58 protein-coding genes (1 of these 58 running past the window's edge) are annotated in these 57,671 nt (G+C 43.3%); 30 read left to right on the forward strand and 28 right to left on the reverse strand.

Going from position 1 to position 57,671, the window contains the following annotated elements:
- The first annotated feature begins 270 nt into the window (after positions 1–270).
- The 5 genes from IFO66_RS17730 (at position 271) to IFO66_RS17750 (ending at position 3,141) form a co-directional block, all read left to right on the forward strand.
- The gene (locus IFO66_RS17730) at positions 271–891 is read left to right on the forward strand and encodes an FMN-dependent NADH-azoreductase (RefSeq protein ID WP_192026453.1); all 621 of its coding nucleotides are present in this window, start codon (positions 271–273) and stop codon (positions 889–891) included.
- 79 nt (positions 892–970) lie between these two features.
- The gene (locus tag IFO66_RS17735) at positions 971–1,591 is read left to right on the forward strand and encodes an NAD(P)H-dependent oxidoreductase (protein ID WP_192026454.1); all 621 of its coding nucleotides are present in this window, start codon (positions 971–973) and stop codon (positions 1,589–1,591) included.
- Positions 1,592–1,747: 156 nt separating this feature from the next.
- The gene (locus tag IFO66_RS17740; protein WP_192026455.1) at positions 1,748–2,179 is read left to right on the forward strand and encodes a cell wall hydrolase; all 432 of its coding nucleotides are present in this window, start codon (positions 1,748–1,750) and stop codon (positions 2,177–2,179) included.
- 83 nt (positions 2,180–2,262) lie between these two features.
- Positions 2,263–2,769 (forward strand): spore coat protein GerQ, encoded by a 507-nt coding sequence (gene gerQ, locus IFO66_RS17745; RefSeq protein WP_192026456.1) that lies wholly within the window; start codon positions 2,263–2,265, stop codon positions 2,767–2,769.
- Between the two features lie 105 nt (positions 2,770–2,874).
- Entirely contained in the window at positions 2,875–3,141 is a 267-nt protein-coding gene (locus tag IFO66_RS17750) for a glycosyltransferase (RefSeq protein WP_192026457.1), read from the forward strand.
- A gap of 93 nt (positions 3,142–3,234) precedes the next feature.
- On the opposite strand, the gene cysW is transcribed toward IFO66_RS17750, so the two are convergent.
- Genes cysW through IFO66_RS24125 form a run of 4 tightly spaced genes read right to left on the reverse strand, consistent with a single transcriptional unit; the run spans position 3,235 to position 6,402 of the window.
- Positions 3,235–4,137 (reverse strand): sulfate ABC transporter permease subunit CysW, encoded by a 903-nt coding sequence (gene cysW / locus IFO66_RS17755; protein ID WP_192026458.1) that lies wholly within the window; start codon positions 4,135–4,137, stop codon positions 3,235–3,237.
- A 57-nt stretch (positions 4,138–4,194) separates the two neighbouring features.
- Positions 4,195–5,052, reverse strand: a complete 858-nt coding sequence (cysT, locus tag IFO66_RS17760; protein ID WP_192026459.1) for a sulfate ABC transporter permease subunit CysT — start codon at positions 5,050–5,052, stop codon at positions 4,195–4,197.
- Between the two features lie 44 nt (positions 5,053–5,096).
- Positions 5,097–6,167, reverse strand: coding sequence for a sulfate ABC transporter substrate-binding protein (locus IFO66_RS17765; protein ID WP_192026460.1), 1,071 nt, complete (start codon positions 6,165–6,167; stop codon positions 5,097–5,099).
- Positions 6,139–6,402: a YezD family protein gene (locus tag IFO66_RS24125; RefSeq protein ID WP_192026461.1), complete on the reverse strand. Its 264-nt coding sequence runs from the start codon at positions 6,400–6,402 to the stop codon at positions 6,139–6,141. The genes IFO66_RS17765 and IFO66_RS24125 overlap by 29 nt, the downstream gene beginning before the upstream one ends.
- Positions 6,403–6,903: 501 nt before the next feature.
- Here IFO66_RS24125 and IFO66_RS17775 point away from each other — a divergent pair.
- Positions 6,904–7,728, forward strand: coding sequence for an aldo/keto reductase (locus IFO66_RS17775; RefSeq protein WP_192026462.1), 825 nt, complete (start codon positions 6,904–6,906; stop codon positions 7,726–7,728).
- 66 nt (positions 7,729–7,794) lie between these two features.
- On the opposite strand, the gene IFO66_RS17780 is transcribed toward IFO66_RS17775, so the two are convergent.
- On the reverse strand, positions 7,795–8,472 hold the full coding sequence (locus IFO66_RS17780) for a 3'-5' exonuclease (RefSeq protein ID WP_192026463.1): 678 nt from the start codon (positions 8,470–8,472) through the stop codon (positions 7,795–7,797).
- Between the two features lie 196 nt (positions 8,473–8,668).
- Here IFO66_RS17780 and IFO66_RS17785 point away from each other — a divergent pair, with 196 nt between their 5' ends.
- The gene (locus IFO66_RS17785) at positions 8,669–9,169 is read left to right on the forward strand and encodes a hypothetical protein (protein ID WP_192026464.1); all 501 of its coding nucleotides are present in this window, start codon (positions 8,669–8,671) and stop codon (positions 9,167–9,169) included.
- Between the two features lie 120 nt (positions 9,170–9,289).
- Here the strand turns inward: IFO66_RS17785 and IFO66_RS17790 are convergent, their stop codons facing one another.
- The 7 genes from IFO66_RS17790 to IFO66_RS17820 form a co-directional block, all read right to left on the reverse strand.
- A complete protein-coding gene (locus IFO66_RS17790) occupies positions 9,290–10,738 on the reverse strand; it encodes a SpoVR family protein (protein ID WP_192026465.1) in 1,449 nt (482 codons plus the stop codon).
- The gene (gene yhbH, locus IFO66_RS17795) at positions 10,735–11,892 is read right to left on the reverse strand and encodes a sporulation protein YhbH (RefSeq protein WP_192026466.1); all 1,158 of its coding nucleotides are present in this window, start codon (positions 11,890–11,892) and stop codon (positions 10,735–10,737) included. The genes IFO66_RS17790 and yhbH overlap by 4 nt, the downstream gene beginning before the upstream one ends.
- A 145-nt stretch (positions 11,893–12,037) precedes the next feature.
- A complete protein-coding gene (locus IFO66_RS17800) occupies positions 12,038–12,223 on the reverse strand; it encodes a hypothetical protein (protein WP_192026467.1) in 186 nt (61 codons plus the stop codon).
- Between the two features lie 413 nt (positions 12,224–12,636).
- Positions 12,637–14,070: an NAD-dependent malic enzyme gene (locus IFO66_RS17805; RefSeq protein WP_192026468.1), complete on the reverse strand. Its 1,434-nt coding sequence runs from the start codon at positions 14,068–14,070 to the stop codon at positions 12,637–12,639.
- Positions 14,071–14,096: 26 nt separating this feature from the next.
- Positions 14,097–15,629, reverse strand: coding sequence for a tripartite tricarboxylate transporter permease (locus tag IFO66_RS17810; RefSeq protein WP_192026469.1), 1,533 nt, complete (start codon positions 15,627–15,629; stop codon positions 14,097–14,099).
- A 15-nt stretch (positions 15,630–15,644) separates the two neighbouring features.
- Positions 15,645–16,157, reverse strand: a complete 513-nt coding sequence (locus IFO66_RS17815; protein ID WP_028594189.1) for a tripartite tricarboxylate transporter TctB family protein — start codon at positions 16,155–16,157, stop codon at positions 15,645–15,647.
- Positions 16,158–16,188: 31 nt separating this feature from the next.
- On the reverse strand, positions 16,189–17,196 hold the full coding sequence (locus IFO66_RS17820) for a Bug family tripartite tricarboxylate transporter substrate binding protein (protein ID WP_192026470.1): 1,008 nt from the start codon (positions 17,194–17,196) through the stop codon (positions 16,189–16,191).
- 322 nt (positions 17,197–17,518) lie between these two features.
- Between IFO66_RS17820 and IFO66_RS17825 the strand changes: the two genes are divergently transcribed.
- From IFO66_RS17825 to IFO66_RS17840, 4 genes are all read left to right on the forward strand, one after another.
- Positions 17,519–19,144 (forward strand): ATP-binding protein, encoded by a 1,626-nt coding sequence (locus IFO66_RS17825; protein WP_192026471.1) that lies wholly within the window; start codon positions 17,519–17,521, stop codon positions 19,142–19,144.
- Positions 19,122–19,805 (forward strand): response regulator, encoded by a 684-nt coding sequence (locus tag IFO66_RS17830; protein WP_192026472.1) that lies wholly within the window; start codon positions 19,122–19,124, stop codon positions 19,803–19,805. The genes IFO66_RS17825 and IFO66_RS17830 overlap by 23 nt, the downstream gene beginning before the upstream one ends.
- Before the next feature lie 179 nt (positions 19,806–19,984).
- Positions 19,985–20,365 (forward strand): DUF423 domain-containing protein, encoded by a 381-nt coding sequence (locus tag IFO66_RS17835; RefSeq protein WP_192026473.1) that lies wholly within the window; start codon positions 19,985–19,987, stop codon positions 20,363–20,365.
- 28 nt (positions 20,366–20,393) lie between these two features.
- A complete protein-coding gene (locus tag IFO66_RS17840) occupies positions 20,394–22,376 on the forward strand; it encodes a putative bifunctional diguanylate cyclase/phosphodiesterase (RefSeq protein WP_225445866.1) in 1,983 nt (660 codons plus the stop codon).
- A 61-nt stretch (positions 22,377–22,437) separates the two neighbouring features.
- On the opposite strand, the gene IFO66_RS17845 is transcribed toward IFO66_RS17840, so the two are convergent.
- On the reverse strand, positions 22,438–22,998 hold the full coding sequence (locus tag IFO66_RS17845) for a hypothetical protein (protein WP_192026474.1): 561 nt from the start codon (positions 22,996–22,998) through the stop codon (positions 22,438–22,440).
- Positions 22,999–23,195: 197 nt separating this feature from the next.
- Here IFO66_RS17845 and IFO66_RS17850 point away from each other — a divergent pair, with 197 nt between their 5' ends.
- Positions 23,196–23,498, forward strand: coding sequence for a DUF1805 domain-containing protein (locus tag IFO66_RS17850; RefSeq protein ID WP_192026475.1), 303 nt, complete (start codon positions 23,196–23,198; stop codon positions 23,496–23,498).
- A 99-nt stretch (positions 23,499–23,597) separates the two neighbouring features.
- Here IFO66_RS17850 and mtnA read toward each other — a convergent pair whose 3' ends face one another.
- Both mtnA and mtnK read right to left on the reverse strand, forming a co-directional pair.
- Positions 23,598–24,728: an S-methyl-5-thioribose-1-phosphate isomerase gene (gene mtnA, locus IFO66_RS17855; RefSeq protein WP_192026476.1), complete on the reverse strand. Its 1,131-nt coding sequence runs from the start codon at positions 24,726–24,728 to the stop codon at positions 23,598–23,600.
- The gene (mtnK, locus tag IFO66_RS17860) at positions 24,725–25,975 is read right to left on the reverse strand and encodes an S-methyl-5-thioribose kinase (protein WP_192026477.1); all 1,251 of its coding nucleotides are present in this window, start codon (positions 25,973–25,975) and stop codon (positions 24,725–24,727) included. The genes mtnA and mtnK overlap by 4 nt, the downstream gene beginning before the upstream one ends.
- A 353-nt stretch (positions 25,976–26,328) precedes the next feature.
- On the opposite strand from mtnK, the gene IFO66_RS17865 reads away from it, so the two are divergent.
- From IFO66_RS17865 to sufB, 7 genes are all read left to right on the forward strand, one after another.
- Positions 26,329–26,781: a Dps family protein gene (locus tag IFO66_RS17865; protein WP_192026478.1), complete on the forward strand. Its 453-nt coding sequence runs from the start codon at positions 26,329–26,331 to the stop codon at positions 26,779–26,781.
- A gap of 184 nt (positions 26,782–26,965) precedes the next feature.
- A complete protein-coding gene (locus IFO66_RS17870) occupies positions 26,966–27,748 on the forward strand; it encodes a carbonic anhydrase family protein (protein WP_192026479.1) in 783 nt (260 codons plus the stop codon).
- 500 nt (positions 27,749–28,248) lie between these two features.
- Positions 28,249–29,031 carry a Fe-S cluster assembly ATPase SufC gene (sufC, locus tag IFO66_RS17875; protein ID WP_028594200.1) on the forward strand — a complete coding sequence of 261 codons (783 nt, stop codon included), beginning with the start codon at positions 28,249–28,251 and terminating at the stop codon, positions 29,029–29,031.
- A gap of 36 nt (positions 29,032–29,067) precedes the next feature.
- Positions 29,068–30,378, forward strand: a complete 1,311-nt coding sequence (gene sufD, locus IFO66_RS17880; protein ID WP_192026480.1) for a Fe-S cluster assembly protein SufD — start codon at positions 29,068–29,070, stop codon at positions 30,376–30,378.
- The gene (locus tag IFO66_RS17885) at positions 30,375–31,601 is read left to right on the forward strand and encodes a cysteine desulfurase (protein ID WP_192026481.1); all 1,227 of its coding nucleotides are present in this window, start codon (positions 30,375–30,377) and stop codon (positions 31,599–31,601) included. Before sufD ends, IFO66_RS17885 begins: the two co-directional genes overlap by 4 nt.
- Entirely contained in the window at positions 31,588–32,007 is a 420-nt protein-coding gene (gene sufU / locus IFO66_RS17890; RefSeq protein ID WP_192026482.1) for a Fe-S cluster assembly sulfur transfer protein SufU, read from the forward strand. The genes IFO66_RS17885 and sufU overlap by 14 nt, the downstream gene beginning before the upstream one ends.
- A 58-nt stretch (positions 32,008–32,065) precedes the next feature.
- On the forward strand, positions 32,066–33,463 hold the full coding sequence (sufB, locus tag IFO66_RS17895; protein ID WP_192026483.1) for a Fe-S cluster assembly protein SufB: 1,398 nt from the start codon (positions 32,066–32,068) through the stop codon (positions 33,461–33,463).
- A 102-nt stretch (positions 33,464–33,565) separates the two neighbouring features.
- Here the strand turns inward: sufB and IFO66_RS17900 are convergent, their stop codons facing one another.
- From IFO66_RS17900 to IFO66_RS17910, 3 genes are all read right to left on the reverse strand, one after another.
- Positions 33,566–34,048: a hypothetical protein gene (locus tag IFO66_RS17900; protein WP_192026484.1), complete on the reverse strand. Its 483-nt coding sequence runs from the start codon at positions 34,046–34,048 to the stop codon at positions 33,566–33,568.
- Positions 34,049–34,129: 81 nt separating this feature from the next.
- A complete protein-coding gene (locus tag IFO66_RS17905) occupies positions 34,130–34,588 on the reverse strand; it encodes a hypothetical protein (protein WP_192026485.1) in 459 nt (152 codons plus the stop codon).
- Positions 34,589–34,991: 403 nt separating this feature from the next.
- Positions 34,992–36,101, reverse strand: coding sequence for an HD-GYP domain-containing protein (locus IFO66_RS17910; protein WP_192026486.1), 1,110 nt, complete (start codon positions 36,099–36,101; stop codon positions 34,992–34,994).
- Positions 36,102–36,428: 327 nt separating this feature from the next.
- On the opposite strand from IFO66_RS17910, the gene IFO66_RS17915 reads away from it, so the two are divergent.
- From IFO66_RS17915 to ytvI, 5 genes are all read left to right on the forward strand, one after another.
- On the forward strand, positions 36,429–37,253 hold the full coding sequence (locus IFO66_RS17915) for an undecaprenyl-diphosphate phosphatase (protein ID WP_192026487.1): 825 nt from the start codon (positions 36,429–36,431) through the stop codon (positions 37,251–37,253).
- Positions 37,254–37,372: 119 nt separating this feature from the next.
- Positions 37,373–38,464, forward strand: a complete 1,092-nt coding sequence (locus IFO66_RS17920; RefSeq protein WP_192026488.1) for an HD domain-containing phosphohydrolase — start codon at positions 37,373–37,375, stop codon at positions 38,462–38,464.
- A gap of 58 nt (positions 38,465–38,522) precedes the next feature.
- Positions 38,523–40,775, forward strand: a complete 2,253-nt coding sequence (locus IFO66_RS17925; RefSeq protein ID WP_192026489.1) for an MMPL family transporter — start codon at positions 38,523–38,525, stop codon at positions 40,773–40,775.
- A 20-nt stretch (positions 40,776–40,795) separates the two neighbouring features.
- Positions 40,796–41,953, forward strand: coding sequence for a radical SAM/CxCxxxxC motif protein YfkAB (gene yfkAB, locus IFO66_RS17930; RefSeq protein WP_225445874.1), 1,158 nt, complete (start codon positions 40,796–40,798; stop codon positions 41,951–41,953).
- A gap of 110 nt (positions 41,954–42,063) precedes the next feature.
- The gene (gene ytvI, locus IFO66_RS17935; RefSeq protein WP_192026490.1) at positions 42,064–43,086 is read left to right on the forward strand and encodes a sporulation integral membrane protein YtvI; all 1,023 of its coding nucleotides are present in this window, start codon (positions 42,064–42,066) and stop codon (positions 43,084–43,086) included.
- A 102-nt stretch (positions 43,087–43,188) separates the two neighbouring features.
- On the opposite strand, the gene IFO66_RS17940 is transcribed toward ytvI, so the two are convergent.
- Entirely contained in the window at positions 43,189–44,184 is a 996-nt protein-coding gene (locus IFO66_RS17940) for a YpdA family putative bacillithiol disulfide reductase (protein ID WP_192026491.1), read from the reverse strand.
- Positions 44,185–44,407: 223 nt separating this feature from the next.
- On the opposite strand from IFO66_RS17940, the gene IFO66_RS17945 reads away from it, so the two are divergent.
- Positions 44,408–45,091 carry an HAD family hydrolase gene (locus IFO66_RS17945; protein WP_192026492.1) on the forward strand — a complete coding sequence of 228 codons (684 nt, stop codon included), beginning with the start codon at positions 44,408–44,410 and terminating at the stop codon, positions 45,089–45,091.
- A 121-nt stretch (positions 45,092–45,212) separates the two neighbouring features.
- On the opposite strand, the gene IFO66_RS17950 is transcribed toward IFO66_RS17945, so the two are convergent.
- Genes IFO66_RS17950 through IFO66_RS17970 form a run of 5 tightly spaced genes read right to left on the reverse strand, consistent with a single transcriptional unit; the run spans position 45,213 to position 51,413 of the window.
- The gene (locus IFO66_RS17950) at positions 45,213–46,367 is read right to left on the reverse strand and encodes a YheC/YheD family endospore coat-associated protein (RefSeq protein WP_192026493.1); all 1,155 of its coding nucleotides are present in this window, start codon (positions 46,365–46,367) and stop codon (positions 45,213–45,215) included.
- Positions 46,368–46,390: 23 nt separating this feature from the next.
- A complete protein-coding gene (locus IFO66_RS17955) occupies positions 46,391–47,500 on the reverse strand; it encodes a YheC/YheD family protein (RefSeq protein ID WP_192026494.1) in 1,110 nt (369 codons plus the stop codon).
- Positions 47,497–48,873, reverse strand: coding sequence for a YheC/YheD family endospore coat-associated protein (locus IFO66_RS17960; RefSeq protein WP_192026495.1), 1,377 nt, complete (start codon positions 48,871–48,873; stop codon positions 47,497–47,499). Before IFO66_RS17960 ends, IFO66_RS17955 begins: the two co-directional genes overlap by 4 nt.
- Positions 48,870–50,018 carry a YheC/YheD family endospore coat-associated protein gene (locus tag IFO66_RS17965; RefSeq protein WP_192026496.1) on the reverse strand — a complete coding sequence of 383 codons (1,149 nt, stop codon included), beginning with the start codon at positions 50,016–50,018 and terminating at the stop codon, positions 48,870–48,872. The genes IFO66_RS17960 and IFO66_RS17965 overlap by 4 nt, the downstream gene beginning before the upstream one ends.
- Positions 50,019–50,042: 24 nt before the next feature.
- A complete protein-coding gene (locus tag IFO66_RS17970; RefSeq protein ID WP_192026497.1) occupies positions 50,043–51,413 on the reverse strand; it encodes a YheC/YheD family endospore coat-associated protein in 1,371 nt (456 codons plus the stop codon).
- A gap of 144 nt (positions 51,414–51,557) precedes the next feature.
- Here IFO66_RS17970 and IFO66_RS17975 point away from each other — a divergent pair, with 144 nt between their 5' ends.
- The 4 genes from IFO66_RS17975 (at position 51,558) to IFO66_RS17990 (ending at position 55,303) form a co-directional block, all read left to right on the forward strand.
- Positions 51,558–52,736: a DUF445 family protein gene (locus IFO66_RS17975; RefSeq protein ID WP_192026498.1), complete on the forward strand. Its 1,179-nt coding sequence runs from the start codon at positions 51,558–51,560 to the stop codon at positions 52,734–52,736.
- A gap of 161 nt (positions 52,737–52,897) precedes the next feature.
- A complete protein-coding gene (locus IFO66_RS17980; protein WP_192026499.1) occupies positions 52,898–53,248 on the forward strand; it encodes a YlbF family regulator in 351 nt (116 codons plus the stop codon).
- 198 nt (positions 53,249–53,446) lie between these two features.
- A complete protein-coding gene (locus tag IFO66_RS17985; protein WP_225445867.1) occupies positions 53,447–53,755 on the forward strand; it encodes a hypothetical protein in 309 nt (102 codons plus the stop codon).
- Positions 53,756–53,968: 213 nt separating this feature from the next.
- Entirely contained in the window at positions 53,969–55,303 is a 1,335-nt protein-coding gene (locus IFO66_RS17990) for a DRTGG domain-containing protein (protein WP_192026500.1), read from the forward strand.
- A 58-nt stretch (positions 55,304–55,361) separates the two neighbouring features.
- Here the strand turns inward: IFO66_RS17990 and IFO66_RS17995 are convergent, their stop codons facing one another.
- The 4 genes from IFO66_RS17995 to IFO66_RS18010 all read right to left on the reverse strand — a co-directional run bounded on the left by IFO66_RS17995 (position 55,362) and on the right by IFO66_RS18010 (position 57,359).
- Positions 55,362–55,988, reverse strand: a complete 627-nt coding sequence (locus tag IFO66_RS17995) for a nitroreductase family protein (RefSeq protein ID WP_192026501.1) — start codon at positions 55,986–55,988, stop codon at positions 55,362–55,364.
- A 177-nt stretch (positions 55,989–56,165) separates the two neighbouring features.
- A complete protein-coding gene (locus IFO66_RS18000) occupies positions 56,166–56,576 on the reverse strand; it encodes a YtpI family protein (RefSeq protein ID WP_337913331.1) in 411 nt (136 codons plus the stop codon).
- Positions 56,545–57,027, reverse strand: coding sequence for a sporulation membrane protein YtrI (locus IFO66_RS18005; RefSeq protein WP_192026503.1), 483 nt, complete (start codon positions 57,025–57,027; stop codon positions 56,545–56,547). The genes IFO66_RS18000 and IFO66_RS18005 overlap by 32 nt, the downstream gene beginning before the upstream one ends.
- 5 nt (positions 57,028–57,032) lie before the next feature.
- Complete coding sequence (locus tag IFO66_RS18010) at positions 57,033–57,359, reverse strand: YtrH family sporulation protein (RefSeq protein ID WP_028594231.1); 327 nt, start codon at positions 57,357–57,359, stop codon at positions 57,033–57,035.
- Between the two features lie 209 nt (positions 57,360–57,568).
- Between IFO66_RS18010 and IFO66_RS18015 the strand changes: the two genes are divergently transcribed.
- A protein-coding gene (locus IFO66_RS18015; protein ID WP_192026504.1) for a DNA polymerase III subunit alpha crosses the window boundary here: on the forward strand, positions 57,569–57,671 show its 5' portion. 3,677 nt of this gene lie beyond the right edge of the window; 103 of the gene's 3,780 nt are visible here — the first part of the coding sequence; the start codon lies at positions 57,569–57,571; the stop codon falls past the right edge of the window.

Raw genomic sequence — 57,671 nt, forward strand, 5'->3', positions numbered from 1 at the left:
GGCTGAGAAGTTTACTTACTCGTTATGTAGAACTTTGTTAACCTTTTGGAACCGCCGTATGCGGACCCGCATGTACGGTGGTGTGAGAGGACGGGGGCTAGGCGCCCCCTCCTACTCGATTGTGAAAAATATAATAAATGTTGTTGACATTAGTTAGAGATCAAGATATTATTGCTTACATAAAGTTAGTTCATTATTAATATAAATTGATTGTTGAAGATATCTCAATTCGAGATATTCGATATATATGAAGAGGAGAGAACTTATATAATGACAAAAGTATTAGTTGTAAATAGCAATCCAAAGCCGTTAGAGATTTCATACAGCCGCCAACTTGGAGCACATTTCGTAGACCAGCTTAAAGCAAACGGTCAAGTAGAAGTAGCACAATTGAATCTTTATGAAGTGTCTATTCCATTGATCGATGGTTCCGTACTTGATGCATGGGGTAAGCTTGGTGCAGGTCAAGCACTATCTGCTGAGCAGCAAACAACAGTGGGTCGCATGAATGAAATCTTGGAGCAATTCCTTGCTGCAGATGTAGTTGTATTCGAAGTACCAATGTGGAACTTGAGCTATCCACCACTATTCAAAGCATACATCGACAACATTACAATTGCAGGACGTACGTTCAAGTACACACCTGAAGGCCCACAAGGTCTTGTTGGCGGTAAAAAAGTAGTTCTTGTCGAGTCCCGTGGTGGCGATTATACAGAAGCTCCTGCTCTACAATTCACAAATGCATACTTGCAAGCAGCAATGGGCTTCATCGGTGTTACAGACTATAGCAACTTGGTAGTTCAAGGTGTGAATGCTGCGCCTGATCAAGCACCAGCTTTGTTGGAAGCAGCGAAGCAACGCGCTGAGGAGCTTGCGAAGCAAGTACTATAAGGTACGAATAGACTTTCAATACACTTTGTACATCGCATAATTATAACGTTCAATAGAACGAATAAGGAGAGTATTTATTGTGACAAAAGTATTAGTTGTAAATAGCAATCCAAAGCCGTTAGAGATTTCATACAGCCGCCAACTTGGAGCACATTTCGTAGACCAGCTTAAAGCAAACGGTCAAGTAGAAGTAGAACAATTGAACCTTTATGAAGTATCAATTCCATTGATCGATGGTTCCGTACTTGATGCATGGGGTAAACTTGGTGCAGGTCAAGCGCTATCTGCTGAGCAGCAAACAACAGTGGGCCGCATGAATGAAATCTTGGAGCAATTCCTTGCTGCAGATGTCGTTGTATTTGAAGTGCCAATGTGGAACTTGAGCTATCCACCACTATTCAAAGCATACATCGACAACATTACAATTGCAGGACGTACGTTCAAGTACACACCTGAAGGTCCAAAAGGTCTTGTTGGCGGTAAAAAAGTAGTTCTTGTCGAGTCCCGTGGTGGCGATTATACAGAAGCTCCTGCTCTACAATTCACAAATGCATACTTGCAAGCAGCAATGGGCTTCATCGGTGTTACAGAATACAGCAACTTGGTAGTTCAAGGTGTGAATGCTGCGCCTGATCAAGCACCAGCATTGTTGGAAGCAGCGAAGCAACGCGCTGAAGAGCTTGCTAAGCAAGTATTGTAATCCTAGATCCACAATCCCAATTTTAAATGTCCTTCCCTTTATATACGCTATTTTTAAGCAGAATCTTCTCTTAGTGAGAGGGTTCTGCTTTTTTAGTGTCACCATTTGGGCTCCTGCACATATGATGATATCGGATGAAGGGAGGGAGCGAACGGAATGGCCGTTATTAAGGCGAACTCAGAGGATGTTAAACTGCTGGCAAGGCTTATGCGCGCCGAAGCAGAAGGGGAAGGCGAGCAAGGCATGATGATGGTCGGCAATGTTGGTGTAAATCGAATATTAGGCGATTGCTTGGACTTCCTAGGTATAAGATCGGTTGGCGATATGGTATATCAGAGCCCAGGCGGATTCGAGGCGATTCAGAAAGGCTATTTCTATCAAAAAGCCCGAGATCGTGATGTTCGCTTGGCACAGCGAGCCATTAACGGAGAGCGGGTGTGGCCTGCTTCCTATGCATTGTGGTTTTTCCGGCCAGCGGGAGGTTGTCCGCCTACTTGGTACAATCAGCAAAATTCGGGACGCTATAAAGCACATTGCTTTTTTACCCCGACCGGAGAAGATTGCCCTAAAGTGTACAACACCTATTAACAACAATGCTGAATGTATGCGCCTTTATGAAGATTGCAGCAGCTAAATATAGAAGATAGTGAAAATTGAAAGGAGAGAGTGAAATGACAAACTTGAATTACGGCTATCCTTCCCAGCAAGGTGGTGTTGCAGGTCAGATTGGTACTGGTAAGCCAAATGGATATTGGGGTGGTGGGAATGGAGGAGCAGTGCCATACTTATCCCCGCAACCACAGGTAGTCGTTACGCCACCTCAACCTCAGCAGCAATCAACCGTTATTCCTCCACAAGTGAGTAGTGGTGCCGTGATGACACCAAGCGGTGCAGTCGTGCAGGCGCAAAATTTTGAACAGTCCTATGTTGAAAATATTTTACGATTGAATCTTGGCAAAGTGGGAACGTTCTATATGACGTATGAGAATAACTCGGAATGGAACGCGAAAATTTTCCGCGGTGTACTTGAGGCAGCTGGGCGCGATCATATCATTATTAGTGACCCTGCAACCGGCCAACGCACATTGCTGCTCATGGTGAACTTGGACTATGCTACATTCAATGAGCCGCTCGTATATTCTTATCCTGGCGTTCCTGGTACGGCTCCGACAAGGTAAGTAGAGCGCGTACATCGCACATAACAGCCCTTTGGTATGTTAGCAAATGCTTACGTCCCGAAGGGTTTATTTTGTGTTTAACGAAACAAAGTTCGGCTGCAGCAGTTGGCAGCGATTGAGGGGCAGCAGATCGTTATTGTATGTGGCCGCAATGAACGACGTAAACAGGAGTTGGACAAAGTGTTTGCACAGGCACCCCATGTTCATGTTCTCGGCTATGTGGACAATGTTGCAGCATTGATGGCTTGCGCAGATATGCTTGTGACGAAGGCGGGGGGATTACACAGGCTACAAAACCATGCCGTACGTATCACTATTCCTAATGCACATCATAACCTAATGTACATAGTAAGAAGCTGTGTTTTAGCTTAGTTTGAGAGTGAAGTTGTATCGGCTACAAGTAAAAAGGATCGATTGACCAGTGAGAAACACGCTGTGTCATTCGATCCTTTTTGTATGAGTTGGCTATGAATGCTGCTGTTCGCGGCGCTTGCGATCAAACCAATGTTGCAGCACCAGCGTAAGGCAGGCAACAAATACAAGGATGGAAGCAACTGCGAAGGCAGCTGAGAACTGATACTCGTTATAGAGAATCTCAATATGAAGCGGTATCGTATTCGTTTCCCCACGAATATGGCCTGAGACGACGGACACGGCACCAAATTCCCCGAGTGCTCTCGCATTACAAATGATAATGCCGTACAGCAGTCCCCACTTCATATTAGGCAGTGCAATCTGCCAGAACAATTTCCATCCGTTAGCACCTAAAGTGATGGCGGCTTCTTCCTCTTGAATGCCTTGTGTTTGCATGAGCGGAATTAGCTCTCGTGCTACAAATGGGAACGTAATAAACAAAGTTCCTAGCATAATACCAGGCCATGAAAAGATGATGGCTATGCCATTTTCCTGCAGCCAAGGTCCGAACCATCCCTGCGCGCCGAATAGTAGGATAAACATAAATCCGGCAATGACAGGAGAGACCGAGAAGGGAACATCTATCAAGGATACGAGCAATTGCTTCCCGCGAAAGCTGAACTTTGTTATGCACCAAGCGGCGGCGATGCCGAATATAGCGTTAAGTGGTACGACAACGGCTACCGTCAACAAAGACAGTTTGATGGCTGCCCAAGCATCTGGGTCTTCCAGTGCAGCAACATACACCTCAAAGCCGCGTTTGAACGCTTGTGAAAAAATCGTGATGAGCGGCAATATTAACATAACGATTACAAATAAGAGCACAATTCCAATTAAAACCCGTCTTACCCATGTAGGCTCACTTGTCACAGAGCGATATGGTGTTGAACGCCGTGACGCAGTGGCTGGTGCTGCTGCGTGTGCAGATGGAAGTGGTTGATGAGAGATGGTCATAAGCATGTACCTCTTTATTGTTGTACTTTTGAATGGCAATTTATTAGGCTTATTGGGCTATAACGAACCCCAGCGTTTTGTGAAGCTCCATTGAATGGCATTCATCAATAGTAGAAGCACGAACGCGATCACGAGCATGACTAGCGCAATGGAAGTGGCGCCAGCATAATCGTACTGCTCCAGCTTCGTCATCATTAACAAAGGTGCGATTTCGGTTTTGAACGGCATATTGCCTGCGATAAAAATGACAGAGCCATATTCACCTAGTCCTCTTGCAAAGGCTAGCGCGAACCCCGTCAGAATGGCAGGGAATAGCTGCGGCAAAATAATACGGATAAACGTCCGCCAGCGATAAGCGCCTAATATGGCAGCTGCCTCCTCGACATCGTGATCCCATTGTTCCAATACTGGCTGAACGGTTCGAACAACGAATGGCAGCCCAATAAAAGTTAAGGCGATCGTGATGCCGATTACGGAATATGCGCTCGGTATATTTATGGCATACAGCCCTTGGCCAATCCAGCCATCTTTCGCATAGATAGCGGTTAATGCGATACCGGCAACAGCTGTTGGCAGCGCAAAAGGCAGGTCGATAATGCCGTTAACAAGCTTCTTACCTGGAAAGTTGTAGCGCACGAGCACCCAAGCGATGATGAAGCCGAAGATGACATTGATCATGGCTGCTGTCAGCGAAGTCAAAAAGCTAATTTTATAGGCAGCTATTACTCGTTTATTCAATATAAGATCCCAAAAGGTACTCCAACTCATTTGCAAGGAATGGAGTACGATTGCAGCGAGTGGGATCAGAACAAGAAAGGATAAATAAATAAGGGTGAATCCCATGGACAATTTAAAGCCAGGCAGGACGCTTTTGGCGTTCCTGCTAGGCTTAAGTTGAGATTGTAAATTAGACATAGACGTAACCTGCTTTCTATCAAGCGTAGTGATTCCGTAATGCCTTATTTGGCATAAATTTGGTCAAAAATTCCGCCATCAGCAAAGTGCTTCGCCTGTGCAGCTTCCCATCCACCAAAGTCTTTATCAATGGTTAGCAATTCAATACTTGGGAACTTGCTTTCATGCTTCTTCGCAACTTCTTCAAGGCGAGGACGGTAGTGATGCTTCGCTACAATCTCTTGTGCTTCCTTCGTATACAAATATTTCAGATACGCTTCTGCTACTTTTCTCGTACCACGTTTATCAACGATGTTGTCTACAACAGCGACGGGAGGCTCAGCTAATATACTTAATGAAGGTACGACGATATCGAACTGATCTTTACCAAGCTCATTGACCGCTAGAAACGCTTCATTTTCCCACGAGATCAGGACGTCGCCAATATTGCGTTCTACGAATGTAGTCGTGGAACCGCGTGCACCAGAGTCTAATACTTCGACTCGCTTAAATAAGGATTGTACGAATTGCTGTGCAGCAGCTTCATCGTTGTTGTTGTGCTTTAAGGCGTAACCCCATGCGGCAAGGTAATTCCAACGTGCACCTCCGGATGTTTTTGGGTTAGGAGTGATAACGGAAACGTCATCGCGTATAAGATCGTTCCAATCTTTAATTTGTTTAGGATTGCCTTTGCGAACTAGGAAGACGATCGTGGAGTAATAAGGAGCGCTGTTGTCTTCGAAGGATTTTTGCCAATCTTGCTTTAGAAGTCCTTTCTTTTGGATAGCGTTAATATCATAAGCAAGTGCGAGTGTCACGACATCTGCCTGCTGTCCGTCGATTACGGAGCGAGCTTGTTTGCCGCTGCCGCCATGAGATTGTTTCACGGTGACCTGTTGACCGGCTTCTTTCTGCCAATGAGCAGCAAATGCTTTGTTATACTCTTCATAAAATTCACGGGTTGGGTCGTAAGAAACATTTTGAATTTCAATCTCGGTCTTGGTTTGCTCTGCACCGCTTCCTGTTTGATTGCTTGTGCTCTTACTACCGCAACCTGCGAGTAAGGTTGCGGTTAAGCTGATTAACAAAAGGGAAATTACAGCTACTTTAGATCTTCTTTTTTGGTTTGCGATCATGGGAGAGAACCCCTTTCTCTTTAACAGATGATAGTGAATCGCTTAAGTCGTATCTATGGCGTTCTAGGCGGTCGATTTGGACGATGCGTCCATCATGTACGACGATATTCAGCGAACCATAACGAAGATCACCCAAATGTTCTGCTATGCGAGTGAGCCAAACATCTGCTTGTGGAATTGATTCCGTCGACCATCCAGTAGTGTTATCATTTTCTCGTTGTGGTGATATGCTCATCGTAAACCCTCCTCTTTCATCCATGAAAATTAGCCAAGACACCCTTTTTTTCATTCATTTTCTGAGTATGAGTAGTGTGGGTATCTCCGGTGATCCGGTCGATGTGGAATTAAATAAAACAATTCCGATTGAGTTACTATGTTATTGGAATGTATCTTATCAAGTGTGATATGGGGTGTCAACGCTTCTGAAGGGAATCCTACACTTGTTCCCATAATGCCATAAAGGTAGATAGAGAAATGGGTAACAGGACTATTATTGAATTCAAAAACTTGCTGTATGGCGGGTTCTTTTGTTCAACTTGCTTAAATGTTCTGCGGCAAGAGGAGCGCAATTAGATGTGATCCCCTTGCATGAGTACGGTTAGAGTAAGGTGTCTTCTTGTACGCGGTTACAAATTGAAGTAATATACTCAGTAAGGATGGTTTGCTATCCGGTTTGTTGACGTGTCTGAAAGCGAATTATAACGATGTTCAACCTACAATTGAGAGGAGATACAACATGATTATTACATTGAACAACGGAGTACATATGCCGCAGTTGGGGCTTGGAGTATGGAGAGTTGAAGAAGGTGCACAAGTCGAAGAAGCGGTTAAGACTGCGCTTCAATTGGGGTATCGCCACATTGATACAGCTGCTGTTTATAAAAATGAAGCAGGTGTAGGGAAAGCAATAAAAGAATCAGGCGTACCTCATGAGGAAATTTTCTTAACGACAAAAGTATGGAATGCCGATCAGGGCTATGAAGCTACGCTGAAAGCATTTGATGAGAGCTTGAGCAAGCTTGGCACAGACTATGTTGATCTATATCTCGTTCATTGGCCAACTCCTGAACGTGACTTGTATTTGGAAACATACAAAGCATTGGAGAAATTGTTGGAAGAAGGACGAGTACGTGCTATTGGGGTATCTAACTTCCATATTCACCACTTGGAGCGTTTGATGGAAAACACTTCGATTGTTCCAGTTGTTAACCAAGTCGAATGCCACCCACGTTTGGCTCAGAATGAATTGAGACAATTCTGTAATAAGCACAATATTGTGCTTGAAGCATGGAGTCCTCTTATGCAAGGTGGAGAGATTCTAGAAGATCGCGATGTGATGGCTATCGGTGCTAACCATGGCAAGACAGGTGCGCAAGTTGTTATTCGCTGGCATTTGCAAAAAGGCAATATCGTTATTCCTAAGTCTGTAACAGCATCCCGTATTCGTGAGAACTTCGATGTGTTCGACTTTGAATTGACGGCAGATGAGATGGCGATTATTGACCAGCTCAATCAAGATAAACGCGTTGGTCCAGACCCAGAGGACTTCAACGTCGTATAGTACAGTACATACTAAATACCCGCCTTATTAGCAAGGCGGGTATTTAGTGCACTGATCTATTCATATTTACTCCGAATCATTCTTCAATCGTTGTAGTGCCGCAAACGGGCTGTTTGCAAGTGAATCTTTATCATCATTAGATGTATCTTTGTAGTAGATTTCACTCTCGTACGCTGCATGGTCTGTCGTTTTATTTTGATGGAGTGATATCTTTTCCGCGAAATGGATGTACAGTAATGCCGTATTGTATGCATCATCAAGCGCACGATGATGTGAACCGACGAAAGGCAGATTCAACTCTTCAAGCGCAGTTTTCAAGCCTATTTGCTGTTTATTTGGTCGTCCCATCAAGGCTGAAATTTGCTGCTGTACATCTGTATAATTTTTAAGCCAACGCAAAGGTATTTTCTTAAGTCTACATTCCTTAGTAAATTGCACTTTGTCATCACGGCCCCATGAGCATAGGGCATATTCTTCTGCATCAATCCAGGCAACGAAACGATCAAGTGCTGCCGGTAGTTCATCAGCGAGAGTAACATCTTGCTGGCTAATCCCTGTGAATGAGGTTGTGTCCTCGGTAATCCGGGAAGTCAGCGTAGGTTTGACAAAGGTTTGGAATGTATCGAGGATAACCGCTTTACCTTCGGAATGCGTTAATTTAACGGCGCCAATTTCGATAATTTCGGATATTTGACCTTTGCGGCGTGTAACTGTCATTTCCAAGTCATAAATGATGGCAATCATGCTGCTCCCCTTCTTCCATATAAGCTTGCATCCCTGATTGTAACATATGATTGTGAGTGAAGGGATAGGTTTGATAAGGCTGAGATGTAATATATTGCAATCCATCTAACATAATCATACTATGATATAAAGTCTATTTTCATTCAGTGTTGAACGGGTTACATAATCATATACGTGCTTGAAGCAGGAGGCCATCATGATTACTATCGTTTACAATCGTATGACCGTTATGAGGAAAATGATGATTTCACTTTTATGTATTATTGGGAGTATGGGGCTGGCTTACGCAGCCGTTGTGAAAATTCCTGATTTCATGTGGAAATTAGGCTCTGCAGCATTGTCTATTATGGGAATTGTTTATTTTGGTCGATTGTTTTCGATCACATTGCGAGCGATGATGCGGAAACAAGCTCAATTATTTGTTTATGATGAATCGGGTATATACAAGGAGAATGGTGATCTCGTGCCATGGTCCAGGATTGAACATTTTGCGGTTGTTTACACTCGAATCGGCATTTTGTTTCAACCGATCTTCACTCATTATGTATTTAAGCTTGCTAATGGGGAGCAAGTGGTATGGCACACCTATGACTTGCTCACGAATGAAGAGGCGAAGCAATGGGCTCGTGTCTTACAAGAACTAGTTCAGACGCGTGGGGTTATTAACCAGCGGATAGGTAGTAAAATTTCAGTTTAATTTGGAAAGTACATAAGGAGATTACTATTATTTTATGCAGGATATGTATAACGAGCATCTCGTCCCTTAAGTGCAACCGGGGGAGGGATGCTCGTTGCGTGTTGTCATATTTATATGTGCTCAGCCAATGAATTTACGCGTAACTTTTTTACCATCGTAAGTGAAAAGCACACCTTTTTCTTCAACCTTCGTTTCCAAGTGAACGGATTTCCCCCATAGCGTAAATAGGTAAGGGAGTGTTCGCTCGACATATTTGAGATCAAGTTCAACCCCTTCATATTGATGGGTTAAGTATAACTCACCGCTTCGTTGATAATCTCCGTCTTTTACAACAATGTAAGGGAATCCTCCATTAACGCGACTGTATACAAGCTGATCCCGTACATTTTCCCAAGCTTTATCTGTAATCTTCCACTCGACCCCTTTTTTCTCAAATACGTATAGATCAAGATCGTCTGTCAGCTTTTTAGTTAAATAATTGCGAATAAAGGAAGTGTCTGAATCAAGTTCCCGTACTTCGAATATTTTAGCACGTCCTTGTCCATCCTTCCTTCCAAGCCGCTCTTGTTCTTCTTTCGTTGGTTTATCCCAACGTTGCTCAATATCTTCAAATATTTTTAGACCAAGATAGTAGGGGTTTAAGCTGTTGCGGGAAGGTTGGACGACAGATGCATTCAGCTTTGCATATTCGAAAGACTCTTCTGTTGTGAGATCAAGCTCCCGCACAATGCGTTGATGCCAGTAGGACGCCCATCCCTCATTCATAATTTTTGTCTCCATTTGTGGCCAGAAATACAGCATTTCATCTCGCAGCATGGACATAATGTCCCGCTGCCAGTCTTCCAGCTCTGTGGAGAACTCTTGAATGAACCAGACAACATCTTTCTCGGGTTCGGGTGGGAACGTTCGATGCTGCTGGTCTTTGCGCGATGATTCTTTACCGTCTTTTGCTGGGGAGTCAAGCTCCCACAAATCGTCATAGGAGCTTTTGGATTTTGATGGTTTCGATTCTTTTAATTCCTGTATTTTGAGCTCCATATATCGCTGTTTATCTAGCTTTTGCGGGCGGACGATTTGAGGGTCAACATGTTCTTGTATCGCCAGTACCGCATCGATGAAGCTTTCAACAGCTTGTGCACCGTATTCCAGTTCATACTGCGACACCCGCTCAGCCGTTGCGGACATACTTTCCACCATATTGCGATTGGACGTTGAGAAGCGAATGTTATTTTTAAAAAAGTCACAGTGGGCTAAGACGTGAGCGACGATTAGCTTGTTCTGGATTAAGGAATTGCCTTCAAGTAAGAAGGCGTAGCAGGGATTGGAGTTGATCACCAACTCATAAATTTTGCTTAATCCAAAGTCATACTGCATTTTCATTTTGTGAAATGTTTTCCCGAAGCTCCAATGGTGAAAACGTGTAGGCATGCCATAAGCTCCAAAAGTGTAAATAATATCAGCAGGGCATATCTCATAGCGCATTGGATAGAAGTCAAGACCGAATCCGGCGGCAATCTCCGTAATTTCGGCAATTGCGTAGTCTAATTGCTTCAAATCGTCTGAAGTCATGAGAACACCCCATTTGCCGGCTGTTTTTTGAAGAAATGCTTTAAGGCTTTGTATACTTCTGTTTTTTCCTTGATGACATAATACATGAAGTTAGGCAGGTCGATATTGCGATAGGCCGACATGAGGGTACTGCTGCGATTGTACTGATTCACTTCTCCGTAGCCGAACATATTAGACACACTTAGCAATTGGCGAATTAATTTTACACAGCGCTCATTGTCACTTGTTAAGTTGTCTCCATCTGAGAAATGGAACGGATAAATATTGTAAAGGGAAGGGGGGAAACGACTTTCAATGATTTCTAAAGCCTTGATGTAAACAGAAGAACAGATTGTACCGCCACTTTCACCACGTGTAAAGAAGTCTTCCTCTGTTACTTCCTTTGCTTCTGTATGGTGGGCGATAAATACGATATCCACCTTTTCATATTGCTTGCGCAGAAATCTTGTCATCCAGAAGAAGAAGCTGCGAGCACAATATTTTTCAAAGCTGCCCATCGATCCGGAAGTATCCATCATCGCAATAATGACCGCATTGGATTGTGGCTTCACAATCTCTTCCCACGTTTTGAAGCGCAGATCATCGGGATTAATGCCATGAATGCCTGGGTTGCCATTTAATGCATTACGGCGAATATTTTCTAAAATGGTACGTTTCTTATCGATGTTGGACATAATGCCTTTTTTACGTATGTCATTAAAGCGGATATCTGTAATTTCTAGCTGGTCCTTATCTTTTTGTTTCAAATTAGGAAGCTCAAGCTCCTCAAATAGCAGCTGCTCCAGTTCTGCAATGCTAATTTCGGCTTCTACTACATCAGAGCCGGGTTGATCGCCTGCTTTGCGGCCTTTACCTGGTCCTTGCTGCTGACTGTCAGTACCGAGTACATCCCCGACACGACTCTTGCCATTTCCTTGACCAACATGCTTTTTCTTGTTGAAATTGTATACGAATCGGAACTCATCAAGACTGCGGATCGGCACTTTAATAATTTGCTTGCCATCCGACATGATGATGTTTTCTTCGGTGACGAGATCGGGAATGTTTTGCTTGATGGCTTCACGCACTTTCTTCTGATGACGATCCTGATCCTGATACCCTTTCCGGTGCAGTGACCAGTCTTCTCGTGACACAATATATGATAAATCTTTCATGAACACACCTCCTGAACTATCACCATCACTATTGTATTCAATATATTCAAGTTCGGAGGGGATATGTGATAGAACAAATGAGAATAAAAAAGAACCTTCTGCTCCACAAAGTTGTGGTCATGAAGGTTCCTCGGTATTTTGCTGTCTAGGATCCACCTGTACGACGGCGTTGATTATTCGGCTTCTTGTTGTTTTGGCTTCTCAATGCCTTCGTCGATTGGTCGCCATGGAAGCCTTGCTGCCCTTGGCCTTGCTGTTCTTTCTTCTTCGCTAACAAAGCCTTGGCAGCATTCGCCATGCTTGTCTTCTTCGGTTGTTCGGATTCAGTCATCGCTACGATCTTCCTTTCAACTGTACGATTTAACACGCACAGATGGTGCTGTGATGAACATAGACTAACATGGAAAGAGGGACAATTGCAATATGTTCTATCGTAAATAAAGGTAAGGAGCATATGTGCTATGTTACTCTTGTGTGTTGTCTCAAAACGATAATCACCCCCCTGTTTCCTGGGGGAGGCAGGGGGGTAATCTAGGCTTGACCAAATCATGATTAAAAATGAATTCATGCAGCAGCTTGTTTGACGAGTGAGAAGTAGTTTTAAACAATCGCAGCAGCAATTATCAGTTTCGCTTGTTTATAACCGCAGAGTTCATATACAAACGATTGATGATAACAACTATTGCTAAATTATCTTCTCATTCAACGTAATGTCAAGCTTATGCCTTCTTCATTCAACCATCACTATTCGCGATATTCACGAGGAACGCGGCGAGCTACTTTCGTCTCCAATGCGGCTTCGATAACACGTTTGCGTACGTTCTCAACAACAGTTGGATTGAATACGCTTGGGATGATATAGGACGAGTTGCGCTCCTTATCCGTAATCGTAGCAGCGATTGCCTCAGCAGCTGCGAGCTTCATCTCTTCATTAATAGTGGATGCACGACAATCCAGAGCACCGCGGAAAATACCAGGGAAGCATAGGAGATTGTTAATTTGGTTCGGATAGTCCGAACGTCCAGTTGCCAGGACAGCTACAATATCAACGGCTTCTTCTGGAGCAATCTCAGGTGTTGGATTCGCCATCGCAAATACGATTGGGCGTTCAGCCATCGTAAGAACATGTTCACGCTTGAGAAGGCCACCGCGGGAGAGGCCGATAAATACGTCGGCTCCCTTGATAACATCAGCCAAGCTGCCGGACTCCAAGTTCGGGTTAGTACGTTGAGCGAATTGGTTCCAAGAATCTTGTTCATACGTATTTGTACGGACAATAGCTCCATCAATATCGACACCGATCAAATTTTTACAGCCGGCCTTTAGCAAAATGTTGCTGCAAGCGACACCGGCAGCACCGATACCGTTTACGACGATCTTAACATCTTCGATCCGTTTTTTTACTAATTTCAATGCATTTATTAAACCGGCATAGAGGACGACAGCTGTACCATGCTGGTCATCATGGAACACGGGAATATCTAATTCTTCTTTCAATCGAGCTTCGATTTCAAAGCAGCGTGGGGAGGAGATGTCCTCCAAGTTAATACCGCCGAAGCCAGGTGCGATGGACTTGACGATTTGAATAATTTGTTCTGTATCTTGTGTATCCAGACAGATTGGAACTGCATCCACATCTCCGAACTGTTTGAAGAGCATCGCTTTACCTTCCATAACAGGCATTGCGCCGTATGGTCCGATGTCACCAAGCCCAAGGACAGCTGTACCGTCAGATACGACAGCTACGGTATTACGCTTCATTGTGAGCGTGAAAGCTTTGCGTGGGTCATCATGAATGGCCATGCATACTCTAGCTACGTCTGGCGTGTATACTCGGGATAAGTCATCACGGTTCTGAACGGGATGCTTCGCTTTCATTTCAATCTTACCACCGAGATGCATAAGGAACGTTCGATCGGAAATGTGAAGCAATTGAACGCCAGCCAAGGCTCTAATTGAAGTAGCGATGCGATCGATTTGGATGGTGTCTTGAACTGTAACCGTAATATCACGGATCGTTTTTTCTACATTTGTTTGAATCATATCAATAGCGACAACGTCTCCGCCGTGCTCGCAAATGGCTGAAGCAATAACGACGAAATTGGTTTCTTCGTTGAGCATTTCTACACGCAATGTAAAGCTTTTACCCGAGCCAGCGTTGAATGGTTTATTTCCCATTAGTATCACCACTTTTTATCAAGTTGTTATCCCTCATCGTTAACTAGAACTTTCTTGCCTCTCATTTTTAAAATAAGCGGAATTGCGATCCATAACACAGCGACTACTAAGAATACAGCTGACAACGGCTTTGTAACGAAGATAGAGAAATCACCGTTGGAAGCAGTCAAAGCACGACGCATGTTATTCTCGATCATTGGACCTAGTACGAGTGACAGTACGAGCGGTGCAATTGGATAGTCGTGTTTGGTAAATATATACCCCAAAACACCACAGCCTAATAATACCATAAGATCAAAGATACTAACTTGTACAGCGTAAACTCCAAATATCGAAATTGCAACAATAATTGGTAATAAGTATCGAGTTGGTGTATCAATAATTTTTGCGAACACTTTAACAAGTGGCATATTCAAAATTAAGAGCATCACATTACCGATAAACATACTAGCAATTAAGCCCCAAGCAACTTCAGGGTGTTTATCGAATAACAAAGGGCCTGGCTGAATGTTATACATCATGAACGCGCCCATTAGAATAGCGGTTGTACCCGATCCCGGAATACCGAGTGTAAGAAGTGGGATCATTGCTCCGCCAGATGCTGCGTTATTAGCAGATTCGGGAGCTGCAACACCTTCAATTGCACCTTTACCGAACTTTTCAGGGTTCTTGCTGAGCTTCTTCTCTGTTATGTAGCTGAAGAAGGAAGCTAGTGTTGCACCTGCTCCAGGCAGGACACCAATAAAGAAGCCTAGGAAAGAACCGCGTGTAATCGGACCAGCACTGTCTTTCATGTCTTGTTTTGTTGGCAATACACGGTCAATTTTTGCAATTTTACCGGTAGATTTATCATTGTCGATAATCGTTTTAAATACTTCGCCCAAGGCGAACATACCTACTGCAATCGTCAGGAACTCCAGCCCTGCATATAAAATAGGGTTATCGAACGTAAATCGAGCAACACCTGAAACGTTATCCATACCGATCGTTGCGAGTAATAAACCGAACACAGTCATTATGAGTGCTTTAGTCATAGACTTACCAGCCAAACCACTTACTGCGCATAAGCCAAGAAGCATAAGTGAGAAGTATTCAGCAGGGCCGAATGACAAGGCTACATTGGACAATGGTTCTGCAAGGAACACGAGTCCGATCAAAGAAACGAGACCCGCCACAAAGGAACCGATAGCTGCGATGGAAAGAGCGGCACCTGCACGTCCTTTCTTCGCCATCTGATAACCGTCCAATGCGGTAACAACAGATGAAGATTCCCCGGGTGTATTTAATAGAATTGATGTTGTCGAGCCGCCATACATGGCTCCATAATAAACACCAGCTAGTAGGATAATAGAGCTAGTAGCTGATTCAGCTGGGCCTAAGCCGATACCGCTCGTAACTGTGCTTGTAACAGGAATAAGAAGAGCCACGCCACTCATCGGACCGATACCAGGAAGGACGCCGACAGCAGTTCCGATGATAACACCTACAAATGCGAATAAGATGTTGTACCATAAGAAACTGGTTGCAAAGCCATTCATTAAATGTTCAAATACGCTCATCGTTGACGGCACCTCCTACAACGGAATAAATGACGGGAAGCCCGGCAAAGTTCCCTGCAAAATTTTCACGAATACAAAATAGATACCTAAGGAGAAGGCAGCGGCGATAATCGTAGATACGAGCCACTTGCCACGTTCCATAACTTGAAAGGCGAATAATAGGAATAAAAAAGTTCCAATTGGATAACCGATATCTTCTAAGAAAAATGCATATAAAAAGGCTGCGCCGAAAATAAGGAAAAACCCTTTGTAATTCGGTTTGGAAGGCGCAATAGCTTCATCTTCTTCTTCAGCGGTAGCAGCAGATTCAACGTGCGCCTGTTGCTTTGGAGCAACAGGCGCTTTGAATGTCTCGAACATTAATCTTGCGCTAAGTAGGATGAGTAGGCTGCCAAGACCCATCGGAAAAATATCAGGACCGACGCTGCTGCCAAAAGCAGAGGTGCTAAGCTGTGTACTTCCTACTACAAACGCAATACCGATTAGAAGAAAGACGAGGCTTGCCCATGTGTCAAAACGCTTCATCATGATGTCAAACCCCTATTCATAGTAAGATAGATTAAGCATTTGCCATGCCAAGAGCTGTTAGTAGTTGCTTAATAGTAACTTCTTGCTCTTCAAGGAACTTCGTGAAGTCAGCAGAGTTTTTGTACTCTGAAACCCAACCGTTAGCTTCAAGCTCTTTTTTCCATTCTTCTTTATCATTTAGAGCTTTGAATGCGTCATCCCAATATTTTACTTGATCTGGACTTAGTTTCTTAGGACCGAACACACCGCGCCAAATGGTGAAGTCTGCGTCAATTCCTTTTTCTTTGAGTGTCGGGACGTCTTTTAAAATACCGCCAAGACGCTCGTTAGAAGTAACAGCTAGTACTTTAATCTTGCCTGCTTCAAGGAATTCACTTACAGAGGAAGCATCCGTAGCGATTACATCAGCATTTTTACCAAGCAATGCTGTCATAGCTTCGCCGCCGCCATCATAAGAGACATATTTGACTGTCTTTGGATCAACTCCAGCTTTGTAAGCAGGAAGTACAGCGATCAAGTGATCCATAGAACCAGGAGCGGAGCCGCCAGCTACGGTTACTTTCGTAGGATCAGCTTTGATATCTGCGATTACTTCATTAATATCGTTATATTTAGAGTCTGCAGAAACTACAAGGGCGCCATAATCTGTTGTCAGCTGTGCAAGTGGTTGAACATCACGGAAGCCATAGGGGCTCTTGCCTTCACTCTTCCAGTTGTTGATAAGAATAGGAGGTGAGTTGACGAATAGTTTATGCATGTCATTTGCATCTTTGGATACGTATTCGCCAAGGAATACAACGCCGCCGCCACCTGGCTTATTCTCTACGGTTAACGGGCTAGCTACGAGCTTGGTTTCTGTTAAAATTTTAGTGACGGAGCGTGCTGTTTTATCCCAGCCACCGCCAGCCCCTGAAGGTGCAACGACAGTAACAGCTTTGTCAGGATATTTCGCACTTTGTCCACCGGTGCTACAAGCGCTCAAAGTCAGAGCAGTGATTAAAGCTAGAATAGTGAATTGCCACGTAAATCGTTTTTTCATAAGTTCATCCCCCACAACATAATGATAACGCTTACAATGATAATATTACCAAACGATCTAATTTTGAGATAGTATCCGTTCATATTTAGCATTTCTGCATTTTAAATTCATTTTGTTCATAAAGTTCACAAAGTTGTTGGTATTCACAAAACTTTCACAGATGATATAGTAGAAAAAACTAGAAAATTGTCAGATCGTTTATATACAAAAGGCTACTTATAGCTTAGAAAACCGTTGTCCTACTGCGGCTGCAACCAGCGCGCAAATTGTCTGATTTTCAGAAAGCGCTTACTATAGGTATGTTTGATTAGGAGGGGAATCCATGAGGCTGCAGACCAAGCTAATGCTTCTTATTTGTACCTTATTATCTATTGTTATTATCGGGCTGTCATGGACGTTCCACGCGATGTGGATGTCAACGATGAAGACGCAGGCAGGAGAAGAGGCGCTTCGTCTGGCAAAAGTAATTGCTAATATGGATCAAGTCAAACAAGCATTTGAAAAAGATAACCCTACTGCTATCATTTTGCCTCTAGTAGAGCAGATTCGCCTGCAAACAGAGGCAGAGTTCATTGTTGTGGGTGATGAAAAGGGGATACGAATAGCTCATCCGGTAGCTGATCGCATTGGTAAGCCAATGGTAGGCGGAGACAATGACGCGGTTTTTCGTGGGGAAGCTATCATATCTGAGGCTGTAGGTAGCCTTGGAGCTTCGTTGAGAGGTAAGGCGCCGATAATTGATCATAATAACCGCATTATTGGTGTCGTTTCCGTCGGTTTTTTGAAGAAGGATATTAAAGAAGAAGTTCTTCCTTATCAATTAGCGATCTCTGGGTTGGCGGCACTTGCTATATTGCTTGGTGTGGGCGGTGCAGTCATCATTACGAAAAATGTAAAAAAGTCGATTCATGGCTTGGAGCCTGTGGAGATAGGACGGCTTTATCAAGAGAAACAAACCCTGCTTGAATCGATTCGTGAAGGTATTATTGCTATTAATGAAAAAGGGTATATCACGACAATGAACCCTGCGGCTTTTGAGCTAATGGGATTGCAGCCACAGGATATAACAGGAGTTCCGATCACAACTTTATTTCCACAGACAACATTAATGGAAGTGATTGAGTCGAAAAGATCTCAGTATGATGTGGAGTTCACGATTGGAGATCGGGATCTGGTAGCGAATCGAGTGCCTATTTTAAATAGCCGCAATCAAGTCATTGGTGCGGTTTCAAGCTTCCGGAACAAGTCAGATATGTTTATGTTAACTGAGCAGTTGTCCCAGCTTCGCAATTACGCAGATGGATTGCGTTCACAGACGCACGAGTTTTCGAATAAGCTTCATTTAATAGCTGGCCTTATTCAATTAGAATCTTATTCAGAAGCGCTAGATTTGATTGCAAAAGAGTCTAATATGCACCAAAATTTTATGCATTTTATGATGGAAGAAATCCCAGACCCTATTGTGGCGGGCCTTCTTATTGGTAAGTTCAATCGAGCGCATGAGGTGAATGTTGAGCTGCAAGTGGATGCTGCAAGTAGTTTTAAGAATGTGCCGGAGTATGTCGATCGCAATAAGCTGGTGACGATTATCGGCAATTTAATAGATAACGCACTGGAAGCTGTTCATCAAATGGAGCAAGAGCGGCTAATCCGAGTATTTCTGTCGGACACTGGCAATGAGTTGATGATTGAAGTTGAGGATTCTGGTAGTGGGATACCACCTGCATATGGAGATAACATTTTCAATCTAGGGTTTACGACAAAAATTGGTGAGCATCGTGGTTTTGGCCTAAGTCTTGTCAAACAGGCTGTAGAACAATTGGGTGGGATGATTCACTATCATACTCGTGAAGAAGGTTTAGGAGCGGTATTTGTTGTTATCATTCCGAAGGAAAGCTCAATGGGTGAAAGCGAGGAGGATCACGATGATTCGAGTACTTATCGTTGAAGATGATGTGCGAATTGCAGAAATCAACCGTAGGCTAGTGGAAAAGGTACCTGAGTATAGTGTTGTCGGGATTGCAACAGATGAGGTGCAGGCGAAGGAACAGCTGCACATTTTAGATCCAGACCTTGTGCTGCTTGATATTTTCTTTCCTGATATGAATGGCTTAGAACTGCTTCGATTTATGAAACAAAACTATCCGTACGTCGATGTCATCATGATAACAGCAGCTAAAGATTTGAAGTCGATTAGAGAAGCGATCCAAAGTGGTGTATTTGACTTTATCATCAAACCTGTTATTTACGATCGGATGTTAGAAACGCTAGAGAAATATAAACATTTTCACCATGAGATGGAGCAGCTTAGTTCCCAAATGACAGCAGTGAGTCAACAGCAAGTGGATGCATTATTGAGAGGCCGTTCGGAGAAAATGAAGGAGCCTTACTATCCGAAAGGCATCGATAAATTAACACTGGATAAAATTATGGAACATTTGCAATACGCAGGGCAAGGCATATCGGCGGATAAGCTGGGAAGAATGGTGGGTATTAGCCGCTCGACTGCTCGTCGTTATTTGGAATATCTCGTTACCCAAGGCTCACTTCGAGCAGATGTGGTGTATGGGACAGTAGGGCGACCCGAACGGGTCTATCATGTTATGTAAACGTAATTGCAGCATAGTCGAAGAGAGGTAATGCAGCAGCGCCTCTCTAATTGTGTTTCTAATATGTGAAACAATGCTCATACTTAGAATAAGTTATGGAAAAAGCGATGCAGTTCATATAAAATAAATAAGGAATTGTTCTAGTAAATATTGCCGACAGAACTAAAGGAGCTGGCAACATGTTAAACCGCTACATAAAGATAGGCAGTATTACTGCTGCCCTGGCAGTTGGTCTAGGTGCGTTTGGTGCTCATGTGATGAAAGACATGCTCACACCTGAACGATTAGCGACCTATGAAACAGCTGTGCAATATCATATTTTTCATGCGCTTGCTCTTCTCATTATTGCTCTGCTTAGTGAGCGGCTGCCTGAAAGCAACAGAACCAAGGTGCTCTGGTCAGCAAGGTTGATAACACTGGGCATCGTAATCTTCTCAGGAAGCCTATATGTATTGTGCTTCACTGGTATAAAAGTGCTGGGAGCTATTACTCCGATTGGCGGGATCGCATTTATTGCTGGATGGCTCATGCTTGCTCTAGCTGCGAGACGTTCTTCATAGATACGTACATGGAGCCGGAGAGGACGAGATGAGAGTGATATCCAGGGATGGACAACATCGAGAGCAATCGCAACGGAGTGCGACTCTTGCTAACATGATTCGATGGGTAGTTGGTATAAACGCTGCCATTTTTATTTTATGTACAGCGATTTGGTTCATTTCTAATGATGCAATGCGTTATGTACTAAGTGTACTGATGCTGGCCCAGTTAGTTAATGTTTATATAGTTAGTCGCTACTACCGTGCCCAGCTTGTAGAGCAGCAATCGCTCGCGTCAATTGATGTTGGCAACAAGTTTACGTTCAGCGACCCAACTACTTCTGAAGCGAATAATCGCTGGAAGTCCATATACGAAAATATGCCGTTACCTGCGTTATATATGTCCAAGAAAGGACAGATTGTGGCTACTAATCGAGCCTTCCGAGATTTGATAGGTGTTAAAGAGCATCAACCTTTGACTGATGAAGGTATCATTGATCCGGCTCATTTGCCTTGTTTTCGGGTGAAGATGGGGCAAGTGCTAATGGATAAGCATAATGTCACGATTGAGGTTAAAGGATTGCATTACGAAGGTTATCCTCAAGATTGGCTTGTTCACATCCACCAGTCGCTTCATTTTTCAGAGGAGCAAGAGGCAGGTTGTATCATTTATATTCAAGATCATCATGCGAAAAGGCACATGACAGAAGAGATTCACTATATGTCCTACTATGATGATATGACAGGCCTTCCGAATCGTAGGAAGCTTATGCAGCATATTAATGATTTGTTGCGAATGGCGAAGGAGAAGGAAGAGCCGATTTACATCTCAGTGCTCTATATGGATATCGATCGATTCAAACGAATAAACGATACCTTTGGTCCAGACTTCGGGGACATGTTGCTGATGCAAATTGCTGAGCGATTGCTGCGCAAAATGAATCCACATGATGTATTGGCAAGAATGGAAGGTGACGAGTTCGCTTGTGTACTGACTTCGATCCATTCGGATCAACATGTGGCTGAGCAAGCCCGACAATTACTTCATATGATGGATGAACCATTTTTGTTAAGAGATATTCCTGTTCACGTTGCAATGAGTATAGGCGTGACCATCTACAATGAGGAAGGTGGTCGAATCCATCAAGACGATGCGGCTTCACTAGTAAAGAAAGCTGTATCTGCCATGTCTAAGGTTAAAGAACAGGGGAAAAATAGCTATTTGTTCTATACACCTGAAATGAATGTGGTTACGCTTGAGAGGCTTACACTGGAGCATGAAATGCGTAACGCGCTGCTGAACAATGAGTATGAGCTTTATTATCAGCCCCAAGTTGAGATGAATACAGAACGAATTGTCGGAATGGAAGCGCTTATTCGTTGGAATCATCCGCATAAAGGCAGGATACCACCTAATGAGTTTATCCCGCTAGCTGAAGAGAGTGGCTTCATCGTTACATTGGGTGAATGGGTATTGGAACAGGCATGCTTCCAAAATAAGAGATGGCAAGACGCAGGCCTTCCACCTATACCGGTATCGGTTAATTTATCCGTTCGTCAGTTCGAGCAGAAGAACTTAATGGAAGTTGTTCAAGAAGTATTGCGACGAACAGGACTTCCCCCACAGTATTTAGAGCTGGAAATTACGGAAACGATGACATTGGACGTGGAACGTGCCTCCAAAGTATTGTCACAGTTGAAGCAAATGGGAGTTTCCATAAGCATAGATGATTTCGGAACCGGATATAGCTCGCTTCATTATCTTAAAAATTTCCCAATTCATCGTCTTAAGATTGATCGTTCCTTTGTACGTGATCTGGAACATGATCCAAATGATGCTGCAATTGTATCTGCCATTATTGCGCTGGGCCATACTATGAATATTCATGTCATTGCAGAGGGTGTAGAGAATACAGGACAGCTTCGATTTTTACAAGCGCATGCTTGTGATGAAATCCAAGGCTATTACTTTAGTCCTCCTATACCTGGGCCAGAAATTGAAGTAATGCTGCAAGATCAACTGGCTTCATAAGGCGAAGTAAACAAAAAGCCGTCTTCCTTATACAGGAGGCGGCTTTTTAGCTATCATTCAGCTATATAATCATTTCTTCGATTTCATTTATGTAGTAAGCATACACTTGCTTCTCGTCTACGTGGTAAACGTTCATTAATTGCGAATCAGGATCGAAATTCAAAATTCTACAGGGGATGCTGAGCTTTACGCCATGGCCTTTGTTAATATGCAAGCGAATAAGTCTCTGCTTCTTAATGTGGTCATTGATTTGATCCATTAAGCTAGGCGGTGATTGCTGTTGCGATGATGCCTGTTCCGTTGTTGACGATGTTAATTTCTTGTTACCTTCAATACGTTGCTTCTCTAAAGCGTTAGAATGTGGGGTTGGTTTGAACAACTTCTGCCCAGTGCTGCTGCTTCCAAACGGGGGAGCTGCAAGGTTATGCTGTTGCATCAACTCCATCATGTCTAGTAGTGAGCCCAGTTCTGCACCCGATTGGATCTTCATATCCAATACGTCAGCATCACGGTTCAGCAAGTGGAGAAGTTTCTCCATAGCGGCAGCGTTAGAAGGTCCCTGTATTAAGATGTCGATTGAAAATTTGTAAACCGATTGTTGTGCCTTCTTCAACTGAGTCATTGTTCCTAGTTCTCCTTACAGTGGTGAGTAGCTTGATCGATCTTATTATATTATGGTTTTTGTTTAAAAAATAGTGTTTTTTCATAAAATCAATTGAGGCGAATGCCTTCCTCTTCAACATATATCGGGTTTCTGCATATGTTGTGATGACCGCATAAATGCTGCTGGATAGCGGTGTAAAAGGAGGTTGCTGACCCGTGGTTCATATTGTGCCGATAACAGAGCAGGGCAAGACATTTATCGGAATAGAAGTGCTGCTGCCTAAAACGACATTGTTAGTGATAACATCTGAGCGAGGATATATTATGTGCGGAGCACTTGATGTAGGCTTGCTTAATGAGAAGTTAAAGGATCGCCGTATATTAGCTGGGCGTGCAGTAGGGGTAAAGACGCTTGAACAGCTCTGGGAGGCCCCGTTGGAGTCGATAACGGATGAAGCTGCCAGTATAGGAGTAAAGGTAGGAATGACAGGTAAAGATGCCATGCTCCTTATGTCTTAGGTTATATGATAGCGGTTGAAAAAGTATAGATAAAAAAGAGCGGGCCATATGGATTAGTCCGCTCATCTCTTCTCATAGTCACTATTATTGTAACCGCTTCTATTCGAAAATCTCTTTTAAGGAAATGTGATAGGGTGCTTTAACAATTCCTCGCTCTGTAATAATTGCTGTAACGAGCTCGTTCGGCGTAACGTCAAAGGCAGGATTGAACACTTGAATGTGTTCAGGAGCCGTTCGTTTTCCAAACGCTTCTGTTATTTCTTTTTCATGGCGTTCTTCAATAGGAATAAGGTCCCCTGAAGAAGTGTCCAAATCAATAGTTGATATAGGACAAGCGACATAGAAAGGAATGTTATGAGCTTTGGCTAGTACAGCTAGGCCATATGTCCCTATTTTGTTGGCCACATCACCATTGGCAGCAACTCGATCCGTCCCGACGATTACGGCCTGAACCCAGCCTTTTTGCATAACCATAGCAGCCATATTGTCACAAATTAATGTGACATCAACACCTGCTTGCTGCAATTCAAATGCCGTTAGTCTTGCACCTTGAAGGACAGGCCTTGTCTCATCGGCAAACACTTTCAATGAGATGCCGCGTTCTTTTGCTAAGTAAATAGGTGCAAGTGCAGTCCCGTATTTGGCAGTAGCCAATCCACCTGCATTGCAGTGTGTAAGAATACCCATGCCATCGCTAAACAAAGTAAGAGCATGCTCGCCAATCTGTTTGCATATCTCTTCATCTTCTTGGTGAATGGTGATTGCTTCTTGCAGCAGTAGTTCCGTAAGCTGTTCCAGTGCAATTTCTGTATTTGTTAATTCATGAGCACGAGCAGTCATGCGATCAAGGGCCCAGAACAAGTTAACAGCAGTGGGACGGGAAGTTGCCAAATAGGCAGCATGTTGCTCCACCTGGCGCAGCCATTCCTCAACTTGATCAGTTTGGTCGTTGCGAATCCCAAGTATGACACCATAAGCGGCTGTAATCCCGATAGCAGGTGCTCCGCGGACGACCATGTCATAGATCGCTTGCCATACTTCTTGCACATCAGTAAGACGAAGGAAGTTAATCTCGTTCGGCAATGCTCTTTGGTCGAGGAGTTCAAGCACATTATCTTCAGACCAGCGGACGGATTGCAGTTGCTCCCCAGTAATATGTCCTGATCTCTCAGTTGATGATACATGTAATAGTTGCTCTTGTGATGCAGTTATGCTGGTCGGGTTCGTCATGATGTATAAACTCCTTTATAAGCATGTTCACATATGGTGAACATCTCTTCAATTGAACGAATGCGGCGATTAGACTTAACGAGTGCTGTACCTAATTGTAACGCGATACGCTGAGCACGCAGCTTGGCCGCTTGGTTAGGAATAGATCCAACATCAGCAACATGAGCTAGCCCGACGATGCGGCGGATCATCTTACTTCCGGTATATCCAACGGTATCTTGCAAAATTTGTTCCATATATACATCTTGATAGCCCTTAGTACGGGATATTCGATCAACGCCATGCTCATCCCATAAGCTGCGGAATTTCTCGTCGAATCGATTCCATATTTCACAGAGCGTAGATAGCAAATAAGTGCGATGTTCTTCGCGTGTTTGATCATCAAGGCTCCAATGCTCATGACCTGCTGCATTAAGCAGCAAATTAGCAAATATGGCGCCGATATCGAAGCCGATAGGCCCATAATAAGCGAATTCTGGATCGATAACCTTTGTAGAATGCGGTGTGATGAAAATGCTTCCTGTGTGAAGATCGCCGTGCAGCAAAGCCTGCGTACTCGTAAGGAATTTTTCACGCAGTAATGCAACTTCAAGGTGAAGTTTATGATCCGCACAAAGTTTGGCATGATCAGCGAGCAGTTGTTCATCGATATTATTGTTTGGTGAATTTGTATAAGGATCATCAAAAATAAGGTCTTCTGTAATTTTACATAGCTCAGGATTAATAAAGCGCTGTACTTGCCATTTCTTCTGCTGTTGATTCATACCTAGATCAGATGAGAAGAAAAGGGTATGGGCCAAAAACTCTGAAATATGATCAGCAAATAAAGGATAACGGTTTCCTTCAATTAACCCTTTGCGCATAATGACATGGTCACTTAAATCTTCCATAACCGTCATAGCTAGCGTTGCATCATAGTAATGAACATGCGGTACGAGCTGTGGTACTAGCTTGCCTTGGAATAGAAGGGCATCACTTTCGATACGTGCGCGTTCTAATGTTAGTGGCCATGATTCGCCCACAACTTTGGCATACGGCAGTGCCTGTTTCACAATAAGACTTGGTGTATGGGAAGCAGACTCCGAAGAATGAGCGAGTCGTACACGAAACACAAGATTTAAGTTTCCGTCACCAATTTCATCACATATCAATTCATCAGTTGGATAAAATACATTTGTAACAGTCCTAGCCACGTTAATCGCTTCTTCGACGGTAAGCGGATGATAAGCAGATGTGTTCTCCGTCATAGGCTATGCGGCACCCCCTGAGCTATAATCATACACAGTGAATAAAGGTATTTCTTGTAAACACGCTTTCGGAATAGTATATAGGATTTTATTTCCGATGGGAATACTATATTTTAAAAAATGTTTCAGTGTAGTTGTAGTCGGGTAAGAGATGATAGGAGTCGGGGATACGAGCTATTTTGTAGGGTAGTATTTTGGGAGAGCTTCGGCCTAGAAATGTAACAATATACATGGTATCAATAGACAGGAACATTTTACAAGTTAAAAGATGAAAAAAAGCATTGAATTAGTTTTATTTTTATATTAGAATAATTATAAATAAGAAATGAGTTTAATTACTGGAGGTAATCATTATGACAAACGTAGCCGTAAAACAAGACATCAAATCCCTATTGAATCAACAAGTTGCCAACTTAAATGTATTGTATGTGAAACTTCACAGCTACCACTGGTTCGTTAAAGGACCGATGTTTTTCCAGCTTCATGAGAAGTTCGAAGAGCTATATAATGAAATCACATTGAAAATGGATGATGTTGCAGAACGTTTGCTGACGATTGGTGGAAAACCGCACTCTACATTGAAGCAATATGTGGAACACACTACACTTCAAGAAGCTGCTGGTAATGAGAATGCAGAGCAAATGGTGAAGCAGCTTGTAGCTGACTTAAAACAACTTGTTTCCGAGTTTGAGCAAGCTATGGAAGCAGCAGAAGAAGCAAATGATGAGGCTACTGGGGACGTATTCCTAGGTATGAAGGCTGATTTCGAGAAGCATATATGGATGTTTGAAGCTTACTTGGGTTAATTCTGTTCAAAATTCAATGCTTGTTAAGTATACAATGCTACATCGATATTAGGTGAGCATATAGTGAGCGCATCCTTATTTGGGATGCGCTTTTTGACGTTGTGGAAAATGTATAACATATCTGTTACAAAATGTTCATACCTATATGATGCTGTATCCTTACTTACATGGAAGGGATGATATCATGAGAGGAACACGAACGAAGTTTTATTTGCTTGCTATTGTATTATCGATAACTGTTATATTCCCCACAATGGGAGCTTCTGCAGCAAGCTCAAGTACGCCTGCAACCCCATGCTCTACACCACCTACTAATCAAGCCCAATCTCCAATCGTTATCGAGCCTGCCTTTACTTTGCTCCCAGCCTCCAAACAAATTTCGTTCTACTATCCAGCCTTTTCTCCAGTCGTTGAAAATACAGGCAGAGAGATTGAGATTTTTGAGAACGTGAGTGAGCCTCCATCTTTAGGGAAAGTTACAGTAAATCATGTTGATTATTATTTGGAGGAATTCCACTTTCACTCCAATGCAGAACATCATCTAAAGGTTTCCCATCAGCCGGCCGTAGAGTACCCACTTGAAATTCATTTTGTTCATAAAGAAGCTCCAGATCCATCAAATCCGAATAAGGTGCGAGGAGTAGTCGTTGTGGCTGTTTTTATTGAAGCGGGAAGCTCTAGCGGCGAACTTGCAACTATTTTCGATAACTTGCCAACCGTGCCCCATACAACTTATACCTTAAATGATGTAATCAATTTAAATTATTTAATCCCGGAAGGAACGTATTATCAATACAAGGGGTCGTTAACAACGCCGGATTACTGTGAAGGGGTGCAATGGTACGTATTTGAAGAGCCTATTACACTGACTGCGGCACATATACAAAATCTAAAGGCAATCTATCCAAATAATGATCGGGCGATTCAAGATCGCAATAATCGAGTTATTTATAGAGGCTCGCATTAAGTTTATCGAGGAACTCCCTAGTCGCTATGTCGATGAAGGGAGTTTTTTTATATTTCCCCACATAAAGTCCGTGGATGGTTGAAATCGGAAATGGTATTTTCTGTTTCCGAATTGACCGTTCTCTAATTATGTATCACTCCTACATTTTTCAGAAGTGTCCGAAAAGTCACAAGTATTGAAAGAAAAGATCGTAAACAAGCATCTATTGGCGGTATATGTTATAGTTACATGACGGTTTAGCTTGTATCATAGCTGTTTATGATGAAAGTATGGCGAAAATGTCGAATGAGTGCTACTTATATGTTCAATTCGCGAAAGCTTGCTGGAAAAGTTGAAATACACGACCTAAACCTATAAAATCATGTTGAGAATCACTGAGAATCACTTTATAATAAGTACTATGTGATAAATGTTATAGAAATTTTGTTTTCTATAATTTGTGAACAACTCATTTTTAATAAAATCAACACTTACTCTCAATTAGTGGAGGTACTACACACATGGCGACTCAATTTGTCATTGATGGTCTTAAGGCGACCATTGAAGGTAAAGAAATTTTGAAAGGTATCAACCTTGAAATGAAGGGCGGCGAAGTGCACGCTATCATGGGACCAAACGGTACTGGTAAAAGTACATTGGCTTCTGCATTGATGGGCCACCCGAAATATGAAGTAACAGATGGTAAAGTAACACTTGATGGTGAAGATGTACTTGAAATGGAAGTAGACGAGCGTGCTCGTGCAGGTCTATTCCTTGCTATGCAATATCCAAGTGAAATTGCTGGTGTAACGAACTCTGACTTCTTGCGCAGTGCTATCAATGCTCGTCGCGGTGAAGGCAATGAAATCTCTCTTATCAAGTTCATTCGTCAAATGGAAGGCAAAATGAAAGAACTCGAGATGAACCAAGAGTTCGCTCATCGTTACTTGAACGAAGGCTTCTCCGGTGGTGAGAAGAAGCGTAACGAAATTCTTCAAATGATGCTATTGGATCCGAAAATTGTCGTACTCGATGAGATCGACTCCGGTCTTGATATCGATGCTTTGCGTATTGTTGCTAACGGTGTTAACGCTATGCGCAGCGAAGAACGCGGCTTCCTTATCATTACGCACTATCAGCGTCTATTGAACTACATTACACCTGACTACGTTCACGTTATGATGCAAGGTCGCATCGTGAAGTCTGGTGGACCAGAACTCGCTCAACGTCTAGAAGCAGAAGGTTACGACTGGATCAAAGAAGAGTTGGGTATCGAAGACGAGACAGTAGGACAAGACGAATAGTCGTAATCAATGACGGACAGGAGGAGCGATAGACCGATGAGTACAGAAATGATCGTACCAGTTGACCGCGAGACGGTCGCAGCTCTCTCCCGCAGCAAGAACGAACCAGCCTGGTTGGCTGAGCTTCGTGTGCAGGCGTTGGAGAAAGCGGCAGAACTAAACCTGCCTATCGTGGAAAAAACAAAAATTGACCGTTGGAATCTTCAAGCATACGGTACGCCAGCAAGCGTAAGTGCAGTGACAGCGTGGAACGAAGTTCCAGCTTTCATTCGTGAAGTATTTGAAGACGAAGTAGCGGATTTGAATAATGTTGTTGTACAACATAACTCAGGAGCTGTATACAGCCAGCTGCAAGAAGATTTGAAGCAGCAAGGCGTTATCTTTACAGACCTTGAGACAGCTGTACGCGAGCACGAAGCGCTCGTTAAAGAGTATTTGTTCCAAGCGGTTGCTTATGATGAGCACCGTATTGCAGCTATCCATGCTGCTTTGTGGAACGGCGGCGTGTTCTTGTATGTGCCGAAAAATGTAGAAGTAAGCGTGCCATTGCAAGCATTGTTCGGTCACGACAATGCATCTGCAACGTTCGCACCGCATGTATTGATCGTAGCTGACTCTAACAGCCGTGTGAACTATGTCGATAACTTTATCTCTGCTGAGATGAGCGAACCATCTGTTATTAACGGCGTAGTTGAAGTATTCGTGAAGAGCGGAGCTCAAGTGAACTATGCATCCATTCACCATATGGGAGCGCAAGCGGCTGATATTTCTTACCGCCGTGCTCACGTAGAGAATGATGGCCGTATTGAGTGGGTCGTAGGTGAAATGCATAACGGTAATGCAGTTTCGGAGACGACTTCTATCTTGAAAGGTAACGGCTCCACGTCTGACGCAAAAATCATCTGTGTCGGTAATGGCGAACAGAAGTTGAACATCACGACAAAAGCTGTACATTTCGGTAAGAGCTCTGACTCTCAAATGATTACGCGTGCGGTTATGCGTGAGCAAGCAAGCTCAATCATTAACGGAATTACGAAGATCGAAAAAGGCGCTACGAAAGCAAACGGTGAGCAAACAGAACGTGTGCTTATGCTTAGCCCTAAAGCTCGTGGAGACGCGAACCCGATCCTTCTTATTGACGAAGATGATGTAACGGCTGGTCACGCTGCTTCTGCGGGACAAGTAAACCAAGAGCAAGTGTTCTACATGATGTCTCGTGGTATTAAGCGTGAAGATGCTGAGAAGTTGATTATTCGCGGCTTCTTGGATCCAGTTGTTACAGAACTCCCTAACGAAGAACTGCAAACATTGCTTCGTCGTTATATCGAAAGGAAGTTAGGGCAATGATAGGACGCGAACTTCGTGAGCAGTTTCCCATTTTGCATCAGAACGTTAATGGGCATCCGTTAGTGTATTTGGACAGTGCGGCATCTTCCCAGAAGCCGCGTGGTGTAATCGATGCAGTTCGTAAGTATTATGAGTGGGATAACGCCAACGTACACCGCGGAGTGCATACTCTTGGTTCACGTGCGACGGATGCTTACGAAGGTGCGCGTGAAAAAGTAGCGCGATTCATCAATGCCAAAAGTGTTGAAGAAATCGTGTTTACACGCGGTGCTACATCGGCTTTGAATCTAGTTGCTTCTTCCTATGCGCGTTCTGTGTGTGGGGAGGGGGACGAGATTGTCATTACACCGATGGAGCATCATGCAAACTTAATTCCTTGGCAGCAGGCTGCAAAAGCAACAGGAGCTACGTTGAAGTACATTCCACTGCAACCGGATGGAACGATTGAGCTGGCAGATGTTGAAGCAACCGTTACGGCTCGTACGAAAGTCGTTGCGATGACGCATGCTTCTAATGTCCTTGGCGTCATTAATCCGGTTAAAGAGGTTGCTGCTATTGCTCATAAACATGGAGCTGTCATGGTTGTGGATGGTGCACAAAGTACGCCGCATATGAAGATTGATGTTCAAGATTTGGACTGTGACTTCTTTGCGATCGCGGGACATAAAATGTGCGGCCCAACCGGAATTGGTGTATTGTACGGCAAGAAGGCGATACTGAACAAGATGGAGCCGATTGAGTTCGGGGGCGAAATGATTGACATGGTTGATCTTTACGATTCCACTTGGAAAGATGCGCCTACGCGCTTTGAAGGCGGAACACCAATCATCGCTGGTGCAGTTGGATTAGGGGCAGCGATTGATTTCTTGCAGGAAGTTGGTATGGATGCGATTCACGAGCATGAGCAGAAGCTTGCTTCACTTGCATATGATAAACTCTCAGAGATTGAAGGTATTACGATCTACGGTCCATCTACAAACCGTGTAGGTCTTGTAACATTCAATCTTGATGATGTTCATCCGCATGATTTGGCAACGGTTCTTGACTCGAAAGGAATTGCAATTCGTGCAGGTCATCACTGCTGTCAGCCGTTAATGCGCTGGCTTAAGGTGAGCTCAACCGCACGTGCGAGCTTCTACTTGTACAATACAGAGGAAGACATTGACCAGCTCGTTAAAGGATTGCTGGAGACGAAGGAGTATTTTAGCGATGCAATTGGATGATCTGTACCGTCGCGTCATCATGGATCATTACAAGCAGCCACGCAATCGTGGTTTGTTTGAAGGCGATGCGGTGACGATCGATCTGAACAACCCAACTTGTGGAGACCGTATTTCCTTGCAACTTAAGGTAGAAGGCGGTATCGTACAAGATGCACGTTTTACGGGAGAAGGCTGCTCGATCAGTATGTCTAGTGCATCGATGATGACTCAGGCTGTTAAAGGTAAGACATTTGAAGAGGCACTGGAAATGGCTGATAAATTCTCTGCCATGGTAAAAGGTGAAGAGGTTACCTTTGAGGACGAAGCGGAGGATATCGAAGCTCTATCGGGAGTGTCGAAGTTCCCTGCTCGTATCAAATGTGCAACACTTGCGTGGAACGCATTGCGCAAAGGTATTGAATCATAGATCGAAGTCAGTTGAACCAATAAGGTTCGGGTGACATTACTGAAGGAGGTATACGGTGATGGCTAAATCAATGCCGGAAATGGAAGAGTATAAATATGGCTTCCGAGATAATCACCAAGCGATTTTTCAATCGGGCAAAGGCTTAACACCTGAAGTCGTACAAGAAATTTCGCGCATTAAGAACGAGCCGCAATGGATGCTAGACTTCCGTATGAAGTCTTTGAAGCAGTTCGAGAAAATGGAAACGCCTCGTTGGGGCGGAGAATTGGATGGATTGGACTTCAATGATATCCAATACTATGTCCGTCCTTCTGAGAAGCAAGGTAAGACGTGGGAAGAAGTTCCTACGGAAATCAAAGAGACGTTCGATAAGCTTGGTATTCCTGAAGCGGAACAAAAGTTCCTTGCAGGTGTATCTGCTCAGTACGAATCTGAGGTTGTTTACCACAGCATGCAAAAGGAGCTTGAAGATCAAGGCGTAATCTTTACAGATACGGACACTGCCCTTCGTGAGCATCCTGAAATTTTCAAAGAGTACTTCGGTACCGTTGTTCCAATCGCAGACAACAAGTTTTCTGCATTGAACAGTGCGGTATGGTCCGGCGGAAGCTTCATCTACGTGCCTAAAGGCGTGAAGTGTGAAATTCCATTGCAGGCATACTTCCGTATTAACTCGGAAAATATGGGCCAGTTCGAGCGTACGCTTATCATTGCTGACGAAGATAGCTTCGTGCACTATGTAGAAGGCTGTACAGCTCCTGTCTACAGCACAAACTCTCTTCACTCTGCAGTTGTTGAAATCATTGTGAAGAAGAACGCTCGCGTTCGCTACACGACGATTCAGAACTGGGCACCAAACATTTATAACTTGGTTACAAAGCGTGCTGTATGTGAAGAGAACGCAAACATGGAGTGGGTTGATGGTAACATCGGCTCTAAGTTGACAATGAAATACCCTGCAGTTATTTTGAAAGGTCGCGGTGCAAAAGGTTCCGTACTTTCCATTGCTGTAGCAGGTAAAGGTCAGCACCAAGATGCGGGTGCTAAGATGATTCACTTGGCTCCAGATACAACATCTACAATCGTATCCAAGTCGATCTCGAAACATGGCGGTAAAGTAACATACCGTGGTCTTGCTCAATTCGGACGTAATTCCGACGGAGCTAAGTCGAACGTAAAGTGTGACACGCTTATCCTTGATAACGAGTCCACTTCTGATACAATTCCGTACAACGAGATTCTGAATGACAACATCACGCTTGAGCATGAAGCGACAGTATCTAAAGTATCTGAAGAACAACTCTTCTACTTGATGAGCCGCGGATTGACGGAAGATGAAGCAACTCAGATGATCGTTATGGGCTTCATCGAGCCATTCACAAAAGAATTGCCGATGGAGTATGCGGTTGAGATGAACCGATTGATCAAATTCGAGATGGAAGGTTCCATCGGATAATATAAAGCTAAATGTATAGAAAAAAAGGAATTCGCAAATTAATGCGGATTCCTTTTTTTTTTTTTTTTTGCCTGTTTAGAGCGTAATGTCATTATAGCCCTATTACCAATGGAAGAGAGCGAGATGGTACACTTCGGGTGGGTTTTTTTGTAAACTCAAACCTTTTACTTTAACAATATATTTTGTACCACTCTTTGGATAAAAGCTAATCGTATCTGCTCTTCCATCTGTAAAGAGCCGAGATATAACTGGTGTTTTGTTCCCCTGTATATATTCTAGGTACTCATAAACTTCTACCGCATATCTTTGATTATCGTTTGGCCAGAAATAAACAGAATGCTTCATTGTACCTACGGATTCTAAATTATAGTAATCATGATCGTAAAAATGATCAATATCACCCCAGAATGTTGAATTGATCGTATTTTTTGGAACAGCCATCCATATTGCGGTAGTAGGGTCGTTATTATACTCTTCATAATCATAACTTCCCATTCCAGGTATGAATGGTGCGGCACTAGCAGGGATTACAAGGCTAAGTGACATGACAGCTGATAAAAGCGTGAGCATGAGTTTGTTCTTCATTAAGATAACCTCCAAGATAATAGCAAATGTACGCTTGTTAATAAATTTACCTGAGCAGAGCTATATGCTTATATTGAAATGTTATGTGATTTGACCAACTACAAGAAGGGTGTAAGGATGATACAAGATCGAAGATCCTGCTACTACGACATAGTAGCGTTTTCCTGCTTGAACTTGGAAAGATAGTTCTGCAGGAGAACCATTGGTATTGTGTACGACTTTATATGTGATTGCAGTAGAACTTCCTGGATTGAGTACACTTTCCTCATAGACTGCTAAGTTATATATTTGGTTATTAGGATAATCAGGTGGGAAGAATAACACTTTTTGTTGTCCAGTACTGTGAGCTGATAGGTAATACCAATCTTGATCGTTATTTCCTAGATGTGCAGATACTGTGCTGGCATGAGGGATGTAAACAGCTTGATGTGGTACTTCATTGAGAGGGTTTTCGTGTGGATCTGGTGCAGCAGATGCGAATGGAGCAATGGATAGTGTAAGCATGGTTGTTAGAATAAGAGCTTGAATTCTTTTTTTCATAACTTTTTCCTCCCTATATTTGTATTTCATGGGTTATCGTATCAAAAATGGGGTTCGTTTTAAACGCAATCATTTTGATAGAAACCGCAATTTAATTGCGGTTATTACAATATTCGTTCTTCAAACTATGATTTTTACTTATAATATCAGGTAATCAAGGGAAGGGGAGATGCAACATTTGGAGATAGATTATTTATTGGATGTAGATATCGCATGTAATTGAAAAATATATTAAGATGACAAAGTAATCTATTTATTGGAAAGTAAAGTTATTTTTAGTGGTTGAACTCCTCGATCATGAACATTTTTATTACTAGACAACAAAAAAAGATGACTACTTATACTAAATAAGTGAAGTCATCTTTTTCAATCATATAAATTGTATTCTTCTTATTTCTTGTCCTTACGCATATACATAATCGATATTCAGATCACGATTGACCGTAAGATCGATAAATTCTTGACCAACTCTAATGAGTGGCCTGAAAAAATCTGTTGCGTGATTCATCACGATAATACCGTCACGACCATCTGTTAGTTTGACACGTTTATGTAGGAAGTTAGGCAGCATGTAGCGGATAAACGTATGCGTAATGACTGGATCGAGCTTCGAGAAGCTCAGCTGGTACATTTGCTTTAACACGATCAGTAGATCTTTCTTATCTTGATAAGTACGACAAGAGATCATTGCGCTGTATACATCAGCAACGGAGACAATTTTGGCGACCATATGTATATTTTCACTTGTAAGTCCTTCTGGATATCCAGTTCCGTCTGTACGCTCATGATGCTGTAGTGCAGCAACGGCGATCCATTTGTCCTCATAAGTAGAACGAATAATTTGATAACCTGCCAGAGGATGAAGCTTCATTTGCTCATATTCTTCCTGCGTTAACGGGGCTGGCTTATTTAAGATTTCACGATCTACTTGGCACTTTCCTATATCATGCAAATATCCGGCTTTCCCAATACGTAGTGCATCTTCTTTTGTATGGCCAAGCCATGTTGCTAAATAGTAGGACAACATGCCGACTTGGACAGAATGTTGGCATGTGTAATCATCTTGTGAGTTAAGGCGAAGTAGCAAGGAAACGACATCTCGTTCTTGTTGAAATTGTTCTAATAATGGGGTAATTGTATGGTCTACAGCTTCTTGTACAAGGCGCCCATTTGTAAGTGCATAATGAAACAACAGATTTGTTGATTTGACTGCATCTTGATAGTAAGGGAATAGTTTCTCGTAGCTGTTTATATCATTCGAAGAGCTTGAAATGGAATGGGTAGAATTGAGTTGTATATCTCTTGTTGTAGGAGTATGAGTTTGTTGCTCTTGTGGTGAGTTATATGGTGTAGAAGCTATGATGTCTATATCGTCAATCAAATGACCGATAAGGATGCCGATGTCTCTTTCTCTCAGTATTGTACCCGCAGAGAGTACATGAACACCATGTTGGTTGAAGACATCGTGCTGCAAAATGTCCCCAGCTTGCAGATCATTCACATGTACACGCATCGTGCGATTCACCGTTCCTATTCGTAATTTTTTACATTTATCATATCAATAATTTAGGTGTCCATCAACAACATTTACCAATTAAAGATAGAAGGTTGTCGTATTTATTAAAAAATTGTCAAATGATGAAAGTTTGAATAATAGACAAGAAAGTGTCTGAATAGCTGTGGCTAACTTGCATATTCATAGAGTTTTAGTAGGTTTTCTGCTATGCTTGTACATGTGCACGCTAGATGTACATGACAGGCGATATATCCACACTAAGATTGCAAAAAATCCCAGTAAACCATGGATGTTATTACATTGTTGGAGAAAGAGGGAGTACGCATGTTGACTGTGTTTATCGCTGTTATTTTAGGGGTTGTAGAGGGACTGACGGAATTTATTCCTGTATCATCGACAGGGCATATGATTTTGACAGCTTCATTTATTGGATTAGATGAACATAATCCGCTGCTAAAGACGTTTATGATTATGATTCAGTTGGGCGCTATTTTGGCAATTACGATTGTATATCGCGACCGATTGTTAACTATGTTTAGACTTCGGCCTGTCACGGTAGCAAGAGGTGGGGCGAGAAGTACTACTTTGAATCTTTTTCATGTAGCGCTAGGAATTGTACCTGCGTTAGTAGTCGCATTCCTTGCAAAAGACTTTATTAAGTCTTTGTTCAGTGCAAGTACAGTGATGTGGGCATTGGTTGTGGGCGGTATTTTTATGTGGTTTGCTGAATTATTCAGTTCTAAGCGTGAACCAACGGCACATACTATCGATCAAATTACATATAAGCAAGCGTTACTCATTGGTGTATATCAGATAATCTCTGTATTATGGCCGGGATTTTCCCGTTCTGGATCAACGATTTCCGGAGGATTGCTGAGTGGAGTAAGCTATCGCGCATCTGCGGATTTTTCATTTTTGATTGCGATACCTATAATGATTGCTGCGACCGGCTATGAATTACTTAACAATTATCAATATATAAGTGGCGACGGTCTGGCTGTCTTTCTATTAGGTTTCATCGTTTCATTTATAGTAGCTTATATTGTCGTTATTTCATTCCTCAAATATATACAAGCTATCAAATTGAAATACTTCGCTATGTATCGATTCGTACTCGCCGGCCTATTCTGGCTCATCATTATGTATTGAAATAAGGCCAACACCAACATCATATTGCCATTTAGTTGGCTACAATATGGTATGATAATAAGATAACTCCTTGCCAGTGGAACGAATATCATCTTGAAAGAATCAGGGGTTGACTGACAGTGCGGTGGATACCGATTATGAATTGCCGTCCCGGCATGAGACTTGCTAAAAAGATCTATAATGAAGAAGGTATGGTTCTGCTTCAAGAGCAAGTTGAGATGACAGATACGTTTATTCGTCGTTTAATTGAAAGGGACGTATCTTACATTTATGTAGAAGATGAGCGAACGGAAGGGATTGTAGCTCCCGATCTATTAAGTGATGAAACTAGAATTATGGCTAACAAAACGATTCGTCAGCAGTTCATGCAGCATATGTCTGATGGACGCGCACGTAAGCGTAGACCTGATCAAGACATGGATGCATCCGTATCGGGAATGCTCGACAATCTTGTGCATGATATTTCAAAGCACAATAAAGCCATGGTAATGCTGAATGATATACAGACGACGGATCATTACGTATATCGTCATTCCTTAAACGTATGTGTATATTCTACGCTATTCGGTGTATATCATGGCTATGAAAGAGACGATCTTAAAATGTTGTCGATGGGCGCCCTGCTGCACGATGTTGGTAAGATGCATTTGGATCCTCATATTCTTAATAAGACGAGTCCACTTACAAAGCTTGAATTCGATATGATTAAGAAGCATGCGGAATACGGATATCGTATTTTAAGAAAAGATCCTAATATCCCGACTATTGTTGCTCATTGTGCCTATCAGCATCATGAACGTTTGAACGGATCTGGATATCCAAGGGGCTTAACTTCTGATAATATCCATGAGTTTGCGAAATGGATTGCCATTGCGGATTCTTATGATGCGATGACGACTAACCGAGTTTATCGTCCAGCTATGCTGCCTCATGAGGCATTAGAAATTTTGTATACAGGGTCTGGTACTCTATATGAGCAGTGGATGCTGTCTCTATTTAGGGATCGAATTGCTGTGTATCCACTTGGTATGACAGTTAAGTTGAGCACAGGTGAGATCGGTATCGTAGCGGAAATCAATTCAGATTATCCACAGCGTCCAATGATAAGAGTGTTGTATGATGCGGAAGGTGCGTCAGTTCCTCTAGGAACGGAGCTGGATTTGTCACAGCTTCTTCATATTATGATTGTAGAAATGGTCGATGTTGAATAGAAGTAACGATGGCCGGAACGAAGTGCGGATCAGCATAAGATGACTGGGAGGAGTCGAGTTGCGCGAAACGAATGAACAAGGGGTTTTCTGGAAATGGGGACATTTCATTTATCGTTATCGTCGGGTCGTATTCGGAGTATGGTGTGCCATATTTATAGGTATGGGGATCTTTGCGGTACAAGCTCCTTCCATGCTCAAAGATAATGGATTTACTCCCGTTGGCAGTGAGTCAGATCGAGGTTTGAAGCTGATGCAGGAGCAGTTGCAGATCGCACCAGTGATGCTTGATATTGTATATGAGAGCAGTAATGGTGAATCATTATTATCAGAGCCTAACCGGACTGAAATTATGGAGTCGTTGCAATCTTTGCGGGAAGCTTCTTATGTATCAAATGTTTCGTTCCGAGATGTTGGTCGCAGTGAAGCGCGGAATGATGTTACCGTGGTTACCGTTACAATGAATCTTGAGGCAGATGAAGCAATTGAGAAGTTTGCTTCGATTCGTAAGCTTATTCCTGATCCGCCTGATATGAAGGCTTATGTTACAGGCAATTCTGCAGTCTTCTATGATGTTCAAGAAGCGAGTAAGCGCGATATTATAAAATCTGAAATTATTGGACTTCCTATTGCATTAATTGTGCTACTGCTTGTATTTGGCACATGGCTTGCAGGTGTACTTCCCCTTGTCGTTGGAATGTTGAGTGTAACTACGACATTAGGTATTATTTATTTTATTGCTTTAGGGACGAATTCTTTGAGCAACTTCTTACCTAATATGGTAAGTATGCTAGGACTGGCAGTTGGCATTGATTATGCTTTGTTTATGGTTAGTCGATTCAGAGAAGAGCTTGCTACGCAAAGCAATGTTGGACAAGCCGTTGCCATGACCGCGCAGAAGGCAGGTAAATCCATATTCTTTTCAGGAGTGGCTGTTCTCATCGGACTTATTGCAATGGCATTTATCGACCTGGCTTTATTCCGCTCCTTAGCGTTGGGAGGAGTTCTCGTTGTATCGATGTCTGTCATTGTGGGGAACACGCTGCTGCTCGCTTTACTCGGCATGCTCGGAGAGCAGATTAATCGTTATTCCGTAATTCCTAAGCAATGGCGCAATCGGAGGAAGAAACCTAATCGTAATGGGGATGGTAGCTCTTTTTGGGGGCGTGTCGCTTATGGTGTTATGAAGCGGCCGATACCGATCGTGTTGCTGCTTTGTACGGTGCTTATTGCTTTTGTTTGGCCTATTTTAAATATGAATATAGGTATTCCTGATGCAAAAATGCTGCCGCCCAAATATGAATCTCGATATGGCTCAGATCTGATGACAGAAGTCTATGATGAGCGTGAGCTTAATCCGATTCAACTGATAGTAAAGTCTGAACAGCCATTCCATGAGGAACGTACGATTGAGACAGTATCTAAACTGACTGAATCTCTCAAAGGAGTTCAAGGCGTTCAACGTGTGGATAGTTATTTAACAGCACTGTCCGATTTGCCGAACGCCCAAGCGAAGTCTCAGGCTTTACAAAATGAGCAATTACAACAGCAGTTGAAAGATAGCCATCTTGTAAACGATTCGTATATGTTGTTAAGTGTTGTGTCTAATGTAAGCGCAGATGGAGAAGAGGCTTACGAGCTAGTTCGTAATCTTCGTTCGCTTGAGTCTGCTGAATTAGATATATTGGTTACGGGGACAGCTGCATACCGCTTAGACATTGTAGAACGAATTACATCTGCTTTGCCTTATGTGGTACTATTTATATTGGCAGTAACCTATGTCGTATTGTTTATTGCATTCCGTTCGGTCATATTGCCATTAAAGGCTGTATTTATGAACGTGCTTAGCTTAGGCGCAAGCTTGGGTATAGTCGTGCTAGTCTTCCAGCATGGATACATGGCAGATTTATTGCAGGTAACTTCTACAGGAATTGTAGTTGCGATGCTGCCTGTTATCATTTTTTGTGTGGTATTCGGCATATCTATGGATTACGAGGTATTCTTATTGTCTCGTATAGCAGAAGAGTATGAATGTACAGGAGACAATGAACGAAGTACGGCTGAAGGGTTGAAGAAGACAGGAAGTATTATTACGAGTGCAGCATTTATTTTAATTGTTGTCGTAGGGGCATTTATTTTTACAGACAATGAATTGATGAAGGCGATTGGCCTTGGATTGTCGGTATCCGTGCTGCTGGATGCGACGCTTATTCGATTGTTCCTTGTACCCGCGCTCATGAAGTTGATGGGTAAAGCCAATTGGTGGGCACCGCGCTGGGCGAAATTCGCTTCTTCGAAGGATACCGTCGAATAGAGGAAGAATAGGTGAGTGAAATGAGTAAAGAACAGCATGCGAACGTGTCGGTGATTACACCGCCGACCTTACAACCAATAACAACTCAATATGACCCTTGGGATCCGATCCGATCACTGAGACAGTATGGAGAGCACCGACTAACCAGTGTGGAAATGACTGTGGCGCAAGTGTGTAATATGCGCTGCGAACACTGCGCGGTTGGCCATACACTTGTGATGCGAGAGCCAGACCTGCTTCCGCTGGATGTGATGTTGAAGCGTCTTGACGAAGTAGAGCATTTGGAGACGATAAGTATTACAGGTGGAGAGCCTACATTCCATCTTTCTACGGTAAAAGATTACGTAATCCCATTGCTTAAATATGCAAGAGAGCGAGGCGTTCGCTCTCAGTTGAATTCTAACGTTACCTTGGATTATAGACGGTATGAAATGATAGCGCCTTACTTGGATGTCATGCATATTTCATTCAACTACACAAATGTGGAAGATTTCCGCCAAGTTGGATTTGTGCATCGTGATCGGGATTTGTCCAACAATTTAACAGTCAAATTTTACGAGCAGATGATTGATAATACGCGTCGATTAGTAGAGGGTGGACTTTTCGTATCAGCGGAGTCTATGATCAACTATCGAACACATGACAAGATGAATGACATTCACCAGCTCATTTATGAAATGGGCTGTCAGCGACATGAAGTCCATCCAATGTATCCAAGCTCATTCGCTGAGCATTTGCCAGTCTTGTCGATCAATGAGCTGCGTCAATCTATTCACAGCTTGTTAGACTTCCGTCATCAGGATATGTGGATGTTGTTCGGGACGCTTCCGTTCTACGGATGCAGTGTCAGTGAAGAAGATACGAAGCTGCTCCAACGATTGTATAGCGAGAAAAATGTAACGGTGCGCAACGACCCAGATGGGCGCAATCGTTTGAATGTAAATATGTTTAATGGGGAAGTATTCGTCACAGACTTTGCTGATATTCCTTCCTTCGGAAGTATTTATGAGGATAGGCTCGATGCTATATTCGATAAGTGGCTTCACCAACATCCATTATCAAAAACGGTGGACTGCTATTGTCCGCAAGCTAGCTGTTGTGGACCGAACCTGCTTGTGGCGGATATGTATTATCCGAATGTAAACTTTAAAGAACGCAAGGCAGTCATTTCTGTGTAGGCGCGATAAAGCGCAATATGCAGAAGTGAGCAGCGATGTAGAACATAGGCAACGATAAATGAACGATACGATAGTGTGGTTGTAAGATGAATCGATAAAGGAAGTGAACTATGTCGTTCAAACATTTGTTTCTAGCTGCAGTAGGGCTACTGTTATTGTACGGGCTGTTTACCGTCGGTGCTCCTTTCTTGCTAGCTTGTGTCATTGCAATGGGGCTAGAGCCATTGACAAAAGCTTGGATGCGTTGGTTCAAGTGGGGCCGTATTCCGGCTGCTGTACTAAGCTGTACATTATTTACCCTGTTTTTACTGTCAGGGATGTATTACATCGTCATTCAGATTATTAAACAGCTAGTAGAGTTAGTCAAAAATTCTCCTACGTATATTGAAGGCGTGCGCGTATGGCTTGAACAGACGATGTCTGAAGCGCAAGTTAATATGCCTGAGCATTGGGAAGGCATGTTTGAACAGCTGTTTGTTACGGTGTCGGGTCATTTGCAAGATGCTGCCGCGACTGTTTCTGCCAAGGCGGTGTCGTTAGCAGGAGTACTTCCGAATATGTTTATTTTCTTTATCGTATTTATGGTTGCTTTGTTCCTCATCAGCTTTAGCTTGGATCGTACACGTCCAGCTATTTTGCATTTCTTTGATGGCAAGTCACATCATCAAGTGAATCAAGTCATTACGACTCTAAAAAGCTCGGTATTTGGTTTTGTCAGAGCACAAATTATTTTGTGTTTGTTCACCTACGTGATTACACTATGTGGGCTTTTGATACTAGGTACAAGTTATCCGCTTGCCATTGCATTACTCGTAATGATCGTAGACCTACTTCCTATACTAGGTGTTGGTTCAGCACTAATGCCATGGGCAGTTTACTGTATCGCTACTGGTGATTTATTTACGGGGATTGGCCTTGTGGTCATGTTCATCGTTATTACCGCATTGCGTCGTATCATTGAGCCGAAGGTAGTCGGGGATTCCGTGGGCATAGGAGCTTTGCCTGCCCTTGTCAGCTTGTACGTTGGTTTCAAATTGGTTGGAGTCATGGGCTTCTTCATTGGACCTTTGGTCGTTATTATTTATAATGCGATACGAAAAGCTGGCTTAATGGAAATTAAAATAAAATTCTAGCTAAACAATAGAGCTGTTCCTAACGTGCATGAAGCATGAAAGGAGCAGCTCTATTTTTGCTATTGTTTAGGACGACCATTGTTATTCAGAGGGTTATTAATTTTATATATTTGATTGCTGCTGCAGTAAATGCTGGGCGATCCATTTGCCATGATCCCGACCTGTCTCAATAAATATTTCATTCGCATTTTTACCGGAAGCAATGACACCTGCTACATACAGGCCTGCAATGTTTGTCTCCATCGTATCAGGATAGAATACGGGCTTATCACCATCTTCTTGCAGTTGCACACCAAGTTGGCTTACCATTTTACGATCTGGTCTAAATCCGGTTAGTGCTAGCACGAAACTACATGGAAGCTCATACAAGGTCTCGCCGTCATTTGTTTGTTCGCGAATGATTACTTTATCAGGCAATATTTCTTGTACCTGTGAGCTTGTTCGAAGAGAGATAATGCCTTTCGCCACCATACTTTCAAAAATGGGCTTCACCCAAGGCTTCACACTTCCTGATAATTCTGATCCTCGCGCAACTACGGTGACATCCGCTCCTACTCGCATTAATTCCAATGCAGCATCGACTGCAGAATTGTTGGCACCAATAATGACAACTTGTTTGCCTGCGTATGGATGCGCTTCTTGGAAGTAATGAGAAACATGAGGAAGTTGTTCACCAGGTATGTTCAGCATATTGGGATAGTCAAAATAGCCAGTGGCGATGACGACATTTTGAGCCTCATAGTGTAGCTCATGCCCGCTAATTGTTTTAGTCGTGAGTTGAAATTTTTCATCTACTTTGTGGACGGAAGTAACTTCTTCATACGTACGAATATGTAATTGATAGTGTTCAGCAGCTTTACGATAATATACGAGTGCTTCATGGCGATAAGGTTTATCATGTGGCGTTGTAAATGGTAAATCTCCAATTTCCAACAACTCAGGTGTGCTGAAAAATTGAAGATGCGTCGGATAACGATAAATAGAGTGTACTAGGCAGTTTTTCTCAATAACAAGTGCCTCAATGCCTGCACGCTTCAGTTCGATTGCTGCGGAGAGACCGCAGGGGCCAGCACCGATAATGATCAAGCGATGTTCCATGGTGGTTATGCCTCCAAACTATGTATTTATAATTTACTTACGAATATATAAATGAATTTATTATAAGTCGAGTTAGTCTTTATTTGTTAATGTAAATATCCTATATAGTATCGTAGCAGAATAGAAACGATACGCCAATTTGAATACAAACTATTATTATGTAAGATTTATGATATAGTAAGGTGGTCTAGATGAACTTGATAGAAGAGGACGGGATGCGAATATGAAGAAACCAGAAGCAATTATATTTGACATGGACGGCACATTATTCAAGACAGAGACATTACTGGTTCCGGCCTATAACCGATTGTTCGACCGATTGCGTGCAGAAGGTCTGTATACAGAAGAAACGCCTCCGGTAGAGCGCATTCTTGGAAGCTTAGGTATGTTGTTAGAAGAAATATGGAAGCGTGTTATGCCAGATGCTTCTGAGGAAGCGCGAAGTAGAGCAGATGTGCTTCTGTTAGAAGAAGAGGTGCGCGGACTTGAGAGTGGCGGCTCAGAATTATATCCAGCTGTAGTAGAGACACTACAAGCATTACGTGCGCACGGGGTGAAATTGTTCGTAGCGAGTAATGGTCCTGCACCATATGTGGAGAGTGTGGCACATGCACACGGCATAGCACAATATTTTGAAGAGTTATATAGTGCAGGTGGAAGAAAGACCGCATCTAAGGTTGATCTTGTTCGCATCTTGTTAGATGAACACCAAATTAAGAGCGCATGGATGGTCGGTGATCGCTCTTCTGATATAGAAGCAGGCGCAGAGAATAAATTAGGGATCGTCGGATGTACATATGCAGGATTCGGTGCGGATGAGGAGTTAGAAGGTGCTCATGTTCTCATTCAGCATTTTAAGGAGCTTGTATACCTTTACGAGACAAGTGAAGAAATGCAAGCTGTGTAATCCAATGATAAATCGCGCAAGGCGCAGACACTCAATCGTATCTGCGCCTTCTTATATTTTCACATCTATGAACGTACATGCAAAGTGCAAGGTTTGCTCTCGCCGTAGTGGTGAGTCGTATTTAATCTTGAACTGTCTCTACGGGGAGAGGATCTTCAGGAGTACCGCTACGGATTAAAGCATGCTGCTGTTGGTGCAGCCAGAGTGCATATTGTAGAGGTTTAAGTAAAGATTTATGGTACGTATCTTGATCACCGATGAGTTGAAATACTTCCCGAGATGGTTTTGGATTTACTTCCAACATCCATATCTTCCCGTTCTTATCAATCGCAAGATCAAGCGCGAGTTCACACAGCGCTCCATATTTGCGTTCCAGATAAGAAGCGACTTCAATACCCATTTTCTCCGCTTCTTGTTTCACTTCAGTTATGAGCTGTTCATCTCCAATCCAATTGCGCAGCATTTCATCCATAGGAATAGCTTCCCCGCCACCATGCAGATTGGAGGTAATGCTTTTGGCTGCACCTATTCTGCCTGCACAGCCTGTTAATGTCCAGTTTCCTGTTTCGTCTTTCTGCACGAGCATACGATAATCATGAACACGCCCGTTCGGCAAGTTCAGGGATATCCCTTGCTGTACAATGTATCGCCCGGTCGCATGCCAAGAGTTGAGCTTAGTGGCAAGCTGGGACCATGTCATGCGCTGCGGGCTAATAATTTTGCGCTTCTGATCTCTTCCTTGTACATACAGCATAAAAGTAGGAGCCAATCGCTCTACTCGCAAGATGCCTCTGCCGCCGGTACCGTTAATGGGCTTCATGTAAATGAGGGAATGCTGCTTGAGTACCTGTTGAGCGTCAGCAAGAGAGTTATATAACTTCGTTTGGGGAAGAAACTGACGCAGATAGGAATCTTCAGAAAGTACTTGGTGGATGGTCCATTTATTACGCAGTGGTTTGTTCAAATACAGCAAATCCGGATACCTTTTTCGGAAGCGGCGAAGCTGTTCAAAACGAGAGCTGTTCTGAAGTCGACAACGGTCAAATATGATGTCTGGAAAGGTGGTCCATTGCCGAAACCAGCGGTTTTTATCGTGATGGTATACCATGGAATAGATTCGATGTTTCCTATGATCGACATCTTGCGGCGTAAACACAAATACATGAAGACCGATGGATTGGCCTGCCGTTATCATTTTTTGATAAATATGACGCTCTTCAAGATGTTTATGCTCGTTTAAGTATAAAGTCAAAATGCCCAGAACCGGTTGTGCCAATTGCCTTCACCTTCTTCACGTTGTTATCCGCCTGATTTCATTAAAAACGTACTGTACTGATATACTCGCTCCAAGGAGCGTTTGCGAATATCAGGTTCATCAAATTTCATTGGCTTCGCATTCGCTTCGAAGAACCAGATGCCACCTGCTGCGTCAACGCCTAGATCCATCGACATTTCGCCAAGAGGCTTGCCGGCTTCTTGTTCAATCTGCCTGGCTAAGACTAGTGCGGTATTGCGTATGCGCGCCAAAATACGTGCGGAGCCCTGCTCGCCGAATAAGCTCGTTAACAGCTTCGAGGGATCTTCTATGCTTCCGCCGCGAGGGACATGTGTCGTAATGCTTGCGCTGCCCGCGAGACGGGCTCCGACACCTGTAATGTCCCAATTGCCTTGTTCTGTTTTTTGAATGAGTGCACGTAGATCGAATGGTCGCTTGTTTATTGAAGCTAATGTTATGCCTTGCTGGACGATATATTTTGCAGTGCCCACCTGTTTCATAATTCTTGACCATAGTTTAGAAATGGAGGTGCAGTTGTAGGAGATGTTTTTGGATTTATCTTGAATGCGCAAACGGTACTTGAATCCGTTGTCTAGATTGAGACGAAGGGTCATAATACCCATACCTGCTTTTCCGGAGACGGGTTTGAGAAATAAATAGGAGTGGTGATTCAGCATTTTACCTAACTGTTCGGCATTCGTAAGTTTTAAGGTGTGAGGAATATAGGGGCGAGTTGCATTGGACTTGTTCAGCCATTTATATAACTTCCACTTATTGAAGAAGGTTGGATTGAACATGCGAATGGTAGGATGCTTCATAATATCTTGCAGTTTCTTTTTGACAGCAGGCTGCATTTCATCTTCTCTTTGCGGGATCCGATTATATAAGATATGGGGCAGCGGGAACCATTCCTGCCGCCACTCATTTTTATCCGATACATAACGATAGCCGATTACTCTTTTTGCTTGCAGTTTCAAATCTTTAATCGTGATGATATAAGACGTATACCCCATTTTTTTGGCGGCTGAGAGCAAGTCGGCAAAATTTCCTCGGTTACCCCGGAAATAATCCTTCTCATCTTCGATCGTTAATATAGCGACAATGGGGAGGTTGGGCTGGGATGCACCGCTCACATGTTATCCCCCCTGCGAAAATGGCTCAAATATAGGCAGTGATCTAGAATGTGCTCAACAGATGATTGCCCTTCATCGCGAAGTAGCGGGTGGTTAAATATCGAGCGGCCAGGCTTTGCATTCGCCTCAAACATCCACACTTGTTCGTTTCGATCAATGCCAATGTCGAATCCAAGCTCACCTAACAAATGAGGGTGATTGCGCTCTATGGCTTCGGCAAGATCGATAGCAGTCACTTTTGCTTGTTCCAACACTTCTTTCGCTCGAGTGCCAAACGCGCGCTCAAGTGCTTGTTGGGGTGTCATCAGTTGGCCGCCATTTTTTACATGGGTAGTCACACTGCCTTTTCCGGCCTTCTTGGCTCCGATACCTACTACTACCCAGTTGTTATCCCCATCTTTATGCATATGGAAACGGAAGTCGATTGGGCAGCCATCGATTTCAACCAATCTGACACCTTGCTGAACGACATAGTCACGAAGATTACGGCCATGACGGGCTTCTAAAGTACGAATAAGACTGGAGAACTGTTTAAACCGCAGTAAAATATTTTTGCCGTTGGTAGTGTAGCGTGCAAAGTATCCTTTTTTCGGCAAATAAGTTAGGCGATAAATACCTATGCCTAGGCTGCCTGCCGTCGGTTTGTAATAAACAAATTGATGACGATCCAGCATTTCCTTGATCATATCTGGAGATGGATTGGTTATCGATTCAGGAACATGCTGATTGGCTTCCATTTCGTCTTCGAGCAGCTCATATACATCTGACTTGTTGAAGAAGCTCCAATTGAAGTAGGGGATCTGCTTGCGGTTGAACCGTTCGCGAAGTTGGCTCATATTTGAAGATATTTCTGCTTTACGGCTAGGTAGGCGATTGTATACGACATCAGGTAAAGGGACGGTGCGTCGAACCCAATTGCCTGCATCGTTAAGGAAATAGGCATAGACGTTCTCTTTCTGCCAATCGATATCACGCGGAGTAAAGGCAAATACAAATGCTTTTTTATTTCCGGTGCGCAAGATTTGTTTAATAAAGCTCGTTCTTCCTCCGAAAGGACTTGTGCTTGTGCGATTGGAAGAATCGCTCATAATGCCGATTAAAGGGCCGATATGGATACCTCCTTCGACCTCATTAAGGACATAGACACTGCCACCTTTCGGAATACGGAACTGGCTGCGTAGTCCAGCTGTTATATACAGATGCTTACCGGATTTTTTAATCGGTTTAATGGCAGTAGGTACACTTGTTTTACCGAGACGCAGTCGAATTTGTTTCTTGCCGGATAAGTTCAGCTGCTTAAGCAATGGAGTGGATACGTATAATGTTTTTTCTGGATTTGGCGTTAAATGCACGTTGCACAGCGTCAAACTCATGGACAAACCCTCCTAAGATGTCGGACCATTACATTGCGTGCGTAAAGGATGGGATTTTCTACCGCCAGCCGGATGGCTTTCTCATTTCCGGTTAAGGAGAAGACGGAACGGCCTGGTCTCGAATTTACTTCGAGAAGCCATATACGACCTTTCTGATCGATGCCAAAATCAAGCCCTAACTCAACTAGCCTACCATAGCAAGATTCAATGGCTGATGGAATTTGCTTGCTGATATGTGCAATGGAAGACAACATATTTTCTGCTTGCTTACGGCTAAATTGCTGCTCCAAGTAGGATTCAACAGGTTCGGCGCGTCCGCCTCCGCGAAGGTTGGAAGTTAGATGTCCTGAGGAGCCCACGCGAGCAGCTGATCCAGTTATTTGCCAGTGGCCGCTGCCGTCTTTTTGCATAAGCACGCGAACATCATATGGCTCCTTCTGCTGACTGAGAAGTGTCAGATAAGGCTGGATCACGTACTGGCGTCCGTCAATAAATTGATGAACCCATCTAAGAGCATCCATCATCGTAGTAAAATGAGTATCAATGTGATCATTTTGTTTCGTTCTCCCTGTTATCGTAACTGAAGTTGGGGACCAAGGAGAGGAAGTGGCATAAGCAGCAGCTTCGATATGAAGGACAGATCGTCCATGCTGTCCTCCGCTTGGCTTGAGGAAGACCGATCCATTTTGTTGTTTTATAATGCGTAATAAGCTTCTTGGCCCGTGATACGGGTAAGTCTTGGGAAGGTAAGTCTTTACAAAATCGAAGCGAGATAAAGCTCGATACAAATTCCATTTGCCTGGCAGCGGTCTACTGAGCCACTGCACATCTTCACGATATAATTGTTGCAGGCTATTTCGAATATGCAGCTGATCACATCGCTCATGATGACTTCGTGAAAGACGGTTATAGATAAGAGTTGGCAAGGGAAAATGTTGTTGCTTCCAGGCGTTCTTCCTGTACGTATAAGCTTTTACGGTACGAGTGTCCCAATCGATCAATCCAGCGTGAAACACGATAACAGAAATGCCATACTTTTCTCCAGCCATGCACAGTTGACGGCAGAAATGAGACTCGGTAAACGGCAGTTCTGCTGCTGATTGTTCTTGCAGTACGCCAAGTGTGTTGTGATTCAGTCTGTTCATCGTATTCATCCTATCGTCCTCTCGTCAAAATCCTGACAAGTAGCGTGCATACTCTACTACTTTTCGGACAGACGGCCGTATCTTATTCTCTTGCAGCGGGGTGTTGTCATTTTTGGAAGGCTTGGAATTGACCTCAATGAGCCACACCTTGCCAGAAGTGTCTACAGCAAGGTCAATGCCTAATTCACCAAAGTGAGCGGGAATGTGCATATCGATACCTTGTGCGATTTCCAAAGAGGCATTTTTGAGCCGGAGATATACATCCGTTCGGGAGTTGGGAGCAAGGTTGGACTTCGTAACGGCATCTTTTACGGTAGATAAAGTGCCGCCGCGTGCAAGATTAGATACAAAATGCTGAGTACCAGCTGTACGAGCAACGATGGAGGTGATGGACCACTCATTGGTTGCATTTTTTTGTACAAGTGCTCGAAAATCAACAGGTCGGCCTTCGTTTTCCATAAGCTGTAAGCCTTGCTGGATTTGATAGCGATTTGTTTTCATCTTGCCTGTTAAACTTGAGAACAATTTGAGAAGGCTGGGGAAATGCTGCTTCCTCGTCCCGTTAACCGTTGAGTACATGGCATAAAAGGTATTGTCCTCTGAACGAGAAATTCTAACAATTCCTTTGCCCAAACTGCCGCGGGCAGGCTTGAGAAATACTTGGGAATGGCGATGGCACATCGTTTTCAAGGTGTTGAAGGATTTGAGGAGGTACGATTCAGGCAAGTATTTGGCGACATTTTGATCATGTTTTAAGGCATCGAACACTTCGGTCTTATCAAGGAACTTTTCGTTGAAAATGCTGGATTGGTAGCGTAGTTTTACTTCTTTCATGAAATGCTGTACGCTAGGTTTGTTCTCTGTCTTGCGCGAAGTGAGTCGATTGTTGACGATGTTCGGAATGGGCATTTCGGTTTTTATCCAGTTCCCGCTGCGGTGAACCCATGCCGTTATGCTGTTTACATGATCCTGAATATGGTCCGGTGTAAAAAAACACACAAAGGCTCCTTGATCTTGACTAGCTTCTACAAGTTCTGTACAGAACGTTGTAATTTGTCCGAAGGGTTTATCTGGTGCATCTGGTCGATCGCGGCTTATCAAGATGCCAATAAGGGGGCCTAGGTTAAGTGTTCGCTCCTGTGGCTTATACATCGTGCGCAGCTTAATGCCCGAATGCATCCCCATCTTCATAGCTAGCTGCTGGCTAATTCGTATTCCGTCGAAGTGGGGGATGGGAGTGACCGAAATGGGTAGTTTTAGCGAGCCAAAGCGAAGGGTGATTGGCTGTTTAACGGGGATTTTCCATTTCTTCACGTAAGCGTCACCGAGCATAATCGTCTGTTCTCGCATAAGTCCTGGACTCATAACTTGGAGCGTTAGTTTCAACTTAGACATAAAGGATCTCCTTCCAACAACAGATGCCGTATGAGTGTGGTAAGCGCTCCATGCGCATACAGGTGAACCGCAAATGTTAATGTATCATATGAGGACATATTATCCTTGGTGATTGACCTATTTTGTAAAAAGGAGTGACTTTTCTTGTCAGCGTGGTTATTAATTATTTTTAGCATTGCGGTAGCGGCTATTGTTGGCGGTGTTACCAATCACTTTGCCATCAAAATGTTATTTCATCCGCGGCGCCCAATCTACATAGGTTCTTGGAAATTGCCCTTCACACCAGGGTTAATTCCGAAGCGCAAACAAGATATCGCAGAATCGTTAGGGGAAGTAGTGGCACAGTACTTAGTAACATCAGACGGGCTTCGTTCTGTATTAGAGAAACCTGGTTTGCAGCAGCAGCTGACACAGACATTGACTACAAGCATAGACCGATTGGCGTCTAATCCGAAGACGTTGATGGAATGGGTCCATCCAGATGCAGGAGAAGAAGAGCGTACTGTACTCCTACAGGAGTGGGAGCAGAAGCTGCGAATGGTCACGCAACAAGGTGTTGCGCATTTGTGGCAATCCGAGCGGTGGAATGAACGCTCGCTTCATGAGCTGCTGCCTGGTTTGCAGTCAGAAGTGCGCTCGCGTGCAGCTGACAAGGCTGCCCAAGCATTGCTAAATGCGGTAGGAAGCCAAATTCAGTCGTTTGAAGGGCAGCGCATGCTGGCAAACATGTTAAGCAAAGTGATGGATCGTTCACAAGGATTTTTTGGGACGATGGCTGCAATATTTGTGGATGAAGACAAGCTGGTAAGCCGGATGATTCCTATATTGGCTGAACAGCTTAAGTCGTCTGATGTTCGGCGTACTGTAGCGCGTATCGTGGAACGAAAGCTTGATGAGTGGATGGTCAAAACTCCGGCTCAACTCGTGCACGAGCTTAGCGGTCAAACGGACATAGATAAGCCTGAGTTATGGGTGGTAGAGCGTTTGAACGATGTAATTCCTTTTGCTCATCTAACTCAACGACTAGCGGAAATGCGTCCAGCAGATTGGGTACAGGGATATCGACAAGTTTGGGAGCCGTTCATACCACGTATCGTTCAGTTTGGCGTAAATAAGCTAGATCAGCACTTAGATCAGCTTGTAAAAAGCATCGGTTTGGAAGAAGTGGTGCGCGCCCAAGTTGAAAAATTCCCGATTGAACGTTTGGAGCAAATTATACTCAGTGTATCAGGTAAAGAATTTAGAGCGATTACATGGTTGGGCGTATTGTTAGGCGGTATTATCGGCGGTGTGCAAGCTTTCATTCTGCTCACGATCGGTTAACCCCGATTGCTAAAGTTCGACAGACGCCTTGTAATCCAGTAATATTAAAAGATGCAAGCTAAAGGAATACAGCTCATTTATACTGCTCTTAGGTTTATAGATGCGGAATGCGATGCAACGATGTCGTACATGAGCGTACAGAGAGGAATGTTTCAAAGACTATGACAAATGTATATGACAAAGCCCATGATTTGGCGCGGGCTCTTCAGCAATCTGAAGAGGCTGCTGCTGTTGATACAGCGATGAAGGCAATTGCTGCTGAACCAGAAACGAAGCAGATGTTTGATAGTTTCCGCAAGCGTCAAGCTGAAATGCAACAGCAAATGATGACTGGTGAAATGCCTAATCCAGAAGAGATGGAAGAAATGGAAAAATTATTCCAAGTTATCAGCATGAACCCAAATATTACTGCATTGTTCGAAGCAGAGCGTCATCTTGCACTCGTTATTCAAGATGTGAATAAAATTGTAACCGATTCTTTGAGCTTCTTGTATCAATCTGAACAAGGCTAAGGAAATGGATCGTGATAACAGTTCCCTACTGTATAAGTTGAGAGAGGCTGAGGCCTGCTTGTTCGCTTATTACGGAGTGAGGGAGCTGTTTTCTTTTGTGCCGATTACGTCTGGCATATCGGTCATAGCTTGCAACTTGTCCGCATAAGATGATAGAGAAGCGGCAGCTTCACTATGAACGATGAGGGATGTGAGTCTATGAACGAGACGCCGATAACCCGTAGAAGCAGACGCAGTAGAGGATCTTGGATGTCTGTAATATCGATTGCGGCGGTCATGATCATGTTGTTTGTTGCATTGCCTACGATTCCTTTTCGGGAAGGCTGGTCGATGGCTGTCGTCTTCGGCAGTGTTTGGTCATTGTTCGCTTTGTTGATTGTCGGAGCGCATTTATATCGTTTGCTTCGTGTTGATGAAGAAAAAGAGAATCGAATGCGGCAAGTGCGGGCGGAGCGTTATCGTCAAGTAGAACGGCGTATCGTTCGCATGTCAGAACGCATGAAATAAATGATTGTGTAATTTGATAGGTTGTAGCATGTAGAGCCGAAGCCGGTGTATGCCAGTGTTCGGTTCTTTGTGTTAGCTAACTGCATTGAAAATGGTGTACATGGATTTCTATGAACATCTGAATAGATTGACATTACATTTGTCTAGGTTATCTTTACTGTGTTACACTAACATAACAGATTAATACAGTTCGGGAAGGTTGGGTGTAACAGAATGGACGTTCATGATGCGACCGTAACGAAGCACGAACAACTGCTTCACCATATTGAGGGGCTCAAACCGGGCACTAAAATTTCTGTTCGTAAATTGGCCAAAGAGCTGGGCGTGAGTGAAGGGACGGCGTATCGCGCAGTAAAAGAGGCTGAAAATGTCGGTCTTGTCGTGACAAAAGAGCGTATTGGAACGGTGCGTGTAGAGAAGAAGCCGCGTAACCTTTCGGAACAGCTGACCTTTGCAGAGGTTGTAGAAATTGTGGAAGGTCATGTGCTGGGCGGAGCACAGGGATTGAACAAAACACTTAATAAATATGCGATCGGAGCGATGAAGCTCGATGCGATGCTTCGTTACATAGATGCTGGCAGTTTACTTATCGTTGGTAATCGAGAGAATGCACATAAAAGCGCGTTACAGCACGGTGCGGGCGTTCTTATCACAGGTGGCTTTACAACAAGTCGTGAAGTAAAGCTGCTCGCCGATTCATTGGACTTGCCTATTATTAGTTCTAAGTATGATACATTTACGGTAGCATCCATGATCAACAGAGCATTGTTCGACCGCTTAATCAAAAAGAAGATACTGCTTGTCGAGGATATAGTTGGCTCTAAGCTAGCTGTTTCTGTGCTAAGGCCATCCAGCACGGTTCGTCAGTTCGAAGAGTTAAGAGAGGTTACAGGCTATAATCGATTTCCTATCATAGATGAGTGGAACCGAGTGACAGGTATGATTACGATTAAGGATGTAGAATATGCGGAAAAAGATCAGCCTATCGACAAACTGTACACAAGAAACCCAATAACAGTTACGATGAATACTACGCTTGCTTCGGCAGCACACACCATGGTGTGGGAAGGAATAGAGCTGCTGCCTGTTATTGACCGCAGTCGCAAGCTGTTGGCTGTCATTACGAGACAGGATGTCCTTCATGCGATGCGAGATGTTCCGAATGAACCTCAGTTAGGAGAGACGTTCGACGATTTGATCTGGAACGGTTTTAACGAGATGAGGGATGAGGAAGGACGTATTTACTTCCAGGGGGTTATCACACCACAGATGGTGAATAGCTTCGGTGTTGTATCGGAAGGGATTATTACCTCTTTGCTTACAAATGGCGCTCTCCGTGCAGCTAAGGACGTAAGACAGCATGATCACATCATGGAGAATATGACGACTTATTTCGTTCGTCCCGTTCAAATTGAAGACATCGTAAGGCTTGTGCCTAGGTTTATTGAGATGGGGCGTAAAGTATGCAAATTGGAAATGGAAATGAAAAAAGGCGACCAGCTTGCAGCTAAAGTGATGATGACGGTTCAGTCGATTGACCATAATTAATAGAAGCCCTCTATTCCGTCGATGAATAGGGGGCTTCGTATGTTATACGGCGATAGGCTTAGAGCGAATTGTACGTAACATATTCACCAGTTGGCTTGCGGTAGCCACGCGGACGACGACTTTTTTTGTCCTCTTTGCCGATTGCGATTAGCATAACAGGTACTAGATTTTCAGGGATATTGAAGTCGCGAATGATAGCTTCCGGGTCAAATCCGCTCATCGGGCAAGTATCCCAACCTTTGTCTTTTGCAATTAACATAAACTGCATCGCTGACAAACTGGCATTCCGAATCGCTTCATCACGCTTGAACGCATCACCACGCTGTTCATAGAACTTGATCGTATCTGAGACGGTCATATCAAATTCCTGCTGATTTAGCATGCCTAGGTGAAGCATACCTTCGTAGATTCGAGCTGCATCATGATGAGCTTCCTTATTTCCTAAGACAATGATAGCAGCAGAAGCTGATTTGATTTTGTATTGTCTAAATGCTGCCTCATAGACAAGTTCCTTTTTATCGCTATCATGCACAACTAAATATTGCGTATGCTGCAAATTGAAGCAAGAAGGTGCGTATTTAACTAGTGAAAACAATTCATCTAGTTCAGACTCGTTAATTTTGACATCGGTGAGAAACTTATTCGCTGAACGACGAGAGGTTACGACTTCCTCGAAAGTATTCATGAGGCATGCTCCTTTTTATGTATGTTCAATAATAGATATAATTATATCATAAACTCACAAAAAGTAAGTGAAAATTCTATAACGATTTTATGAAAATATTAAAATATGAAAAAAACCGTTAAGGGCAGCTTAACGGTCTGTAATAAACGATACTTGGTTACATTGGCAGATTGAACTCTAGTGTTGCAGTCGGGTGAAGTAACTGTGATTACGCAGTCCTGCTACCAGATTGAAGACTCCTATTGCAAGCAGAATAGCACCGAACACGATTCGAAGTGTTCCTGTTGTTGGGAACATCGTCATCTGGATGATAGCAATAAATATTAGCATGAAACCCATGCAAATATTAGTACGCGCCGCGAAAAGTCCACGTTTAACTTGGTCTTGAGATCTGCGGGAGCGAATGCTGTAAACAAGAGAAAGCAAAGATGTTGCACAAATAAGCACGAGTAAGGTAATTTGAATCGCGTACATCCTAGTAATACGCTCCTTCCTGCTAATAGGTAACGTGCTTATTTTACCATATGTTAGGTGTGTGCGATACAGTTCGACATGATTAGCCTGGAGAGGGAAGTTCGGCCTTAACATCTACCCATACATGCAGTACTCCTTCTGTGACCAGCATCGTCCTTAAAGTAACGACATAGTTTTGATGATGAACATCTGTATACAGCTTCCGTGTCAGCAATCCCTCAATGAGCTTAACGTATTCGTCAATTTGATAGACGTTGCGTCCTTTCAATCCGTCCAAGTCTTTCAGCAGACGCTTGCGCAGTTCGGTTTCGTCAGAAGATGACATTTTTTGATCAGCAGATTCATAGATGTGCATCGTAATGCTCTTGATTACGGTAGAGCGATTTTTATATTTCAATAAAGCCTCGGCTTCTGCTTTATAGTGAGCGAGACGGTCTTGAAGATCGAGATTGCGCATGATGAGTTCATCGATTTGATGTAAAAATATACTGTGGTATATCGCAGCACCTGTGATAGCACCTACAATAAATACAGCTGCTCCTTGAAATAATCGCTGCAGACGCATGAGTCTCACCCCCTGGCTCTGCATATCCATTGGATGAGTTCGGTTCCCATATGTGCACCTAGGAAGGACACTAATATAAACATAAGTTGTTTGAATACAGGGTATAAATTCCCTACCCAAAAATTCGTTTCTATGACGCGGAGTGGATCGATAGTACCGCCAACAGCTGCGACGATCGCCCATATTTTCAAGTGCTCGCTAACTTGTCTCATCGTTTCGATTGGAGATTGTAGGGCAAGTACACTTGCGATGCCTGCTAATAGGGAACCGCCTATGACAACACCTAGTGCAATACCAAAATCAATAATAGCTTTGGACATAAATGGACTCATTTTGTAATCGTCCTCTCGAACGGATTGAAGGTTGAAATGATGTGCGTTATCCCAGTAGATAGGCGGACAACCTCTTACTACATATATAGAACTTTGGCGAGAAAATATGATACAATGAAGAACGAAAGTATGTTCGGTTGCACGTTGATGGAAGGTATGAAATTAGCATATATAGATTGCATTTTTGAAATGAAATGGAGTGAAAAGGCATGGAACAGTTCGTGCATTTACATGTACACAGCGAATATAGTCTGCTGGATGGGGCAGCCCGTATTGACGCATTGGCGAAGCGAGCAGTTGATTATGGTATGA

The sequence above is a fragment of the Paenibacillus arenosi genome (assembly GCF_014841135.1).
Lineage (GTDB): Bacteria > Bacillota > Bacilli > Paenibacillales > Paenibacillaceae > Paenibacillus_B > Paenibacillus_B arenosi.

Bases quoted from the DNA above. Each gene is read 5' to 3' on its own strand.
- IFO66_RS17730 (WP_192026453.1), top strand. From the start codon at position 271: ATGACAAAAGTATTAGTTGTAAATAGCAATCCAAAGCCGTTAGAGATT.
- IFO66_RS17740 (WP_192026455.1), top strand. From the start codon at position 1,748: ATGGCCGTTATTAAGGCGAACTCAGAGGATGTTAAACTGCTGGCAAGG.
- gerQ (WP_192026456.1), top strand. From the start codon at position 2,263: ATGACAAACTTGAATTACGGCTATCCTTCCCAGCAAGGTGGTGTTGCA.
- cysW (WP_192026458.1), bottom strand. From the start codon at position 4,137: ATGACCATCTCTCATCAACCACTTCCATCTGCACACGCAGCAGCACCA.
- cysT (WP_192026459.1), bottom strand. From the start codon at position 5,052: ATGTCTAATTTACAATCTCAACTTAAGCCTAGCAGGAACGCCAAAAGC.
- IFO66_RS17765 (WP_192026460.1), bottom strand. From the start codon at position 6,167: ATGATCGCAAACCAAAAAAGAAGATCTAAAGTAGCTGTAATTTCCCTT.
- IFO66_RS24125 (WP_192026461.1), bottom strand. From the start codon at position 6,402: ATGAGCATATCACCACAACGAGAAAATGATAACACTACTGGATGGTCG.
- IFO66_RS17775 (WP_192026462.1), top strand. From the start codon at position 6,904: ATGATTATTACATTGAACAACGGAGTACATATGCCGCAGTTGGGGCTT.
- IFO66_RS17780 (WP_192026463.1), bottom strand. From the start codon at position 8,472: ATGATTGCCATCATTTATGACTTGGAAATGACAGTTACACGCCGCAAA.
- IFO66_RS17785 (WP_192026464.1), top strand. From the start codon at position 8,669: ATGATTACTATCGTTTACAATCGTATGACCGTTATGAGGAAAATGATG.
- IFO66_RS17790 (WP_192026465.1), bottom strand. From the start codon at position 10,738: ATGACTTCAGACGATTTGAAGCAATTAGACTACGCAATTGCCGAAATT.
- yhbH (WP_192026466.1), bottom strand. From the start codon at position 11,892: ATGAAAGATTTATCATATATTGTGTCACGAGAAGACTGGTCACTGCAC.
- IFO66_RS17800 (WP_192026467.1), bottom strand. From the start codon at position 12,223: ATGACTGAATCCGAACAACCGAAGAAGACAAGCATGGCGAATGCTGCC.
- IFO66_RS17805 (WP_192026468.1), bottom strand. From the start codon at position 14,070: ATGGGAAATAAACCATTCAACGCTGGCTCGGGTAAAAGCTTTACATTG.
- IFO66_RS17810 (WP_192026469.1), bottom strand. From the start codon at position 15,629: ATGAGCGTATTTGAACATTTAATGAATGGCTTTGCAACCAGTTTCTTA.
- IFO66_RS17815 (WP_028594189.1), bottom strand. From the start codon at position 16,157: ATGATGAAGCGTTTTGACACATGGGCAAGCCTCGTCTTTCTTCTAATC.
- IFO66_RS17820 (WP_192026470.1), bottom strand. From the start codon at position 17,196: ATGAAAAAACGATTTACGTGGCAATTCACTATTCTAGCTTTAATCACT.
- IFO66_RS17825 (WP_192026471.1), top strand. From the start codon at position 17,519: ATGAGGCTGCAGACCAAGCTAATGCTTCTTATTTGTACCTTATTATCT.
- IFO66_RS17830 (WP_192026472.1), top strand. From the start codon at position 19,122: ATGATTCGAGTACTTATCGTTGAAGATGATGTGCGAATTGCAGAAATC.
- IFO66_RS17835 (WP_192026473.1), top strand. From the start codon at position 19,985: ATGTTAAACCGCTACATAAAGATAGGCAGTATTACTGCTGCCCTGGCA.
- IFO66_RS17840 (WP_225445866.1), top strand. From the start codon at position 20,394: ATGAGAGTGATATCCAGGGATGGACAACATCGAGAGCAATCGCAACGG.
- IFO66_RS17845 (WP_192026474.1), bottom strand. From the start codon at position 22,998: ATGACTCAGTTGAAGAAGGCACAACAATCGGTTTACAAATTTTCAATC.
- mtnA (WP_192026476.1), bottom strand. From the start codon at position 24,728: ATGACGAACCCGACCAGCATAACTGCATCACAAGAGCAACTATTACAT.
- mtnK (WP_192026477.1), bottom strand. From the start codon at position 25,975: ATGACGGAGAACACATCTGCTTATCATCCGCTTACCGTCGAAGAAGCG.
- IFO66_RS17865 (WP_192026478.1), top strand. From the start codon at position 26,329: ATGACAAACGTAGCCGTAAAACAAGACATCAAATCCCTATTGAATCAA.
- IFO66_RS17870 (WP_192026479.1), top strand. From the start codon at position 26,966: ATGAGAGGAACACGAACGAAGTTTTATTTGCTTGCTATTGTATTATCG.
- sufC (WP_028594200.1), top strand. From the start codon at position 28,249: ATGGCGACTCAATTTGTCATTGATGGTCTTAAGGCGACCATTGAAGGT.
- sufD (WP_192026480.1), top strand. From the start codon at position 29,068: ATGAGTACAGAAATGATCGTACCAGTTGACCGCGAGACGGTCGCAGCT.
- IFO66_RS17885 (WP_192026481.1), top strand. From the start codon at position 30,375: ATGATAGGACGCGAACTTCGTGAGCAGTTTCCCATTTTGCATCAGAAC.
- sufU (WP_192026482.1), top strand. From the start codon at position 31,588: ATGCAATTGGATGATCTGTACCGTCGCGTCATCATGGATCATTACAAG.
- sufB (WP_192026483.1), top strand. From the start codon at position 32,066: ATGGCTAAATCAATGCCGGAAATGGAAGAGTATAAATATGGCTTCCGA.
- IFO66_RS17900 (WP_192026484.1), bottom strand. From the start codon at position 34,048: ATGAAGAACAAACTCATGCTCACGCTTTTATCAGCTGTCATGTCACTT.
- IFO66_RS17905 (WP_192026485.1), bottom strand. From the start codon at position 34,588: ATGAAAAAAAGAATTCAAGCTCTTATTCTAACAACCATGCTTACACTA.
- IFO66_RS17910 (WP_192026486.1), bottom strand. From the start codon at position 36,101: ATGCGTGTACATGTGAATGATCTGCAAGCTGGGGACATTTTGCAGCAC.
- IFO66_RS17915 (WP_192026487.1), top strand. From the start codon at position 36,429: ATGTTGACTGTGTTTATCGCTGTTATTTTAGGGGTTGTAGAGGGACTG.
- yfkAB (WP_225445874.1), top strand. From the start codon at position 40,796: ATGAGTAAAGAACAGCATGCGAACGTGTCGGTGATTACACCGCCGACC.
- ytvI (WP_192026490.1), top strand. From the start codon at position 42,064: ATGTCGTTCAAACATTTGTTTCTAGCTGCAGTAGGGCTACTGTTATTG.
- IFO66_RS17940 (WP_192026491.1), bottom strand. From the start codon at position 44,184: ATGGAACATCGCTTGATCATTATCGGTGCTGGCCCCTGCGGTCTCTCC.
- IFO66_RS17945 (WP_192026492.1), top strand. From the start codon at position 44,408: ATGAAGAAACCAGAAGCAATTATATTTGACATGGACGGCACATTATTC.
- IFO66_RS17960 (WP_192026495.1), bottom strand. From the start codon at position 48,873: ATGAGTTTGACGCTGTGCAACGTGCATTTAACGCCAAATCCAGAAAAA.
- IFO66_RS17965 (WP_192026496.1), bottom strand. From the start codon at position 50,018: ATGAACAGACTGAATCACAACACACTTGGCGTACTGCAAGAACAATCA.
- IFO66_RS17970 (WP_192026497.1), bottom strand. From the start codon at position 51,413: ATGTCTAAGTTGAAACTAACGCTCCAAGTTATGAGTCCAGGACTTATG.
- IFO66_RS17980 (WP_192026499.1), top strand. From the start codon at position 52,898: ATGACAAATGTATATGACAAAGCCCATGATTTGGCGCGGGCTCTTCAG.
- IFO66_RS17985 (WP_225445867.1), top strand. From the start codon at position 53,447: ATGAACGAGACGCCGATAACCCGTAGAAGCAGACGCAGTAGAGGATCT.
- IFO66_RS17990 (WP_192026500.1), top strand. From the start codon at position 53,969: ATGGACGTTCATGATGCGACCGTAACGAAGCACGAACAACTGCTTCAC.
- IFO66_RS17995 (WP_192026501.1), bottom strand. From the start codon at position 55,988: ATGAATACTTTCGAGGAAGTCGTAACCTCTCGTCGTTCAGCGAATAAG.
- IFO66_RS18000 (WP_337913331.1), bottom strand. From the start codon at position 56,576: ATGTTAAGGCCGAACTTCCCTCTCCAGGCTAATCATGTCGAACTGTAT.
- IFO66_RS18005 (WP_192026503.1), bottom strand. From the start codon at position 57,027: ATGCGTCTGCAGCGATTATTTCAAGGAGCAGCTGTATTTATTGTAGGT.
- IFO66_RS18010 (WP_028594231.1), bottom strand. From the start codon at position 57,359: ATGAGTCCATTTATGTCCAAAGCTATTATTGATTTTGGTATTGCACTA.